We start from the raw sequence: 52537 nt of genomic DNA, 5'->3' as shown, positions 1-52537 counted from the left end.
GACACGGAGGTGGTGGAAGGGCTGGCCGTGGAAGGGTATCTGCCGAGTGGGACGAAGAGTATCCGTGAGTGGGTGCGCAAGTACCTGAAGGCGGAGGCCAATGACCCACTCTGGACGCTGGATGCGGAGGACCGCACGCCGGGGAACATCTTTCTGAAGGATCTGGACAAGGGCCTGCAGCAGAACTGGCCGGGGCTGGCGAAGGACAGCCTGGGGGTGCGCTTCCGCAACCGGAAGTTCAACCGCGTGCAGTGGAAGGAGTTCCCGCAGCCCACGCAGTTCAACACGACCACGGGGACGTACACGCAGAGCGACCGCGTGAGTGCGGATGGTTCGAGGTTTGACACAGTGGACATTGAGATCGCCAGCGTGCAGTTTCCCACGAACAAGGCGGTCATCAATGGGGTGCGGATCATGGACATGCACAACCGGCGGGCGGTGGTGAGCATTGCTCCCCGGGCCCAGGCGGGCAATTATGACATGACCTTCACCATGCAGCCGTTCGACCTGGAGAATCCGGACTCCGGCACGGGCAACTACACCTACGGGACGGATGCGTATCTGCGCAAGAAGCAGGTGACGACGCAGCATGTCAGCACGGTGGATGACCAGTTCAGCTTCAAGGTCACCTACCACCGCCAGCGCAACTATGGCGGACCGGTGGGTGTTGCGGATCAAAATCTGCTGGGCGGCTGGAGCCACTTCGCAGGCATCACGAACCTGGACTTTGGTCCCAACCAGACGGCTCAAGCTGGTAGCGCGACGACTTCTTATTTCAATCTGGGCGATCTGAATGCCTTCTGTCTGAACACGGGCAGGGTGACGGACCGGATGCTGAAGGTTCACCTGGAGCCGTTCTGGAAGCATGAGCAGGAACGGGCTGCGAATTCCAGCATCAATCCGGACTACGACCTGATCCAGGGCACCATGGCCTATCTGATGGGCATGTCTTACTATCAACGTGTGTCCCGCTCATTTGAAACGCTGAAGGACACGTTCAAGGTTCATGCGGTGTCGATGCGCGCCCACGGGTTTGCCCAGCTGGGGGCGGAGCTGAATGGAACACGTGACCCGATCATGGTGACGGTGCCCAACCAGGCGGCCAAGCGGCCCAATCTGGTGTACCCGGTCGTGGATATGAACTTCAGCCGCACGGCCTGGGCCGGCTATGGGGACTTGCGACCAGATGCGGGCGGCCAGGGGATGATCACGGGGGCGGACTTCATGACGAACCTGTTCATCGCAGAGATCTCTGCTCTGGAGCACCACACCATCAAACAATACATCAAGGTGGAGGACAGTGATGCAGTCTCCACGGTGGATCTGATCCATCGGGTGCAGCAGGATGGGAACGTGAACACCAACGTGGTTGAGCTTACGGCAGACAACTACGTGACGGAGAAGACGAAGACGTACTCCTTTGAATCGCAGACAAAGACGTTGCAGAACTGGGCACCCAGCCTGTGGACCAGCGTGGAGGCGGCCTTTGCAGGGTGGGACAAGAACCTGGCACGTGTCTTCATCACGCCCGGACCGGTGGCGGGTGCGGCCGGACAGTGGAAGGGCATGGGGGCGCTCATCATTGGCAAGAGCCAGGCGGGGGCTTTGATCGGGCGCATCAATGGTGGCGCTTCGAACTGGCTGTTCGGCGGCTCCAACACGTACTCATCCTCCAACCTGAGCTTTGGCAACTCCACGATCAGCATCTCCAGCGGCGGCACGTTGAGTTTCTCACCCCAGCCTGCCTATACGCCCAGCTATGGCTTTCTCTCGGACAGCTGGTCGATGAGCTCCACACCCAGTGTGGCCAGCCTGTTGGGATCGTCAGGTGGTTTCCTCTCCAGCAGCAGTTCGTGGTACTACGATGTGTACAGCACGCCGTCGGGCTCGCTCGGCAGCCAGTTTCTGAGCAACGTCAGCACCGGCATGCTGCTGGGCAACACGAGCAGCACGCTCACCTTTGGTGACTACTACGGGTCGTCTGGCTACGGGGGCTTCGTAGGGGACCCGGTAAACTCCATCACCGGGGAGCTGTATGCGGATGAGCTGGATCTGACCCTGCCGGGCCCGATCCCACTCCAGATCCGGCGCAACTACAGCAGCCAGTCCCGCGCGTACGGTCACTTTGGCTACGGATGGAAGATGTCCTACTTCCCCTACATGGTGCCGGTGGATGGTACTGACAAGCTGCAGGTGGCCGAGCTGGATGGCTCTGTGATCGTGTATGCCAGAAACACGGCGAACCTGGCGCAGGAGGAATGGACGGTGCGCGCCCAGGACAACCCCCATCTCACCAACGGTGACGGGCTGGAGCTGGGATCTGTACGCAATCTCTTCCGAAACCGGATCCTGCGCACTAGCCCGGGCGGTGTGGTCACGTACACGTTGTATGGGGCAGATGGGAGCACGCGGGTCTATGAGAAGCGGAGCTATCCCGTCTTTGGCGCCAGCCCTGCCATCAGCCGCGAACGGCCGTATCTGAAGCGCTGGACAGACTCGGCTGGCAACTACCTCGATTTCAAGTTCTTTGGCGACGGGGTTTCGGGGGATCCGTGGTATGTGGCGACGTCAAATTCCTCTTACGGTGAGCTGGCGCGGGTGCAGGCCAGCAATGGCAACTATTACGGGTTCAAGTACGATGTGTATGGTCACATTGTGGAGATCTATACAGGGGACGGGCGGCGCATCTCCTACCGGTATGACGGCTCTGGTGACCTGGTGGAGGTGACGCTGCCGGACAACGCGTGGGTTCGATACGACTACCTCCATGAGCAGAGCAAGGTGGGGAGCACCAGCAACACGGCATGGTCGTCCACCCACCTGATCAAGAAGGAGATCCGTCCTGGCGGCCGGACGGTGGAGAGCGACTACCAGCTCTATGTGCAGGGCGACCTGGACCTGGAGGGGAATGCCATCGGTGCCGGGAGCGACAAGATCGGCAAGACATCGCACCTGCGGCGTGTGGTGCAGCAGCGGGCGACGGTGGGCAAGCACAGTGGAGGAAACAACCAGGCCTTGCCTGCCGCGGAGTCCTATGAGGCGGTGCGCAATGCCACCTACAGCTACTTCAACAGTGAGGATGCGAACGGGATGACGACCGGCCGGACGGAGATCCTGGACGCGTACAACCGCAAGACCATCTACTACTACACCAACAACCGGCTGACCAAGGTCTTTGACCCGGTGAGCACGGTGACGAATGCCGCGACGGGTACGGGCACAAATCCGAAGATGGAGCAGGAGTGGTACACGGCACTGGATGTGACCAACGGGGTGCCGGGGGCGTTTGCGGGTGCCTTGAAATCGCTGCAAAACCGTGGGGGAGTGCGCACGGAGTTTGGCTATAACAGCGGCGGCGATGCGACGGAGATCCGTGTGAAGGGGGACCTTGACGGTGATGGCGTTTCTACGGATGTGGCAGTGACGACCGCCATCTACAACAGCCTGCACCTTCCGGAGTTGATCACCCATCCGAATCCCACCACGGGTCTGGCCACGGGCAGGCGCACCCGGTACTACTACCAGGATGCGGCGCGACCCTATGCAGTGACCCGGGTGGAGAACCAGGATGCCTCTGGCACGGTGCTAAAGGCATCCACCACGAGCTATCAGGATGCCTTCAGCAACCCTTCCAATCAAGCCCAGGTACCGTTCTGCAAGGGCATGGTCTACACGACCAAGATGGCCGAGGGCACAGCGGAAGAGGCGGTGACGGTGTATCAGCAGGATGCACGTGGGTTCATCACCAAGAGAACGGGCTACAGCGGCCAGGTGGATCAGACAAACTACCCTGACCTGGTCATCGAGTACTCCCACAATCTGCGGGGCGAGCTGGTGGAGGAGCGGGTGATGGATGGTGTGGTGGCCAAGAAGGTGAACCGCTATGCCTATGATGACATGGGCCGCCGCTTGTGGGTCGAGAATCTGAACGAGTCCGGCACGCAGTTGGGCTGGAACTACACCTACTACAACCTGACCGGGGAGGTGGAGTGGACGGATGGTTCAAAGACCAACCCGGAGGACTACACCTACACCCGGTACGATGGCGCGGGACGCAAGGTGGAGCAGGTGTCCTGGCGCTCCCGGGCGAAGGCGGACGGCACGGGAGTGGAGGCTGTGCCGGGAGTGGAGCAGTACGCCACGACGAAGTATTTCTACAACCTCTTTGGCGATCTCATCAAGATCATGGACCCCCGTGGGCATACGGGGAAGGCGGGCTACGACGGCATTGGCCGCAAGATCCTCACGGAGGCCTACCAGGGTGACTGGCAGAATGGCGGAACCCTGCTGGCAACGGAGACGACTGCCTATGATGATGCGTTGCTGAAGGTGACGCAGACGGATTCCCGCGGAGGGGTCACGCAGAAGTTCTTCACCTCTGATGCGAGACCAAGACGGCAGATCAATCCGGACGGGACGGAGCTGGAGTGGCGCTACTATCTGGACGGGAGGATCAAGCGGGAGCCCGTGAGCGAGCACCAGTACCACGAGTATGCCTACAACGACGCGACTCGCACCACGACGAAGACCCTCAAAAATGCCAGCGCGCAAACGCAGGGCAGTGAGGTCACGACGGCGGATCGCAGGGGGAACGTGGTCAGCTCGACGAACTTTGTCGGGCATGTGACCACGAGCACGTTCGACAAGCTGGATCGCGCCATGACGACGGTGCTGCCAGCCTCTGGTGCCACGAGTGCCGCTCAATCCACCACCGTGTCCTATGACGCCGCCGGTCTGAAGAACAAGGCGGTGAGCAGCCTGGGCGAGAGCACGGAAACGATCTGCGATGCACTGGGGAGGAAGGTGAGCGTGACCGTGAGGAATGCTGCAAACACCATCATCACTCAGTCTGTCTCGACCTACAGCCTGGACTCCCACCAAGTGACGTCCACCACTGGCTCAGGAGGGGAGCAACTGACCCAGTCAACCTGGACAGACACGGCGGGCAGGACGGTCCTTGTCAAAAACGCAGACGGAACCTACGCACGCACGGAGTATGATGCAGCGGGGAATGCAGCCGCGGTCACAGACGAATCTGGGCAGACGACGAAGACGAGCTACGACGGGATGAACCGGATGGCTCTGACGCTGCTGCCAGACGGGGCTGCCACCCAGTATGTTTACACGAACCTGGGCGGGGGCGGGCAGAAGGTGGAGCGCCTCATGCCTCAAGGGCTGAAGGAAGTGGCGACGTTGGATGCGGCAGGGCGCCCTGCGGAAAGCTACCTGGAGGGGAGTGGGGGCGTGCAGAGCCGGCGCTACCACACCTACCAGTTCTACACGGCGGGCAAGGAGAAGGGGATGCTCAAGCAGTTCACTGATCCGCGTGGCCTGGTGCACACCAGCACGTATGATGACTGGCAGAGGATCCTGGCTACGACGGTGGGCACGGTGGGGAGCCCGACCTATGTGAAGCGGGAGATGCTGGCCTATGATCTGCGGGGGCAGGTGACCCATGTCAAGGAAACAACAGCAGCCGGGGTCACGGAGATCCTGCGCGCCTATGACGGGCAGGGGCATCTGGAGTACGAGAAGACCAAGCTGGATGGCGTGGTGGTCTCCCATCTCACCAACACTTATGACGGCTCCGGACGTCGCAACGGTCTGGCCCGGGGAGGGGATGTCTCAGCCCTGGGAAGCGGCGCCGGGGGCAGTTGGGGCTTTGGCTACCGTGCGGATGGCCTGCTGGCGCAGGTGACCCTTGGGGGTGGCACCTTCAATTACACCTATGGCGACAGCGGCCTGCTCAAGACTCGCAGCAACCCCTTCCGCACCTACACAGTGCCGGGCAGTGGCGGCCGGGACAACCGCGGTCGGGTGCTGGCGGCGCAGACGCGTCTGACGGGGCGCAGCGTGGACGTGGTGGCAGAGGCCATCTCGTGGACCTCCGACAGTCGTCAAGCCAGCTACGCCGCCACCCGACTGACAGCGAACGACGGCACGGGCACGGCCACCTGGCAGGATGCGAGAAACTACCAATACAGTGCCCAGCGGCGCCAGTTGATCAGCGAGAGCTGGGTGCCCGGTGACGGCCAGAGTGCGAGGACCCAACTGCACGAGCATGACTACGGCCAGCCGGGCGGTCTGGGGATCTACACCGGGCGTGAAACGCCGGCTCCGTCTGGCAGCACGGGCAGCCAGTTGTTCCTGGTAAATGATGCCGGGATGGAGGGCGGTGCCGGCCTCAATGCCCTGGGCCGCGTGACGCGGGAAGTGAGCGGCTTCGAAACCCTGGGGCTGACCGCGCAGGGAACGGCCAAGGGGGCGAAGAACGTGGAGCTGGTGGTGAACACCAAGAGTGAGTTGAGCGAAGTACAGCATGCGGCGGCGACCCGGTTCACCAGCGGAGCGTGGAGCAGGCAGATGTGGATGCCGGCGGGCGGCTACAATCTGCTGGCCAAGGGGAACCACCCCAGCGGGCTGTTTAGCGCCCAGGCGAATGCGACGTTTAACCTGGGGGTACGGCATTTTGGCGTGGAGAACCTCTTTGATGACGATGGCAATGTGACCCAGCGACACATCGCGGGGGGCTTTGCCCAGAACGGCCGTTCGCAGAGCCTCACTTGGGACGGGTTTGGCCGTCTGGTGAAGGTGGTGCAGGAGGAGTTTGGCGGCTTTGGCTACGAATGGACGGCGGTGTATGATGGCTTTGGCCGCAGGCTGCAGACCAAGTATGTGCCGAAGCGTGGCAACCTGTATCAAAGCACGGCGCAGGTGACGGAGCGCTCATGGTACGATCCACTGGTTGAGTTCCTGGAAGTCGGGATCGAGGTAATACGAGGCTCTGGCGGCGCTGCGGTCAGGGAGCGCTGGTGGAAGGTTCACGGCCCTGACTTGAGCGGCGGCTACGGCGGCCTGGTAGGCATGGGCGGACTGGAGGCTCTGGTCAATGAGGCCAATGCCCAAGCGGTGGGCACGGTGGATGATGCCTACGGCCACATCGTGGGCTTTGCCAGGGCGGCCACGCTGAGTGCGGCCGCTGGCGGGACTCTGACGTTCGAATGGAATGATGCACGCTTCGGCGGGTATGGACCGTTGTCTGGTTCGTGGAGCCCATCCATACCGGATGGCTTGAGCGTGTGGCGCGCGTTTGGCTGGCGTGGGAAGAGGCAGGATGTGACGGGCTTCTATCACATGGGAGCGCGGTACTATGAGTCTGCAAGCGGGCGGTTCCTCTCCACGGATCCCATGGGGCATGAGGCGAGTATGTCTCTCTACGACTATGCGGGTGGCGACCCCATCAACTTCGTGGATCCACAAGGCAGAAGCGCCATCAACATCTGGAGCTCTCCGGTGCTGGGTACGTCCTATGGCATCTACAGCGAGTCCTGGAACAGTGGCGGCAGCAGTAGCGTCGGCAGTGCGCAGTCGGCGGTGCCGCCAGCCGCACAGCCCAAGACGGGCTTCTTTAGCGGGCTGTGGGGCGGTACGAAGGATCTCGCTGTTGGATTCTGGGAGGGTGCAGAGACGATCGGCCATACCTTGGGTTATGCCGCAGTCACAGTCTTTGACAATGATCTGGCGGAGGACCTGTACGGCACGGGATATCACCGTATGGCGGGCTTCACGTCTGAGGTGGGATACCAGCTCACGTCCGTCTATGACAGGGATCTGGCGGATGACATCTACGGCTCCACTCGCAACGGCTTTGCCGATACGATCTCCAACTACGGGTTCGATGTCTATGAGGGAAATCGCAACGTGGGCGCGGACATCCAGTTTGTCCTGAAAGAGGCGTCTGGCGGACAGGATGCCAGCTGGGAGTATCGCGCTGGATATGTGATACCGGCCATCGTCAGCGCCATCGTGGAAAGGAAGATGCACACGGGTGGTGGCCTGCCGGGCTACTGCTTTGCCCCGGGCACTCCGGTACTGATGGGTGATGGCTCAACCCGCCCTGTGGAAACTATCCGGGAGGGAGACTGGATCATGGCCGATGATCCGGAAGACGAACGGGCTGCGGCACCCCAGAGAGTGCTGGCACTGCATCAAAACTGGTCAGATCACCTGTACGAAGTGCGGGTGGACAAGGACCAGGATGGGCTGCCGGATGGCAGGCTGAAGGCGACAGGGGGACACCCGTTCTGGACGAAAAACCGCGGTTGGATCAAGGTCTGCAACCTTCAACCCAATGACATCCTGGCTGATGCCAGCGGGGGTGATTCCCGGGTGCTGGACACGAAGATCGAGGAAAGAATATCCGCCACATACAACCTGAGTGTGGCCAACATTCACACCTTCTTCGTCATGGCGGGCAAGGTGCCGGTGCTGGTGCACAACACCAACCCGGGACCGAGGACCTACATCATCTACCAGGCCCCCATACCGGGGACGAACCTGATTTATACAGGCCGGGCCAGCATGCCTGGGCTTGTCAGCGGTAGAGAAGTGCTCGAATATCGGTTCGGTGGGGGGCATCATCGGGGACTCGACTTCAATAGCGCAGACGTCGTGGCCCATGTCCAAAGCACGATCGGCAGAGGCTCTATCGAGTACCAGGCGATTCGCGGTGCAGAGCAGATCTGGTACGACCGGGCGGTGCTGAATGAACAGGCCGTGCGACAAATTGCACCGATCAGTGCGTCCAACGGGATGCGGGATGACTACCTGCGGGCAGCACAGACACTTAACCAGAGTGGGTCGCTGGATCTGCCTTGCCCTCGCAGATAAGATACGCTTCGGCTTGTAATCACGATCGGTTGATGGGCGGGAGAAATAGAGCTTGGGCACTGCTCAAGCCAAGTTTCTCCCGTCCAGTCGTCTCACGGGATGGAATTGGTCTGTTGCGTGCAGTACGCAGGATCTTAAGAGAGACAGTCCGCGAAATGAGTTGCAGGCAGAGATGCCAGGAAATAGGGATCGGACACCATGGCCAGCAAACCCAAAGCGACATTGCGGAAAACCAAACCCGGGGACTATGTCGCCATCGCGACAGGGGCCAATGAGTATTGCTATGCCCGATTTTACCGTGATCGGACCATTGGCGTGCTGCCGGTGCTGTCGAGGGGGCTGGTCAGTTTGGATGAGGTGAGTGGCTTTGAGCCCGCATTTTTTGCCAGACTCTGGGTGTATGACGATGATCCTACGCCGGCATCTGTCTTGGGCCACCGCGCCTTTGAGAGCGAGGAGGCCTCCTGCCCACCGCCGCAATACTACCCTCCTGATAAGTTTGATCCGGACTACCGGATCCACGGGTTCAACCATACCCTCTACTACATCAAGCGGACCAGCAATCCCGAGGATGTGAGAGGCATGGAAGAATACCTCAAACTGCAGCCGGGAGATCTGGGGCCTTATCTAGCAAAGAAGAATGTTGAATGGCCCAGGCTGCAGGGCACTCTGGCTGGCTGACGGGATAGGGGGTGTGGGGGCGAGATGCGGGTGCCACAAGAAATTGCAAGCGTACAAATTTTGCATTGCATCCCGGTCAAGTACCTTGACCTGGCAATCGAAGCAGTCGCCCTAACTTCGAAGGCATCCCTCTACGGATCTCTCTCCAGTTTTCGTGTCTACTTATCCGAGAGCTCCCGTGCGAACTTCACGTAGATGATCTCGCAGGCCCCCTGTCCGGTGTCATCCCGTGTGAGCGAGCTGCGCCAGGGATGGCTGGCTTGGGGATGAGTGGCCTCGACGAGGTAGCCGGTAAGCTTCACCACGGAGCCGGTGCGGAAAGTGGCGAGGACATCCGCGACCGCAGGCGTGGCGGGGATGAGGTGCATGTTGGCGCTGTGGCGGGTGATCTCCGTCTCCGGGATGGGGCTGGTGCCCCAGTAGCGCCAGTGGTAGCAGCGGTTGCTCTGGGAGACGTCGAGCTTCTCCAGCACCGCGGTGTCAGACATGGGGCCCCAGCCGAGGGCGAGGTCGTAGGGGGCGAGCAGGGCGGGGGAGTCGCCGGTGTAGCGCTCCTTGGCCAAGACCCGGGCCTGGATGTCAAACCAGGCGAGGGGTTTCAGGGTCCAACCCTGAATCAGGATGGGGGGCTCCTCCTTCGTGAGGGCGATCTGTTCCGGCTCCCTGGGCACGAGCACTCCCGGGGCGTGGGTGACGGGGGCTCGGGTGGTCTGATACCAGACCAGCGCTCCGAGCACCAGGACACCGATGCCCCACTTGATCATGCGGAGGCAGCGGGGGCGACGGTGATGATCACCGACTTGGATGTGGGCGTGTTGCTCTGCTCCGCTGTACTGTCCACCGGCACCAGGACATTGGCTTCTGGGAAATAAGCGGCAGCACTGCCCCGGGGCATGTCATACGGGATGGCGAGGAAGTTGCGCGCCAGGCGGGTCTGCCCCTGCCAATGGCTGGTGATATCCACCGGGCGGAGCGGCAGGATGCCGAGGCCGCGCAGGTCTTCCGGGTTCAGGAAAATGATGCGGCGCTCGTTGCTGATACCGCGATAGCGATCATGCAGACCGTATACGGTGGTGTTGAACTGGTCATGGCTGCGCAGCGTCTGCAGGAGAAACTGGCCGGGCTCCGGCTGCACGGATTGCAGGGCGTTGGCGATGAAGGTGGCCTTGCGTGCCGGGGTGTCGAAGGTGAGCTCGCGTGCGCCGTTGGGCAGGTAGAATCCGCCGGGGCGGCGGACGCGCTCGTTAAAGTTCTCGAACCCGGGGATGACAGCCTCGATCTTCTCGCGGATGAGGTCGTAGTTGGAGGCAAGCTGAGTCCAGGGCACGCTGGTCTGCTTGGCCAGGGTGGCCTCGGCGATGCGGGCCACGATCATGGTCTCGCTCAGGAGTTTGTCGCTGGCGGGCCGCAGATTGCCCTGACTCATGTGAACCACGCTCATGGAATCCTCCACGGTCACGAACTGGGGCATACCGCTCTGGTAATCCATCTCCGAGCGGCCCAGGCAGGGCAGAATGAGGGCGCGTTTCCCGGTGATGAGGTGGCTGCGGTTGAGCTTGGTGGAAACCTGCGCGGTGAGATGGCAATTCCTCAAAGCGGTGGCGGTGAATTCCGTGTCAGGTGTGGCCGAAAGGAAGTTCCCACCCAGGCCGATGAAGACCTTGCCCGGGCTCTCGTGCATGGCCTTGATCGCCATGACCACGTCGTACCCGTGGTGGCGCGGTGGGTTAAAGGAAAAGACCTGCCCCAGCTTGTCGAGGAAGGCATCGGGCATCTTCTCGAAGATGCCCATGGTGCGGTCTCCCTGCACGTTGCTGTGGCCGCGCACGGGGCACAGGCCCGCGCCAGGTCGGCCCAGGGCGCCCAGCATGAGGTGCACATGGGTCACTTCCTGGATGGTGGCGACAGCATTCCGGTGCTGGGTGAGGCCCATGGCCCAGCAGGATATCACGCGCTTCTGGCCGCCGGCGAGCTGACGGGCGAGCTTCTCGATCTCCTCCTGCGCGATGCCGCTGCCGTCCACGATCTCTGACCACGAGGTTTGGCGGACCAGCGTGGCGTACTCGGCGAAGCCTGTGGTGTGCTGACGGAGGAAGGTGTCGTCGAGCACCTTGCCAGGCGAGGCCTCCTCAAGCGCCAGGAGGGCCTTGGCGATGCCGCGGAAGAGCGCCATGTCGCCATTCACCTTCACCTGCAGGTACTGGGTGGTGAGCTTGGTGGACAGGCCCATCATGCCGCTGACCTCCTGCGGGTGCTTGAAGCCCAGGAGCCCGGGCTCGATGAGGGGATTCACCGCGATGACCTTGGCCCCCTTCCGCACGGCGGCCTGCAGGGTGCTCAGCATCCGCGGATGGTTTGTGCCCGGGTTCTGCCCCACGACCAGGATGGTGTCCGCTTGGGCGAAGTCATCCAGACGCACAGTCCCTTTTCCCACGCCCACTGTGGCCTTCAAGGCGCAGCCGCTGGACTCATGGCACATGTTGGAGCAGTCGGGCAGGTTGTTCGTGCCGAACTGGCGGACGAACAGCTGGTAGAGGAAGGCGGCTTCATTGCTGGCGCGGCCGCTGGTGTAGAAGACACCGTCGTCTGGAGACGGGAGCTGATTCAGCTCTGTGGAGATGATCTGGAATGCCTGATCCCAAGAGACGGGCTTGTAGTGTGTGCCGCCAGCTTCCAGAAGCATCGGCTCCACCAGACGTCCCTGCTGCTCCAGCCAGTAGTCTGACTCGGCCGCCAGTTCCGTGATGCTGTAGCGGGCAAAGAAGTCCCGGGTGGCCTTCCGCGTGGTGGCCTCGGCGGCGATGGCCTTGGCACCGTTTTCACAGAACTCCGCAGGGGCCCGGTGGTCGTCCGGATCCGGCCAGGCGCAGCTGGGGCAGTCGAAGCCGTTTTTCTGGTTCAGCTTGAGCAGCGCTTCAGTCCCACGCACCACGCCGGCCTGGCCGAAGACGTGGTTCAAGGAGGACAGAACCGCAGGGAGCCCTGCTGCAGCATGAGAGGGACTGCCGACATGGATGCCGGTGTGCTCCTCCGGCGGCTGGGCGGCGGGCAGGACAGGCTCATGGGGGGGCGCAGGACGGGAAGACATGGTGAGCAGGGGAATAGCGAACCTGGGGCTATTTTGGACGTGGTTCGCCGGGCTTACAAGACTGGAACGTGAGGCCTCTTTGCGGGACAGGCCCGCTGAGGTGACATCGGCGGGAACGGTGGGGGGTAGGGCTGCCGCGTCACCCCCCATGGGAGATTACGCCAGCACCAGCCGAACGGCTGCCACCAGCGCGAAGACGAACATCACCCACTCGAAGATCTTCTGGGGCAGAATCTTCACAATGCGCCAGCCGATCACAGCACCTAGGAAGACGACGGGCAGCAGGCAGAGATTGGTCAGCAGGGTGGGGCCGGTGATGAGGCCGATCTGGGCGCTGAAGGGCACCTTGACCAGATTGATGAAGAGGAAGAAGCGGCTGAAAATGCCCAGGTACTCGCTCTTCTCAAAACGCTGCGCCAGCAGGTATACGGTCATCACAGGCCCGGCGGCGTTGGCCAGCATGGTGGCGATGCCAGCGGCAATTCCCAAGATGGCGGTGAAAACGGGGTGCTTGTGCAGTTCGGCCAGTTGGTCCCGCTTCCAGTCCAGCACTAGCTTCACTGCCAGCAATGCGATGATGAGCCAGCCGATGGCCAGGCGGGCGGTGGCATTGTCCAGCAGGTCCAGCAGCCACCAGCCGATGACCACCCCCAGGATGGCGGGGGGAACTAGCGGGATGATCTGCCGCCACTTCCCGCTGCCCCGCAGCAGGTAGTAGCCCATGAGGTCCGCAGCGATGAGCATGGGCAGCACCACTCCGGTGGAGGCCTTGGCCCCGAACGCCTGGGCAAAGAGGAGAACGCTGACCAGTCCCGTGCCTGCCAGTCCTGCCTTGGCCATGCCGATGCAGAGCGCTCCAATAATGGCCAGCCACAGTACTTCGGGGTGGCCGGCAAAAAGCGTGTGGCTGAGGAGATCGGGCATGGAGGCAGGACTGAGCGATGGACCGGAATTGGGAAATGCCAAGCAGCAATCGCATGACCATGACGCGCGGTGTCGCCCTGTCGATAAAAAGCAAAAGATTTACCAGAGTCTGCTTGCCCGGCCCTCGCTTCTCCCCGAAGCGATTTGATGCGGCACTCCATCGATCAAGTCACTGTTTTCTTTGAGGGGATCACCTCCGTGTGGGGGCGTGCGCTCGTGTTCGCTTCTTGTTGCTGGGCGGGCCACTTTGCCGGCGCGGTCTTAGGAGCTTTGCACTGGACCGACGGCAAGGTGGAGTTTGAGTTTCCTTTCGTCAATGTGGCCTTGGTGCCGTTTTCCTGGCTCATGTCGGTGGCGGGCGGGGCCGCCTCGGTGTGGGGCGTGCTTTGGCTCTTGTTCGTCGCGGTAGCGTTTTACGCCATCATCGTGCGCGGTGAGCGGTTGGCATTCTGGGCCTGCGCGCTGGTGACGCTGGAAGCCTGGCGCTCCTGGTGGCAACAGGCGGAAGCGATGACCCTCTGGGGTCCCATGCGTGGGGAGGCCGCCTGGCTGGGCGCTCTGCCGCTGGCTGCCTGCAGCCTGTTCTCAGGCTGGCTGGCCTGGCGTTCGCTGCGGGACTGAGCACGGCATGGCAGTTGACATTTTGGCCAGACTCCGCGTCCGCCCTTGATGACGGGGCAAATCAGTGTTTGTTTGGCGGTTCATTTCAAACCGACTCCCCCGACAGCTCCACTCCAACCCTTCAGCATGAAAAAGAAAATCGTTCTGGCCTACTCCGGCGGTCTCGACACCTCCGTCCTGCTCTCCTGGATCAAAGACACCTATGACGCAGAAGTCATCGCGTTCTGCGCGAACATCGGCCAGGACGACGAGCTGAAGGGGCTGAACGCGAAGGCCAAGAAGACCGGCGCCTCCAAGATCTACATCGACGACCTCCAGGAGGAGTTTGCCCGTGATTTCATCTACCCGATGATGCAGGCCGGAGCCATCTATGAAGGCCAGTACTTCCTGGGCACCAGCATTGCCCGCCCGCTGATTGCCAAGCGCATGGTGGAGATCGCCCAGGCCGAAGGCGCCACCGCCATCGCCCACGGTGCGACTGGCAAGGGGAACGACCAGGTCCGTTTCGAACTGACCGCCGCCGCTCTGGCACCCGAGATCGAAATCATCGCCCCCTGGCGTGACGAGCGTTTCCGCACCGCCTTCCCCGGCCGTGCCGAGATGATTCAGTATTGCGCAGACAAGAACATCCCGGTGCAGGCTAGCGCGAAGAAGCCCTACTCCAGCGACCGCAACCTGCTGCACATCAGCTTTGAGGCCGGCATCCTGGAAGACCCCTGGTTCGACGCCTTCGCCCCGTCCAACAAGGACATGTTCACCCTCTCCGTTGCTCCGGAAGACGCTCCCGACAAGGCGGAGTATGTGACGCTGGAGTTCGTGAAGGGTGATTGCGTGGCCGTGAACGGCAAGGAACTGAGCCCCCTCCAGGTGATGAAGACGCTCAACAAGCTGGGCGGCAAGCACGGCGTGGGCCGTGTGGACATGGTGGAAAACCGCTTCGTCGGTATGAAGAGCCGCGGCGTGTATGAGACGCCCGGCGGTGCCATCCTGCACTTCGCCCATCGGCAGATCGAAAGCCTCACCATGGACCGCGAAGTCATGCACCTGCGTGACAGCCTCATTCCGAAGTACGCCACCCTGGTGTACAACGGCTTCTGGTACGCTCCGGAGCGCCTCGCCCTCCAGGCCCTGGTGACGGAGAGCCAGAAGAACGTGTCCGGCACGGTGCGTGTGAAGCTCTACAAGGGCGGCATCTACGCTGCCGGCCGCAAGTCCGCCTACAGCCTGTACAACCCGCACATCGCCACGATGGAAGCGGACCCGACCAAGGCCTACAACCAGGACGACGCCACCGGCTTCATCCGCCTGAACGGCCTGCGCCTCAAGGTGGGGGCCACCGTGGAGGCCGAGGTGAATGCGCAGGCTCCGAAGAAGGCGGCGACGGTAGCGAAGGCTCCCAAGGCCAAGAAGGCTGCGAAGAAGAAGTAAACGGCGGGTAAACTTCAAAATTCAAACACGAAACTTCAATGGAGTTTCGTGGTGCTTGCGGGCAGATGGCTTCGGCTGTCTGCCCGTTTTGGTTTTGACCATCACGGGTCGATGGCTTCGGTGACTGTCATTTGCCCGCGGAAGGAGGTTGGTGTAAGAGGTGGGTGAACAGCCAAAGCCGACTCATGCTGACCATTGAATTTCTTTTCACGAAACAAATGGCCGTCGACTCCACAGTCGAGGTCACCAAAGCGGTTACGTCCTCTCGCTGGATGTTGCCTGCTATTGGCTTCTTTGCAGTCTTGACGGCCATCTGGATGATGTATCAGGAGTCGCGGTTTTCTGCAGGGCTCGGAACGCTCGTGTTTGGGCTGTTCATGCTCAGTGTTCCGCTCCTCACGAGGCTTTTGATCATGCAAAGGGCCAAGAGTTTTCCTGCAATTGGGCAGACCATCCAATGGACATTTGATGAGGAAAAACTTGTGAGTGAAACGGTGGGGGCGAGGAGTGAGTTTGTGTGGAGCAAGCTGATCCTGGTGCGGGAAACCAAAAAGGGATTCCTGCTCTTTCCTCAACCAAGATTGGCCCATTGGATTCCCAGGACAGCCTTCAAGAACCAAGAAGAAATTGGCCAGCTAAAGACTCTTGTGAAGGATCACAACATTCCTTTTAAGCTCGCGTGACCACGGGTGAAATCCCAAAGGGAGATTCGGTTGCGGCGGAGCACCTGTAAAGTTTCACATAACCTGCAACAGCTTCCATGAAACATCTTGCCCTCGTGCTCATCGCCCTGTCGCTACCAGCATTCTGTGTGGCTCAGAATCCGGCAGATGTGCGCATGCAATTCGTCGAGACCGAGTTGCGGGATGTGCTGCAATTCTATGAGAAGCTCACCGCCCGACCAGTCTATGCTTCATTGGATTTGCAAGCGGTGGTCTCAGTGGGGGATTACAAGCCGCTCTCCAAATCGGACGCAGCAGACCACATTCAAAGCATATTGCTGGAGCGCTACGGCATCGAACTGCGCACGACAGAAAAGGGCGAGACCTTGGCAGGATGGTCCAAAGATCCCAAGTACCCCCGTCGTACGGACAAGGCCGCAGCAGCGCCTCGAAGACGATTGATGACTCCTGCAGAAGCACAGAAGTGAGGGGGGACTGAGTCTGTGCCCGACGGCAAAGAACCATGGGCGTGGATTCGGATTCGGAACTCTCGAAAGGAGAAGGCGGTCGGATCAAGTCAACTCGCGAACGGAAGGATGGTGGGGAACTGAGTTTTTCGGAACGTGACCATTGCGCATCGGCGAGCCTTTGTTGAAGGTTCCAGGTCTCCTTTACCCCCATGCCCACCGGATCCGTCTCCTGCACGATGTGCCGCCCGTCACTGGAAGTGTTCAACGTGCTTCATGACTATTCCCGGAGGCTGGAGTGGGACACGCTCCTTTCCAGTGCTGCTTTGACGCGCGGGCACACGGTGGCTGGAAAGGGGGCCTCCTCACTTTGCGTCGGCAAACGGCGATTGGGAGGGATTGGCATCGAGACCCGCTATGTTTCTTTTGCTCCCGGCTCGCTTGCGGCGGTGGAGATGATCAACCGCCCGGCATTTTTCGAGAGCTTTGCTGCCAGCATCCGCCATGTGGACACACCGGAAGGTTCCCTGCTCACCTACAAGTTCCGCTTCACCGCCAAGCCGGGATGGCTGCGCTGGGTTCTTGAGCCGGTCATGCTGGCCGCGCTGCGAATCGAAACGCAGAAGCGGCTAAAGGCGTTGGCAGCCTTCATGGCGACCCAGCCATTGAAGCCGTCTTGACCTGCCTCCGCACCGTTCTGACATCATGGCACGCACGTTCGAACAGATTCTCGAGGCGTTTGACGCACTGACCTATGAGGACTTTGACTGCATCCGCCGGGATTCGAATGGTATCGGGACGCTGTATGCGTTGACGGAGGAGCTCATGGCACTGCCGCAACCCGAGCGAGCGATCCGCCCCATGTTCGAGCTCATGGAGCGCTTGCCGGCGTCAGATCTCGGGTCTCCGGGCCCTCTGGTTCACACTCTGGAAAAAATGGAGGGGCGTTATGAGGCAGAGCTGGTGGAATCCATCCGGCGCAAGCCGACCCCTCTCTCCGTCTGGATGGTCAACCGGATCCTGAATGTGACCAACAAGCCCCGTCAGCGCGAGTTCTATCTGGATCTGCTGCGGCTGGTGATCGAGCACCCCGAAGCGTCAGAAACCGAGCAGGATCAGGCGGAACGTTTCATTGAACATCAAGCGAACCGTAAACGATAGGGGCGACAAAGGCGTTGACGGCGCGGAGAAAATTTTGGACCATGGCGCTGTCAGTTGAATTAGGAACCCAGAGAAAGGGCCTGGCCATCGGATCACCCAATCAGAGGAGCCAGGGAAGCGAATCTCAACCTGTTGATCCTATGGCAACCAAGAAAGCCCAAAAAGGTACGACGGCGAAAGCGAAAGCCACGGCGACCAAGGCACGCATCAAGAAGACCAAGGTGGCGCTGGCAGGAAGTGACACCCGCGTCAAAGCGCACCTCAAATCGACCACCCAACGCCAGCAGGCCAAGCGGGACAGCAAAAACGCAGGGTGAGTTGGCCTGTTGATGCCAGGAAGATTGCGGTGGGTTCAGTGGTCTCGGTTGCCGCTTCCCCATGAAGCGGCTCCTTGATGTGAGCTCCCTCCGCATCAAAAATTTAGCAAGCATGTGAAGAGGACAAAGAAGGCTCAGCAGATGGACGTTGATAGGCACTGAAAATGGACACCCTCGATCCACGTGTGGAAGAAGCCGCGGTCGTCTTCTACACGGCCGCATATCACTATAGGAGGAAGTCGGTGGTGGCAGTTGGGCTGGTTCTCCTGGCGGTTTGCGCGCCGTTGTTCGTTCAGTTTCTTTGGGAGCTTGTTCACTCCACCCCATCCTCTGGCGCACTTGCCATGGGAGTGATTTGTACTGCGGTCCTTGGACTCTTCACCGTCATTGGCGTCGTTTTGATCCGCTATTTCCTGACGTCCCGCACGCTGCCACTTGTGATCAATCGGGAAGGAGTGCGCTACGGGGATCGATTTTTCCCCTGGCGGGACATTGGCTCTCTCCATGCCAGGCCGGGGGTGATGCCTGTGCAGTTGCTGCTGCTTCGTCGCGGTCGGATGGAGTCCATTTGTCACTTGATGACCAATGACGGCATGACCGCCTCAGAGTTCGAGAGGCTCATGAGAACCCTTCGGACAGAAGTGGCTCCTTATTACGATCATCTGAAGTTACAGTGAAAGTGTCGGGAAACTCAGTGTGTGGCAGGCCCCTATTTACCAACGAGGATCAGAAGCATGGTATTCGAAAAACTGGAAATCGCGCCTGTGACAGATTCTTCGGCGCCAGACTGTGATCTTGTTCGCCAGTGGCTCCGGGAACACAACTGGACGGCTAATCCGGATTTCATGGAGCAGCTTCAGCAGCCGGAGCATCAAGCTCGGGCCCTGGTTCTTCTCGCCCGTCGAGATGCCCGCGTGGTGGGTGGGCTGCTTGCCGAGACCCAGATGGCCTGGCTGCGCATTTCCATCATGGCGGTCAGCCCCGAGTGCCGGTCGCAAGGCATTGGAGCGGCACTGCTGGCGGAAGCAGAGAGACAGGCTGTCGCACGGGGCTGCAGGCATGCGTATGTGGATACCATGGAGTATCAGGCACCCCGCTTCTACCTTGCGCATGGCTTCAGTATCGTCGGCCAGATCCCGGACTGGGATTCGCGCGGTCACGCCAAGTTGTACTTCTCAAAAGACCTTCGTGAAAGCAGCTCGCCATCCCAGACTCAAGAGCAGACTTAATCCGAACCTTCCATCACCCTGTTTACGCCGTGAACTCCAAGATTGAAAACGCTGACCTGTCCAGTGCTGAATTCCTCAACACCAACCTTGGCGGGGCGCAGTTTCGCGATGTGCGCCTTGCCGGGGCCCAGTTTACCGATGTCAATCTCTCAGAGGCGCGGTTCGAAGATGTGGCGCTGACACACGTCGTCATCCGCAACGCCAACTGTTCCCATCTGTCGATCGACGACGCCTGTTATGAGGGGATGCTGATTGACGGGGTTCTCGTCACCGAATTGCTCCGCGTTTATCGCAGTTCAGCCGGCGATTCTGCCTCTGAATCCGGCAAGAGCTGATGAAGATTCTCTATGTCGAAAACCACGATGTTTTTGCGGCGAATGTCATTCGTCTATTCCTTGCGCAGCATGATGTCATCGTAGTGCCGAGCATAGCCAGAGCGTTGGAAGCTCGAGCTGTAGAGACGTTTGATTTGATGCTGGTAGACTTTGATCTCGATGACGGAAAAGGCGATGCGCTCGTCAGCAAAGTCCGGGCGTCGGGCGACCCTGTCACCATCGTGGCAGTCTCCTCCCATGACGAGGGCAATGCTGCTTTGGTCAGAGCAGGCGCATCCGCCATTTGCGGAAAGATGGAGTTTAATCAGATTGAGCAGGTCATTCAAAGGGTGTGTGGGTGAGAGTTTTTGGAACGGCTTGCTCGCCTCCCTGGCAATCTCCAGTGCTGGGGCTGGCATTGACACTTGATGCTTCATTGCGCATGGTGATTCCCTGATGAAACCCGCATTCAAATGGATGATGACCATCGGCGGTCTGCTCATGGTGGCTGGACCTGTGCTCGGGATGCTGGGGACGGTAATGGGAATGACCCAAAGTTTTGAGGTCTTGGGGGCCAACGGAGTCGGCGATCCCGAGCAGTTGAGTGCAGCTATCGGCGAAACCCTGGTCTCAACCGCCGTGGGGGTTGGCTTTGGAATCGTCGGCGTTGCATTGTTTTTGGCGGGGCTAATTGGATGTTTGGTGCAGAGGAAGCGCTTGAAATCGCAGCCTGCCGGTGAAGTGCCTGCTTCATGAAGACCTGCTCTCTGCATGCGAATTTATCCTTACGTGGGTCCCGCTGCCATCAAGGAGAAGGTCAACATGGCCACTCCCAGGCATGAGGTAACCACGGCGGACGGTTTGGTGAAGTGGGCGCTTGATGCGGGATACTTTTCTCACGGCACCCCTTCAGAGGTCTTTACCTACACCGTGCTGCCTGGGCATCACTTGTTCATCGCGGACCGGCATTCTGAGCACATCGCCTGTGCCAGAGGTTCGCCCGTGGAATGTGCGGGTGAAATTGCCTTTCGCAGGTCCAAGAGGGGCATGGTGGTCGAAGAGGCATCCAATCTCTCAACCGGGTACTGTCCTGAATCGAGTGCATGGGTTGCTCTCGATCTCGCCCTGAAAGCAGCAGGTTTCCCGGGTGTTCAGGGATTCACTGCCGCGTTCGAATTCCGCTACTGCCACCGATGTCTCCAGACCTGCGTCATCAAGGATGAGGTCTATGAGTGTCCGGCATGTCTGCAACTGCTTCCCGCTGAGTGGAACTATGCGGCAGGGGCACCCTCTTGACGTCGTTGCTGGGTGTGGTCCTATTCTGGCCCCCGCCTCCTTCACATGTCCTCAAGCCCTCCCCAGCCAGATTGTCCCCGCATCAAGTACGTACACAGCTTTGAGGAGCTCGTTTCGACCAAGTTTGCGGACGGCATCAACGCGCTCTGCTGGGCGAGAACCCTGCCGGGTGACTTCGATGAGATTGTGGCCCAGTTTGACGTGAAGGAAGGGCGCCTCGCACTGGATGAAGCCACCCTCAGCGGCCTGGTACTGAGTCCGGCCGGGCAGGCCGCAAGGGACATCCTGCTGGCGGATCGCAAGGCTTTGGCGGATCATGGTCTCTCACCCGTGCTGGATTGCATTCACGGCTATCCACGAGATGAGGAAGGCGGCCCGGTGATCACGGATGTGTACTCCTTCCACGTCGACAGCGCACCGGTGGAGGCGGATACCTACCTGTGCAGTTACAACCACACGGCCTCGGAAGGATTGCTCAATGAAGAGGCCGTGCTCAAGGTGGATGTGCCGGAGATCCGCGCGGAACTGCTGGAACTGTATGGTGGCGAGGATGACGAGGAATTTGAGGAGTTCCTCAGCGATAACTGTTTCAACCTGCACTACGCGCCACTGCCGGAGGCCCAACCTTACTTCTTCGGCATAGGTAACCTGTGGCGTATCGCCATTGCCCATCCTGAAAGCCCCGTGCCGCCTTGCATCCATCGTGCACCGGTGATCGAGCCGGGGCAGCCGGCGCGGCTGCTGCTTATCAGTTGAAGTCCAGGGGGGAGAGGGTGGATTTCGTTGTGGACCTCCTTGGAGCAATCCTTTAGGGTGAGGCCCCCCCAAAAAATCCCCAATATCGTTCATTGCCCACCTTCCCGCGGGTTATCTCGGCGCATGCCTGCTAACCCGGAGGGCGGCCCAAGCGCGCCGCCGTCTCTTGTTCGCCCCCTTCGTGGTCGGCAGCATCTTTCCGGATGCCGACATGCTCTATTTCTACCTCATTGATCGAGGGCGGCATCTCCATCACGATTACTGGACCCACTTGCCGGTCTTTTGGCTGGCGGCTCTTGGGGGCAACTTTGCTCCTGGCGTTGCTTCTGCGCAGTCGTGCTCTGGCCCTTGCCGCCAGCTCCTTCGTTGGTGGAGTCTTCCTCCATCTGTTGCTCGATACTCCTTTCGCAGGCATCCGCTGGCTCTACCCACTGTCAGATCATTCGTACTATCTCGTCACCGTGCCCGCCACCCGCAGCTGGTGGGTGTGGAGCTTTGTCTTCCACTGGACTTTCTTGTTTGAGATTGCGATCTGCATCGCGGCGCTGGTGGTCTTCATAATCCGTCGGCGACGATCCTGATCGGCCCCGCGTGAAGAGGGCGGTGCGCGTTGGTGCCGGAGTCTTGTGGAAAAAAGTAACGGTCGTATGCTGGCCGAGGTGTTCCGCGCCCGTGAAAAGATGTCGTCGCTTGAACTCATCGATAGGAAGCGGTTTGAGAAATGACCATGCCATGAATCCCAAACTGAAACGTCAACTCGGCCTGGACCGTCCGAAACGGACGGCGGCCATCATCGCAGTCTTGGCCTTGCTGCATTTCTGCTTTCCACGATACGTGGTAGCGACGGGATCCATGGAGCCCACCATCCCAGTCGGCTCCTATGTGGTGACCTCCCGGCTGGCATTCCTCTTTGGACCGCCCAAGGCAGGGGATATCGTTGTCTTCGACCCGGTGGCGGGTATCTCGACGCGCCCTTGGGTCCACCGTATCCAGGCGGTGTCAGGAGATCGGTTTGTTCCCTCGGAACGGGCGGGGCGGAAAGACACGGATTCCGAAGCACACCATGTTGGAGGTGAGGGGGTGCCGACCGGGTATGTCTATCAGAGTGGGGATTCCGCCAAAAGCTACCACGGGCTGGCTGCCCAAAAGCTGATCACAGGGAAGGTGTTCTGGCATTTCCGGCTGCCTTGGAAATCCTGAGCGGGGGGCGCGGGTGCGGTCGACGGGATTGACAGTGACTGCGGCCTCCGGGAGAATCATGGGGAGAAAGGATTGAGCGCATGCCTTCTGTTTCTGACTGGCTCCCTCCCACCGTCGTGGGTGTGACCTTTCTCACGCTGGCGTTGCTGAAGGTTTACGGCTTTCACATGGGTGTGGTCGGCGGTGGTGGTAAACCGGCACTCTGCCGTTTGCTTGGTCGATGCCCGTCCTGGAGCCCCATGGTGAACAACATCATGGTGGCCTTCTTTTTTGTCCTGGGTGCCGGGAACTTGGTGGTGGCCGCGCTGGCGTTTTGGGCACGATAGACCCAAGTGTTTTGGACGGAGGCGACAGGTGTGCGCCATGGTTGCAAGGCCGGGGTGCGGAGATAGAGTAGAGGCAGTGGACGGTCGTCCAAGTGCAACCGCATTGTGTCATGCCCCTCATCACCAGTTCTTACCATGAAATCCGGCCCCGAATGCTGCCTGGCGATGTGGTGGCCTTCTCCGGGAAGAACAACTTTTCAGACGTGATCAAGTGGGCGACGGGAGCCACCGTTTCTCATGTCGGGATCGTGTACAGCATTGCGCCTGATGAAGAGGGCGCGGACGGAGCGGTGGCCGTGCACATCATGGAGTCCACCTTCCTTCATCGGGACGTGAAGACGGGTCAATCCTCTGGCGGAGTCCTGCGCAACCGGTTGTGCCACCATGTCGAGCACTACGAAGGGCACATCTGGTGGCTGCCTCTCAGTGCTGCCGCGCGTGCCCGACTGGACGCTGGCCGTCTGACGCAGTTCCTGCTGGATCAGCAGGGGAAGGAGTACGACGTCGCGCAGGCGGTCGGATCTGCGCTGGACGTCCTGGATGGGGTTCCCCTGGTGGGCGCGGCGACCTACAATGAGGAAAACTTCACCCGGTTCTTCTGCTCGGAACTTGCGACCGCTGCGCTTGAAGCGGGCGGCGTGATCGGCCGGATCAATGCCTCGGAGGTGACGCCGATCGATCTCTGCACCTTCAGCCTCTTTGCGGAGGAGTATCACCTGCTTAAAGGCGGGGCGGGATCGATAGAGATCGAAGGGTACAATTCCCGCAGTCCTGAGCGATTTGGCGAGGCGGGCTGAGGCGTGGGCGTGGCAGAACGGCGTCGCCGGGAGCGATTTTCCCGAATCAGCTGAATTTCAGTCTGTTGAGAGACGTTGCAAAGGGATGTTGCGACGTCCGTCCCCCTCCTTTCTGCTTTTGGTGTTTCTGTGCGCCGCTGTGGGAGGCTTGCTCTCGAGTGTCCGTGCTGCGGAGCCTCCGAACGTGGTCATGGTCCTCATTGATGACATGGGGTGGGGGGATTTTTCCTGCTTTGGCAATGAGGATGCCAAGACGCCGGCGATTGACCGGTTGGCCGCGGAGGGGATTCGGTTTACGCAGTTTTATGTGAACTCGCCCATCTGCTCGCCATCCCGTTGTGCGCTGACGACGGGGCAGTACCCGCAGCGCTGGGGCATCACTTCATTCCTGGAGAACAGAGAATCCAATGCACGCCGGGGCATGGCGAACTGGCTCGATCCCAAGGCGCCGACCCTGGCCCGCGCACTGCACGCCAGAGGGTATGCCACGGGGCATTTCGGCAAATGGCACCTGGGCGGTCAGAGGGATGTGGATGATGCGCCGCCCATCACCAGCTACGGGTTCGATGAATCGCTCACGAATTTCGAAGGCATGGGGCCGAAGCTGTTGCCCCTCACCTTGAAGCCGGGCAGCACTGAGCCGGGAAAAATCTGGGCCAACGCGGAGCGGTTGGGAGGTCCGGTGACCTGGATGCAGCGGTCGAAAATCACCACCGGCTTTGTGGATGCCGCATTGCCATTCATCGACAAGGCAGCCCAGGCTGGGAAGCCGTTTTTCATCAACTTGTGGCCGGATGATGTGCACAGTCCCTTCTGGCCACCGGTAGAGAAGTGGAAGGATGACAAGCGAGGTCTCTATCTCTCTGTCCTGGAGGAAATGGATCGTCAGCTGGGGCGCCTGTTTGAGCATTTGCGCGCCAATCCTGCCCTCCGGGACAACACCATCGTCCTGGTATGCTCCGACAATGGCCCCGAACCAGGCGCTGGATCTGCAGGGATGTTTCGTGGCACCAAGGGCACGTTGTTTGAGGGAGGAGTGCGTTCTCCTCTCATCGTGTGGGCACCAGGCCTGATGGCTTCAGGCAAAGCGGGTACGAAGAATGATGTCTCAGTGTTTGCCGCCATGGACATCGCGCCTTCACTGCTCGGGCTTGTGGGAGTGGATCGAGGCAGTGTCCCGTTTGATGGCGAAGATCTGTCTGGGGTGTTGGTCGGGAAAAGCGACGCCTCCCGCCAGGCTCCCATCTTCTGGTCCCGCCCGCCAGATCGCAAAACCTTGGGGCCAAAAAACAAGGAGCCGCTGCCCGATCTGGCCATGCGGGAGGGTTCATGGAAACTGCTTTGTGACAACGATGGGTCCCAAGCCCGGCTTTATGATCTGTCGGCGGATCCTGGTGAAGTGAAGGATCTCTCCGCAGAGAAAGGTGACCTTGTGCAGAGAATGAAGACAGCATTGGTGGCTTGGCACATACAAGTGGTAAAACAGGGAGGGAAGTGATGGTGACGGCCTCGCGGGGCGGTGCTGGACAGGTCGTGTTTTTGATGTAGAGAGATGCATGATCAAGCGTGCCATTTGTCTGACCTGGTTATTCTTGGGAGCATGTTCTTCCGTTGCCTTGAAGGCGGAGTCTCCCATGGCCATTCCGGGGACTCCCAAGGGGGATCTCCCCACGGAATTGCTCCAGTCCAGGATGTACGCCAAGGGCATAGAGTGGCAGCTCGACAAGCTGGAGAAGGCGTTTCCTGACCTCGGTGTGGAGGTGTATGCGGCTCGCGCCACCTGGCTGGCTTCCCCGTTTGCCAGTGGGTGTGCCGCGATCGAGGCGGACATAATCAAAGAAGACCCGGAGAAGGGGAAGGCCATGCTCGCCCAGCTGGATGCGGCAAGCAGGAAGGAGATTGCCAAATTCCAAACCCTCTCGACGGCCAAAGCCGCAAAGGAGTTTCTCATGCTGGTGGATCGCAGGGCAAAAGGTGAGATCGAAGTGGATCTCGTGCGTGCGAATCTCCTTTGGAATCATCCAGGGTATGCCGCATCACCGGACAAAGAGTTTGCCGACGGCTTCTCCAAAAGGGTTCAGCATACAGCGAACAGCGGGATGGAAGTGTCCTTTGAGGTGCCCATGAGCTGGAAAGCAGAGGTGTCACCCAAGAAGGAACTGGTGGGGTTCCGCAATGCGTACGGCCATGGGAACATCTGGATGACGGTGTTGATCAGTCCGCTGGTGGATGAAAATGGAGCATCAATAACTGCCGATGAGCTCTATGGCCTCTTTACAGAAGAGAAGCTGAGTTTGAGCTACGAAGCGATGGGGATAGAGCTCACCTCTTTCCTGAAGACCAAGCTGAATGGGATGCCGGCTTTCATGTTTACTCGCAGGCAGCCGTACGAACAGCTTGGTGAGAAAGCCCTGCGGGCGGCCGAGGTCATACGCGTCCTCCGCGGCAGGCACATGATCAATTTTCAGATCAACACCTTTGGACCCGTGGATGGGCCTGCGGGGGAGGATCGGATCAAGAAGTACCAAAAGCTCTTCAAGTTGATCGGCGCATCTCTGCGGGTTCAGGAATAGACCCTGGCTGATACGGTGCGATGGCGGCGTGCCGTCAGCCTATGCAGGAAATCACCGATAGTGATAGTCTTGACCCAGCGCTGAAACACTGGGGCGCTTGAGCCAGTAGTCGGCGCATGGCTACTGCTCATTCTGTCGTTTCCGGTTCCCCGTCTCCGCTCAATTCTCGCCGTCGGTTCCTCCAAACGGCCGCCAGCGCCGTGGCGGCGCCATTCATTCTACCCAGCGGATCGTATTCGAAGCCGCTCAACTCGATGTTGCAGGTGGCCAACATCGGTGTGGATGGCATGGGCTTCGCGGATCTGAAGAACATCGGCAATCACCCCAAGGCCAAGCTGGTGGCATTCTGCGACATCGACAGCAACCGGTTCGAAAAAGCCGACAAGGAATATCCCGGCGTGCCGCACTACGTGGACTACATGCAGATGCTGGAGCAGCTGGGGGACAAGGTGGATGCGGTGTCCGTCTCCACGCCTGATCACGCGCATGCCCGGGCCTCCATTGAGGCGATGAAGCGGGGCAAGCATGTGTACTGCCAAAAGCCGCTGGCGCACACCGTCTGGGAGTGCCGCCAGATGCGTCTCTGGGCGGACAAGACGGGGGTGATTACTCAGATGGGCAACCAGATCCACTCCAACCTTGAGTACCGTCTGGCGGTGCGCCTTCTGCGTGAAGGGGCCATCGGCAAGGTGAAGGAAATCCACAGCTGGGTGGGGGTGGATGGGAGGGAGCGGACGGATTACCTCGACCGGCCTGCGAAGGAGAAGGAAACGGCTCCGCCGCCCAACGTGGACTGGAATCTCTGGCTGGGGGCAGCTCCTGAGCGCCCCTACGTGGCTGATGCCTACCACCCCTTTGTCTGGCGTGACTGGCAGGTCTTTGGCTCGGGGGCTCTGGGGGACTTCGGCTGCCACATCTTCGATCCGCTCTTCACCGCCCTCGAATTGACCGCCCCGGTTTCCATCCGGGCAGAGCATGACGGCATCAATGGCGAAATCTGGCCGGGGCCTGAGCGCGTGCACTACGTCTTCCCCGGCACCAAGTTCACAGTAGGAAACACCCTCAAGATCACCTGGTACGATGGCAAGCTACAGCCGGCCAAGGAACTGGCCCAGATGCCGGAGACGCTGAATCTGCCCAAGGCGGGCTCACTCGTCATCGGGGAACTGGGCAATGCCGTGATTCCTCACGTCGCAGGCCCGCGGCTCTATCCGCTGGAGAAGTTCCAAACGTTCGCCTACCCCAGGGACGTTACCGGCACGCCGCACTGGCATGTCTGGATCAACCACATCTTTGAGGGGACCAGGACGGACGGGGGATTCCACTATGCCGGCCCGCTCGCGGAAGCCGTGCAGCTGGGCAACGTCGCCGCCCGTTTCCCGGGGGAGACCATGGAGTGGAACACAGAGACGATGAAGATCGCGGGGAAACCTGCGGCGGAGGCACTGTTGAGCAAAACTTATCGCAAAGGGTTCGAAGTGAGCCCGGCCTGACTTTTGCAGTGAAAAGGGGAGGGGCGGCGCGCTGGTGGGCGTGCCGCCTTTTGCCGTTCAGGGTGAGGCGATTAGGCGAAAGTGACGTCCGCGACACCCGGAATGGTCAGAAAATGCAAAAATAGTTTTAAATTTTTTTGACAGAGCGAGGCAAGCAACTAACTTGCGATCCACTTTTTTCGGGTCGGCGAGTGATGATTTCCTCTGCGTGAAGACGCAAGGCAGTTCATCTTGGCCTCCTCAAAAGTGGTACATCCACGGTTAATGGTGCGCTCGTGTAGCTCAGTGGTAGAGCACGTCCTTGGTAAGGACGAGGTCGCGGGTTCAATCCCCGCCACGAGCTCCATCGACCCTCGGATTAGATTTTCAGTTCCCCAAACCCAAACGCGCATACTACAACACCCAAACCCATGGCTAAAGAAGCATTCCAGAGGAACAAGCCCCACGTCAACATTGGCACCATCGGCCACGTTGACCATGGCAAAACCACGCTGACCGCTGCGATCACGACCACGCTGTCGGAGAAGGGGTATGCGCAGGCCAAGAAGTATGATGAAATTGACGCTGCTCCCGAAGAAAAAGAGCGCGGCATCACCATCAACACCGCTCACGTCGAGTACGAAACCGACAAGCGTCACTATGCTCACGTGGACTGCCCCGGACACGCTGACTATGTGAAAAACATGATCACCGGCGCTGCCCAGATGGACGGCGGCATTCTCGTTGTTTCCTCCGCTGACGGCCCGATGCCCCAGACCCGCGAGCACATCCTGCTTGCCCGTCAGGTGGGTGTTCCCGCTCTTGTGGTGTTCATGAACAAGGTCGACATGGTCGACGACGTTGAACTCCTTGAGCTCGTGGAAATGGAAGTTCGCGAACTTCTCAGCAAGTACAACTTCCCTGGCGACGACATCCCGATCGTCAAGGGTTCCGCTCTCAAGGCTCTTGAAGGCGACGCCGAGCAGAAGGCCAACATCTTCAAGCTCATGGACGCAGTGGATACCTACATCCCGCTTCCTGAGCGCCCGATCGACCAGGACTTCCTCATGCCTGTGGAAGACGTGTTCGCGATCGAAGGTCGTGGAACCGTTTGCACCGGCCGTGTTGAGCGTGGCATCATCAAGAAGATGTCCGAAGTCGAAATCGTCGGCATCAAGGACACCGTCAAGACCACCGTTACGGACATCGAAATGTTCCGCAAGCTGCTCGACGAAGGTCGCGCCGGTGACAACGTGGGTCTCCTTCTTCGTGGTGTGAAGAAAACGGACGTCGAGCGCGGCCAGGTGATCGCGAAGCCCGGTTCCGTGAAGCCCCACCGCAAGTTCAAGGCTGAAGTTTACGTGCTCTCCAAGGATGAAGGTGGCCGTCACACGCCCTTCTTCACCAACTATCGTCCCCAGTTCTACTTCCGTACGACCGACGTGACCGGCATGGTCAAGCTCCCCGATGGCGTGGAGATGGTGATGCCTGGTGACAACGTGTCCGTCGAAGTTGAGCTGATCACCCCGATCGCCATGGAAAAGACGATGCGCTTCGCTATCCGCGAAGGTGGTCGTACCGTGGGTGCCGGTCGTGTGGCTGACATCCTTGACTGATTTTGTTGATTGCCGTTTGGGTGGCAGCCGTCGTGAGGCTTGCAAAAAGTCTCACGGCGGCATTGTCGCCAAAAGGCATCACAACACTTGCAGTTTTCAAATTGTGCTGTAAAACAAAGACTGTTCGTCAAGATAAACACGCCAGTAGCTCAATTGGTAGAGTAGTGGTCTCCAAAACCATTGGTTGTGGGTTCAAGTCCTACCTGGCGTGCCATCTTACCTGACAGTCTTTTTTGCCTGACGAACAACATGAGCCGAGTGTCACGCTATCTTTCCGAAGTCTGGGGCGAAATGAAAAAGGCCACTTGGCCATGGGACCCCAAGGAAAAGGGCTTCGCCCGTTACAAAGAGCTGACCGATGCCACGACTGTGGTTTTCGTTGCCATGTTGATCTTTGCCGGCTTCACGGGTGCTTTTGACTTCGTGATGCGCATGTTCTTCAAGGCGGCCACGATCCTCTGATCTGCCAGCCCTGTCAGTTTGTCCCGTCCGGCTTCTCTCATACTTTTCCATCATGCCCGCGATCCCCGCACCTCACGACCAGTGGTATGTCCTTCACGTCCGCGCCGGGCTCGAGCAGCGCGTGCGTGAAAATATGGAGCGCCGCATCCAGTCTGAGGAGATGGGGGAGTTCGTCTTTGAGGTGGTTGTTCCCACCGAGCGCGTTTCTGAAGTCAAGAAAGGCAAGCGCAGCGAATCCACCCGCAAAGTCTTTCCGGGCTACATCCTCGCCAACATGTGGCTGCTGGATGAGAACAACAAGCCCATGGTGAAGACCTGGCACTTCGTCAAGGAGACCGATGGTTTCCTGAACTTTGCCGGCACCAAGGATCACCCGATTCCTCTTCGTCCGAAAGAGGTCGAAGTCCTCCTCGCCCAGGTGCGCGAGCGTGAGGAAGGCGTGAAGCCGAAGTTCATGTTCTCCGTGGGAGACACGGTCCGCGTGGCGGACGGTCCCTTCGAGAGCCAGACCGGCATCATCGAAGAAATCGATCCGGAGAAAGGCCTGCTGCGCGTCTCCGTGAACATCTTCGGCCGCTCCACTCCGGTGGACCTGGAATACTGGCAGGTCGAGAAGGCCTGAGTTTTCTGGCCCGGTCGGCTCCTCCAACCCTTTCAACTCAAACCGTAGTAACAAGAATAAGCGATGGCCAAAGAAGTCGTTAAAATGATCAAGCTCCAGATCAAAGCTGGAGCTGCCAACCCCGCGCCGCCCATCGGTCCTGCCCTGGGTCAAGCCGGTGTGAACATCATGGCGTTCTGCAAGGAGTTCAACGCCGCCACCCAGAAGATGGCTGGCGACATCCTGCCGACCGTCATCTCCGTTTACAAGGACAAGAGCTTCACCTTCATCACCAAGCAGCCCCCGGCATCCATCCTTCTCAAGAAGGCTGCCAACCTGGCTTCTGGTTCCAGTGAACCCAACAAGAAGAAGGTGGCCAAGCTCACCCTGGCTCAAGTCAAGGAAGTGGCCAAGCTGAAGCTGGCTGACCTTAACACCCAGGACCTCGACGCCGCAGCCCGCATCATGGCTGGCACGGCCCGTCAGATGGGTATTGAAGTGATCGGTTAATCTCCAAAATCTCAAACCATGGCAGGAGAGCCTGCATAAAACTCAGGCTCGATCGAACTGCACAAGACCATGAAACAAAGAAGCAAGCGTTACAAGAAGGCGGCGGAACTCATTCCGGCCGACAAGTTCTTCTCCCTGGAAGAAGCAGCAGAGCTCGTGAAAAAGCTCCCCTCCACCAAGTTCTCCGAGACGATCTCTCTCTCTTTTCGTCTGGGTGTTGATCCTCGCAAGAGCGATCAGATGGTGCGTGGTACCTGTCCTCTCCCGAATGGCTCCGGTAAAAGCGTGAAAGTGGCAGTCTTCGCCGTGGGCGATGCCGCTGAAGCCGCTCTGGCAGCTGGTGCTGAACTCGTCGGCTTTGAGGACCTCATCGCCAAGGTTAAGGGCGGTTTTACGGGTTTCGATGTGGCCATCGCTACTCCCGCCGCCATGACCGAAGTTCGTAAGCTTGGTAAGCAACTTGGTCCTCGTGGTTTGATGCCCAACCCCAAGACGGGCACCGTGACCGACGACACCGCTGGTGCGGTGAAGGCCGTCAAGGCTGGTCGTGCAGACTTCAAGCTCGACAAGAACGGCAACATCTCTGCCGGTGTGGGTAAAGTAGGCTTCGAGCCGAAAGCGATCGTGGAAAACGCCCAGGCTCTCATTGACGCCGTGGTTCGTGCCCGTCCCGCTTCCGCCAAGGGCAAGTTCGTCCAGAGCATCACTTTCAGCGCGACCATGTCTCCTGCGCTGAAGCTTGATCTGGGCAAGTACGTAAAATCCGCCGCCTAATACTGAAGGAGAACAACGACGATGAAAGCTGAAAAGACGATCCTCATTGAGCACCTTCTGGAAAAGGTCAATGCCTCCCCGTTCCTGTTCGTGGTGGACTACACCGGGCTGAAAGTGGCCAAGTTTGAAGAACTGCGCAAGCGCCTCCGCGCTGCAGGTGCTGAGATGCACGTGTACAAGAACACGCTGGTCAAGAAAGCCGCTGAGCGCGCAGGGTATCCCGTGGAAATCGGCAATGTCCTGACGGGCCAGTCCGCTGTGGTGACCGGTGAGAAAGACGTGTGCGCCGCCGCCAAGGTCATGAAGACCTTCGCGACCGAGTTCCAGAAGCCCCAGGTGAAAGCCGGCGTTTTGGACGGCAAGTACCTTGATGCTGCTGGCATCCAGGTGCTCGCAGACCTTCCTTCCCGCGAAGTGCTCCTCGGAACCCTCCTCGGTGTGTTGCAGGCCCCCGCTTCCAAGCTGGTCCGCCTCCTCAACGAGCCCGCCGCCTCTCTGGCCCGCGTTCTCAAGGCCAAGGGCGACCAGGGACAAGAGCAAGCCGCTTAATTTTTCATGGGTTGCTCCGGCAACCCTTTTCTCAATTTGACTCGATGGTGGGGGCGACTCCACCTGAATACGCAAAATCCAATGGTTCCTTGCCGGTCTGGCGGCTGTCAGGCTCAAAACCTCTGAAGCTTCAGGGGACGGCGATACCGAAATACTACTATGGCAGACCTGAATAAAATCGTTGACGAACTCAGCGCCCTTACCGTCCTGGAAGTCGCTGAACTTGTGAAGTCCCTTGAAGACAAGTGGGGCGTGAGCGCCGCCGCTCCTGTCGCCGTGGCCGCCGCCGCTACTGGCGGTCCTGCCGCTGCAGCAGCAGTTGAGAAGACCGAATTCGACGTGATCCTTACGGATGGCGGCACGAACAAGATCGGCGTCATCAAAGAAGTCCGTGCCGTTGTGGCCGGTCTTGGCCTCGCCGAAGCGAAGGCTCTTGTGGAAAAGGCTCCTCAGCCTCTCAAGCAGGGCGTCACGAAGGAAGAAGCCGAAGAGATCAAGAAGAAGATCGAGGCCGCCGGTGCCAAGGTCGAGATCAAGTAAGTTTGTTTCTTTTTCAGGTTTCGCCGTCCCAGTGGGGACGGCGGGACCTTTTCAAAAAACCAGAGTTTTCTCAATGCCCGTTTTCTTCCCGTACAACAACTTCCAATCCGCCCGAAAGGTCGCCGGATGTGAGTTGGGGAACGAACCTGAAATTGATGAGACTGTTTTTCGCCACGGGCGCTTGCGCGCCCGGGGGTTTTTTTGTCCTCCGACATAGGCCGCAAAAACAAACGTTTTTGTCCGCCGCCCTGACTCTCCTTTCCCCGGCTTAACAGGCCGGTTTGCCCGCAACTCATTGCCAACACCCAGCCACCCCGCCGTATGTCCCAGCGCATTAACTTTGGCAAACTCAAGGAACCCGTTGAACCGCCGAATCTCATTGAGATTCAGCTGAAGTCCTACGAGGAATTCCTGCAAAAAGACATCGCGCCGAGCAAGCGCAAGGACCTGGGGCTGCAGGCGGTGTTCCGCGAAGTCTTCCCGATCTCGAGCTACGACGAGAAGATGACACTCGATTTCACGCAGTATGAAATCGGTGAGCCCAAATTGAATCCGCTGCAGGCCATCCGTGAGGCGGAGACCTTCAGCGCCCCTCTTTACGTCACCTACGAACTGCGTGACGAAGCCGGTGCCAAGCAGGAGCGCGTGTACATGGGCGAACTGCCCATGATGACGACCCGCGGCACCTTCGTCATCAACGGCGCCGAGCGCGTGGTGGTGAGCCAGCTGCACCGTTCCCCTGGTATCTGTTTTGAAACCCAGCAGCACCTCAACGGTCGCTGGCTGTATGGCTTCCGCATCATCCCTGACCGCGGCACCTGGTTGGAAGTGCAGTTCGACACGAACGACCTCCTCTACGTTTACCTTGATCGCCGCCGCCGCCGCCGGAAGTTCCTTGCCACCACGCTCTTGCGCGTGATCGGTTACCCCGGCGACGAGGACATCCTCAAACTCTTCTACCCGATTGAGGACCTCAAGCTGAAGGAAAACATGAACGAGGAAGACCTCGCTCAGAAGGTGATCTTCCGCGACATCCTGGATGGTGAACTCATCGTGGCCCGTGCCTATGAGCCGCTGACCCTTGGCATCGTGCGCCAGCTCATCCAGCTTGGCCACAAGAGCATCCGCTGCGTGACCGCAACGCAGGATGACCTGATCATCGCCTCCCTGCGCAAAGATCCTGCGCACGACGAGGATGAGGCTCTCAAGGAAATCTACCGCCGTCTCCGCCCTGGAGATCCGCCGACCATTCCGAACGCCCGTGCGCTCGTGAAGCGCCTCTTCTTTGATCCCAAGCGTTACGACCTGACCCGCGTCGGTCGTTACAAGATCAACCAGAAGCTCGGCATCAAGGTGGACAGCGAGGAGCGCATCCTCACTGCCATGGACGTGGTGTCCTCCCTCCGTTACCTCTTCAAGCTGCGCGCTGGTGAAGGTGTTCTGGATGACATTGACCACTTGGGCAGCCGCCGTGTGCGTGCCGTGGGTGAACTGCTTGCCAACCAGTGCCGCGTGGGCCTCGCCCGCACGGAGCGTCTGGTGAAGGAGCGCATGACCCTGTTTGATGTGAACATGGACGTGATGACGCCCCAGAAGCTCATCAATCCCAAGGCTCTTAGCGCCGTGGTCCGTGACTTCTTTGCCCGGTCCCAGCTGAGCCAGTTCATGGATCAGATCAACCCGCTGGCAGAGCTGACCCACAAGCGTCGTCTCTCCGCCCTTGGGCCTGGTGGTCTGAACCGTGACCGCGCTGGCTTCGAAGTGCGCGACGTGCATCCCTCGCACTACGGCCGTATCTGCCCGATTGAGACCCCGGAAGGTCCGAACATCGGTCTGATCAACTCCCTGTGCAGCTACGCTCGCATCAACGAGTTCGGCTTCATCGAGACGCCTTTCCGCAAAGTGGAGAGTGGCGTGGTGACCGACAAGATCGAGTACCTGACCGCTGACCAGGAAGAGAACCACAACGTGGCTCAGGCGAACAACGTCATTGACGACAATGGCAAGTTCAAGTCGGAGAAGGTGTCTGTCCGTTACCGCGGTGACTTCCTTGAGGTGGTGCCTGAACAGGCGACGCTGATGGACGTGTCACCCAAGCAGATGGTGTCCGTCGCTGCTTCTCTGATTCCCTTCCTTGAGCACGATGACGCCAACCGCGCGTTGATGGGCTCGAACATGCAGCGCCAGGGCGTGCCTCTTCTTGAGGCTGAGGCTCCTTTGGTGGGCACCGGCATGGAATCCAAAGCCGCCCGGGACTCCCAGGCAGTGATCGTCTCGGATTCCGGTGGCATTGTGGCTGCAGCCACGGCTGACTACATCATCGTCACCAAGGACGGTCAGTTGCCGATCAGCGAGAAGGCCTTCGCGGCCGAGCCGACCAAGATCACGACGGATCCGGAGCGGGGCATCTATTTCTATCCTCTGCGCAAGTTCATGCGCTCCAACGCCGGCACGTGCATCAACCAGCGTCCGCTGGTGCAGCGCGGGCAGAAGGTGAAGAAGGGCGACGTCCTCGCAGACGGTCCTTGCACCGACCACGGTGAACTGGCGCTGGGCCGTAACATGCTCGTCGCGTTCATGCCTTGGAACGGTTACAACTTCGAAGATGCCATCGTGATCTCCCGTCGCGTGGTGAAGGAGGACATCTATACCTCCATCCACATCGAAGACTTCGAAGTCGGCGCCCGCGACACCAAGCTGGGTCCTGAGGAAATCACGCGAGACATCCCGAACGTGGGTGACGAAGCGCTGCGCAACCTCGGTGCTGACGGCGTGGTCCGTATCGGTGCTGAAGTGAAGCCTGGCGACATCCTCGTCGGCAAGATCACGCCGAAGAGCGAAACGGAGCTGGCTCCTGAAGAGCGCCTCCTTCGCGCCATCTTCGGTGAAAAGGCCGCTGACGTGAAAGACACCTCCCTGCGCGTGCCCTCCGGCTGCACCGGGATCGTGATGGACGTCCGCGTTTCCTCCCGCAACGGAGCTGACAAGGAGCGCCTCTCCCCGAGCGAGCAGAAGAAGCAGATCAAGCAGGTCACGGAAGAGCACAAGAACAAGGTCGAGCAGCTCACTGAGCAGCTGACCGAGAAGCTCTCCGAGATCCTCCTCAACGAGAAGATCCCGCTCGACGTGGTGAACGGTGAGACCGGTGAAGTCATCATCGGTGCCAACAAGAAGATCACGAAGACCCTTCTTCGCACCCTGGCTGAGAACTACCGCACGGTGGAAATCGACCAGAGCCCGATCCGCAACAAGATCATGGACATCGTTTCGGCTTTCGAAGCGAAGTTCGATGAAGCGGACATCGAGCGTGAGCGTGGCCTCGACCGCCTGGAGCAGGGCGAGGAAATGGAGAGCGGCGTGATCAAGCAGGTCCGCGTGTTCATCGCCAGCAAGCGTAAGCTGAGCGTCGGTGACAAGATGGCCGGCCGTCACGGAAACAAGGGCGTGGTCGCGACCATCGTTCCTGAGGAAGACATGCCGTTCCTTGAAGACGGTACTCCGGTGGACATCTGCTTGAACCCGCTGGGCGTGCCTTCCCGTATGAACGTGGGGCAGGTGCTTGAGACCCACCTTGGCGTTGCTGCCAAGGCCCTGGGCTTCACGGTTGCCACCCCGGTGTTCGACGGCATCAAGGAAGACAAGATCCTCAACTACCTCAAAGAAGCCAAGGCCACCCCTGGCTTTGAGTGGATCGGCCTCAACGGCAAGAGCAAGCTGATCGACGGCCGCTCTGGCGAGCCTTTCGCGCTCGAGGTCGTGGTGGGTTACATTTACATGCTGAAGCTGGGCCACCTTGTGGCGGACAAGATCCACGCCCGTGCGGTGGGACCTTACTCGCTCGTGACCCAGCAGCCTCTGGGCGGCAAGGCCCAATACGGTGGTCAGCGCTTCGGGGAAATGGAGGTCTGGGCTCTCGAAGCCTACGGTGCCGCCTATACCCTGCAGGAACTGCTCACAGTCAAGTCAGACGACGTCCAAGGTCGTACCCGCATCTACGAAAGCATCGTCAAGGGCGACAACTCGCTCGAGGCAGGCACGCCGGAATCGTTCAACGTGCTCATCAAAGAAATGCAGAGCCTTGGCTTGGACGTCAAGGTTGTGAACCGGAACTCCGGAGAGGAAGAAATCCTGGGCGGCGGCGGCAGCTACGCCACGGCAGTTGGAATGTAAGAAGCAACCCCTGAATTCTCACGAACATGCAAGAAACTTCGAGCTTCGACAACCATCTCAAGGAACTCTTCGGGGAGCAGCACCGCACCGGAGGCTTCGACATGGTCTCCATCTCCGTGGCTTCTCCAGACCGCATCCGGTCCTGGAGCCATGGTGAGGTCAAGAACCCTGAAACCATCAACTACCGCACGTTCAAACCCGAGAAAGGCGGCCTCTTCTGTGAGCGCATTTTCGGACCCACGCGTGACTGGGAGTGTGCTTGTGGCAAGTACAAGCGCATCAAGCACAAAGGCGTCATCTGCGACCGTTGCGGCGTGGAAGTGACCCTGAGCCGCGTTCGTCGCGAGCGCATGGGCCACATCGAACTGGCCGTGCCAGTGACGCACATCTGGTTCTACAAGTGCATGCCTTCCCGCATCGGCCTCATGCTGGATATGACGGCCCGCTCGCTGGAGCGCGTGATCTACTATGAAGATTACATCGTGGTTTCCCCCGGGAGCACGCCGCTTCAGCGCGGCCAGCTGCTGACGGAAATGGAACTGCGCGAAGCTGAGGACCAGTACGGTGCCGACAGCTTCAAGGTCGGCATGGGCGCGGAGGCCATCCGCGACATCCTGGCCCAGGCCAACCTCGCCGAAATGGTGAAGGAGCTTGAGCAGTCCATGACCAAGACGCGCTCCAAGCAGCTTCGCAAGAAGATCGCCAAGCGTCTCAAGCTCTGCCAGGGCTTTGCCGCCTCCCACTCCCGCCCTGAGTACATGGTGATGGAAGTGCTGCCGGTCATTCCTCCGGACCTCCGTCCGCTGGTGCCGCTGGAAGGTGGCCGCTTTGCGACCTCCGACTTGAACGACCTCTATCGTCGTGTCATCAACCGCAACAACCGTCTCAAGAACCTGCTCGCGCTCAAGACGCCGGATGTCATCATCCGCAACGAAAAGCGCATGTTGCAGGAGGCGGTGGACGCCCTCTTCGACAACGGCCGCCATGGCCGTGCCGTGACCGGTGCTGGCAACCGCCCGCTCAAGTCCATGTCTGACATGCTCAAGGGCAAGTCTGGCCGCTTCCGTCAGAACCTTCTGGGCAAGCGTGTGGACTACTCCGGCCGTTCCGTGATCGTGATCGGTCCTGACCTCACGCTGAACCAGTGCGGTCTGCCCAAGAAGATGGCGCTCGTGTTGTTCGAGCCCTTCATCATCCGTCGTCTCAAGGAGCTGGGCCTGGTGCACACCGTGCGCAGCGCCAAGAAGATGATCGAGCGTCGCACCCCTGAGGTGTGGGACATCCTGGACGAAGTGACCAAGGGGCACCCGGTTCTCCTGAACCGTGCGCCGACCCTGCACCGCCTCTCCATTCAGGCGTTCGAGCCCAAGCTCATCGAAGGTGAAGCTATCCGTGTGCACCCCCTCGTTTGTACGGCGTACAACGCTGACTTCGACGGTGACCAGATGGCCGTGCACGTGCCGCTTTCCATCGAAGCCCAGATGGAGGCCCGCCTCCTCATGCTGGCTCCGAACAACCTGTTCTCCCCTGCGAGCGGCAAGCCGGTGATGACGCCTTCCCAGGACATTCCTCTGGGTTGCTTCGCCCTCACGTATCTGCGTGAGCTTCCCGGAGCTCCCAAGGATGAGCGTCGCCTCTCCATCTTCAACGACCCGTCCGAAGTCGAGTTCGCCCTCAGCGAAAACGCTGTCGAAGTGAACCAGAAAGTGCTTTATCGCAATCCGGATTACAACACCAAGGGCCGCACCTATGGCGATCCGACCAAGGCGGTTGTCGAGACCACTCCGGGTCGTATCCGCTTCAGCGAGATCTGGCCGACAGAGCTTGGTTTCTACAACAACACCGTTGGCAAGAAACAGCTCTCCGACATCATCTGGCGTTGTTTCCAGAAGGCTGGTCACCAGGAAACGGTGGCGGCGCTGGACCGGCTCAAGCAGCTCGGCTTCCGCGAAGCCATGCGCTCCGGCTGCTCCATCGGCATCACCGACATGGTGATTCCTGAAGCCAAGTACAAGGCCCTCGACAAGGCCCGTGCTGACGTCGAGGTGGTCGAGAAGCAGTACAAGCGAGGCATCATCACCAACGGTGAGCGCCAGCAGAAGGTCATCGACATCTGGACCGGCGTGGGTGAAGAAGTCACCAAGGAAGTGTTCCGCACGCTCGAGTACAACGACGGCAAGAAGCTCCACAACCCGCTTTACGTCATGGTGACCTCGGGTGCCCGAGGCAACCAGACGCAGATCAAGCAGCTCGCCGGGATGCGCGGTCTTATGGCCAAGCCGAGCGGTGAGATTATCGAGCAGCCGATTACCTCGAACTTCCGTGAAGGTCTGACTGTGCTGGAGTACTTCATCTCCACCCACGGTGCCCGTAAGGGTCTCTCCGACACCGCCTTGAAGACGGCTGACTCCGGCTACATGACCCGCAAGCTGGTCGACGTGGCTCAGGATGTCATCGTGACCGAGGAAGATTGCGGTACCGTCAACGGCATCACGCTCGCCTCCATCTACCAGGGTGACGACGAAGTGGTGGACCTCAAGACCCGTATCTACGGTCGTGTCTCCTGCGAGACCATCCATGATCCCGTGGACAAGACCACCTTGGTGGACTTCGGCCAGCTCATCACGGAAGATGTGGCCAACCACCTCGTGAAGATTGGCGTTGAGAAGCTCAAGATCCGCTCCGTGCTCACTTGCGAAAGCAAGCGCGGTTGCTGTGCCAAGTGTTACGGCCTCAGCCTCGCCACTGGCCGCGTGGTCAAGGTGGGCGAAGCCGTCGGCATCGTGGCCGCCCAGTCCATCGGTGAACCCGGAACGCAGCTCACCATGCGTACCTTCCACGTCGGTGGTGTGGCCGCAGGTGCCTTCAAGCAGCCGATCATCGTCACGAAGAACGCAGGTTCCATCCGGTACAACGAGCTCCGTATCGTCAACACTCCGGAAGGCAGCGTGGTGCTCACCAAGAACGGCACCATCAGCATCCATGATGACTCCGGTCGCGAACTTGAGTCCCACAAGATTGTCCTCGGCGCCCTCATCTCGAAAGAGGACGGCGGCAAGGTCAAGAAGGGCGAGACGATCGTCACCTGGGATCCTTACAACGTGCCGATCATCACCGAGAAGGCTGGTAAGATTGAGTTCCGCGACATGCTTGGTGGTGTGACCATCACCAAGGAAGTCAACCAGGCCACCGGCAACGAGGAAACCGTCGTCATCGAGCACAAGGAAGATCTGCACCCGCAGATCGTCATTGTGGATCCGAAGACCAAGGAGATCCTGGCCAGCTACACCATTCCTGCAGGTGCTCACCTTTCCGTGAAGAACAACGAGAAGGTGGATGCCGGTACCGTGCTCGCCAAGACGCCGCGCAAGGCTGCCAAGACCAAGGACATTACCGGTGGTCTTCCCCGTGTGGCCGAGCTTTTCGAAGCTCGCAAGCCCAAGGATGCCTGCGAAATCGCCAAGATCGATGGCAACATCGAAATCGGCGGCCTGGTGCGTGGCAAGCGCCGCGTGATCATCACCGACCAGAAGACTGGTCAGCAGGAAGAGCACCTCATTCCCCGCAACAAGCACATCTTCGTGCAGAACGGCGATCACGTGACCAAGGGCGACCAGCTTACGGAAGGTGCAGTCGTGCCGCATGAGATCCTGGAGATCCTTGGGCCTCAGGCTCTTCGTGAACACCTCGTCAACGAGGTTCAGGAAGTGTACCGTGCCCAGGGTGTGGAGATCAACGACAAGCACGTCGAGATCATCATCCGCCAGATGCTGCGCAAGGTGAAGATCACTGAACCCGGTGACACCGCCTTCCTGTGGGGTGACCAGATCGACCGTCTTGAGTTCGAGCGTGAAAACCAGCGCGTATCCGACGAGGGCGGCAAGCCCGCGACGGCCGAGCCGGTGCTCCTTGGTATCACCAAGGCCAGCCTTGAAACGGACAGCTTCATCAGTGCCGCCAGCTTCCAGGACACCACCCGTGTGCTCACCGAAGCGGCTACGCTGGCCAAGAACGACTTGCTCCGCGGCTTCAAGGAAAACGTCATCATGGGTCACCTGATCCCTGCTGGCACTGGCTTCCGCACCAACCGCAACTTCAACGTCGTCGAGACGGTGAAGGTGCAGTACTCGACCGAAGGCGAAGAAGCTGTGGCCTAAGGCTGACGCTCTGTTCCCAATTTAGAACTGTTGAAAACGCCCTCTGGAAACAGAGGGCGTTTTTTTGTTTTTAAGAGGGGACCGCGTCAGCCGTCCCGCTTCCCCAACGCAAAGCCGTCACCGCGGCTTCAGTATTCTCAAGTAACTCCGGTACTGATGCCAGGCGAACAGGGCGATGCAGAAGGGGGCGAGTGCCACAGCGAAGGTTATCCGTACTCCCCACTTCGATTCCAGGATATCCAGGGTGCCGGAAGCGGCAAAAACGGAGAAGAAATAGACGAATGACGTGACTTGAAACACCAGGGAGGCCACGAGCATCAAGGAAGGCCGGGAGGTGTACCACCAGAGGCCGGCGGTCACCAGGCCCAGGATGCCGCCCACAAACACCATGAAGGTGAGCGCGCTAAAATCAGGGTCGTGTTTGATGATGTTGATGACCGTCTGGATGCCCATGGCAAGGAGCGCACCGCCAGCCAGGGTGGACGAGGACTGGTGCTTCAGCCGGCTCAAGCTTGCTTGAGTATCCGCCTTGTAGCCATCCAGCTGTTGCTGACTCACCAGCGGGCCTCTGCATTTGGGGCAGGCGCGCCGACCTTGCATTTCATCGGCGGAATAAGTCTTGCGGCAAGGGCGGCAGAGGAAGGTGGCGCTCATGGGTGAGGGTGTGCAAGAGGATACGTGAAAACCAAGTGTAGAAAAAAGATTTTGTGCCACGTGTTTGTCTGCGGCTCGCGCGGGTTCGCTTAGAGCGAGCATTGGCAAGCTCGCCCGAGTGTGGGAGGAAGCTCGAAGCGGTTCGTAGTACACGCTTCAGCCTGCTTCGCTGATCCATGGAGAAGCAGAAACTGCCCTGCCGCCCAGCGTAACCTGCTGCTTGCCCCGCAGATGCCCCGCCTTTGAATTCCATGCAATTCGATGCTAGTTTCCCCACCATGTCCCTTTTTCCACCGGTCGTCTTGCTGGCACCGCGAGTCACTCCCGACTCGGTGACCGTCTGGCGTGAGTGCGTGCGTCGCGGCTGGGAAGTGCAGCGGCTCTCAAGTTGGCGGATTCCTTCGGAGTTCAAGGAACAACCAAAGCGTTTCATCGTGTATGCCGAACCGCTGTTTGCCGAGGCGGTGGCAGATCAACTGGATTGCGTTCTGGTGGAACCTCCTCCGGACTGGCTTGAAAAGCTCCCTGAACGTTATCGCAAGCGTCGGGTACAGGTTTCTACATTGGGGAGGACGAGAGGTCTTGGCGGGCCTCTGTTCGTGAAGCCTGCGGAGGGGAAGTCCTTTGAAGCCAAGGTTTATCGGTCACCAGCGGATCTTCCTGAGATAGGAACCTTTGACGAGTCTCTCCCGGTGTTGTGCAGCGAACCCGTCACTTGGGAACTCGAAGTGCGATGCTTTGTGCGTGATCGTAAACTTGCCTCGCTGAGCCCTTACTGGAGAAGGGGAGAGCTTGCGCAGTCCGCTGACGGCAGTTGGCCATTTCTTCCCGGTGAGGCCGAGGAGGCTTTGGCCTTTGCTGAGAGCCTGTTGGCGGATTCTGAGGTGATGTTGCCGCCAGCTTTCGTCCTGGATGTGGGGATCACGAGGGAGGTCGGATGGGCCGTGGTGGAAGGCAACCCCTGTTGGGGCGCTGGCCTCTACGGATGTGATGTCGCAGCGGTGCTGGATAGCTTGGCTGAATCCATGGTGCCTCTTGCCAGCGCTACAGAGGACTTGATGAGTTGGACCTCGCCGCGAGTGCAGGAGAGGCTGCGGCAAATCAATCCTTCAATTCCTGCTCCATCCGCTCGCTCAACCACTGCTTGATCATGCTCTGGTAGTTCAGATACCGCCGGCGCGCGATGCGCTTGATGCGGGAGAGCATGCGGGGATCGAACCGCAGGGTGATCGTGGTGGACTCACGCACATCTGGACGGTGCATGGAGGTCTGCATCAGCCGGGCATCCAGCTGGTGCGTCATCCAGAACTTGGCTTCCTCCTCCTCATTTTCAAAATGAGGCATTTCACTCCAGGTGCGGATCAATTTCATGTGGGGGGAGTTCTGGGATGCCGGGGGAGGGAGGACTAGAGATCTTCGGATTTCTTGCGTTCGTAGAAGTGCTCTTCTTCAGGACTCATCGGACGGGAAAGAATCACGCGGTAGCGTTTTCCGTCCGTCCAGAAGACGCTGAATATGCCCCGGCCGGAAAGAGACTTGCCAAGGGAGAAGTAGCGAGCTGCTCTGACATCTTCGCTCTCACCATCGGGCAGCAGCTTGAGGGCAAAAGGGTCTTCAAAAGACTCCTCGATATCCTTGGGAGGCAGCGTGGTCAGGTCGAAAGGGACGTCTATCCAGTCAAACTCCATGAAGTTTCAAGGCGAAGGTCGAAGGGGACTCTGGTGCGCGCATCCATCACCCTAGATGGCAGATGGGGCAAGTTCTATTCTTGACGGACAGGCAAATACTGCCGGAAACATATCAACCTGAGGTGGATAGGGGAGGTGATTGCCGGTGAAATACGGACAGAATAGGACGAATCGGTCATGGGTGAGATGTTTGGTGGATGCGTGCTAAGAAACTCTCCGAGCTGTGGATCGTGCTCGCCCCTTAGTTTCTGGGCGGGGAGCGCGATACTAAAGTGACGTATGGAAGTGGTTCTGTGTCAGTGGACCATTCCGATCTTGAGCACCTCATGGCCATCGCTAGGCTGCGGCCATGAGCATGTTTTCCCTGCATGGAAAAACCGCGGTGATCACCGGCGGCGGGTCAGGCATTGGTGAGGCGATCGTGCGGGCGTTTGCCCGACAGGGCGCGACGGTTGAAATCTTGGACCTTGATGAAGCGGCGGCCAGTCGGGTGGCAGAGGCGGTCATTCAAGAAGGCGGGCAGGCGGGATCCTCATCCTGCGATATCTCGGATGCGGCGTCCACGGCGCAAGTCATCCAAGGTGTGGCCGCCAGATGGGGGAGGGTGGACATTCTGGTCAACAATGCGGGTATAGCGCACGTTGGAAACGTGCTGACCACCGCTGAGGCGGACCTCGACCGCATCTACCGCGTGAATGTGAAAGGCGTGGCCAACTGCCTAAAGCCTGCGGTGGAGATCATGGCAAAGCAGGGGGGCGGGGTCATTCTGAACATGGCCTCTATTGCGGGGCAAATGGGCATCGGCGACCGGTTTGCCTACAGCATGAGCAAGGGCGCGGTCTTGGCCATGACCTACTCGGTGGCACAGGACTACATGAAGCAAGGCATCCGCTGCAATGCCATCTGCCCGGGGCGGATTCACACCCCGTTCGTGGACGGCTTCATTGCCAAGAACTACCCCGACCGTCAGGCGGAGATGTTCGAGAAGCTCTCTAAGACCCAGCCAATTGGTCGCATGGGCACACCAGAGGAGGTAGCCGCTGCAGCGGTCTTCCTTTGCAGCGACGAGGCCAGCTTCATCACGGGCGTGGCCTATCCCGTGGATGGAGGCACTCTCTACCTCAGGTAGATCGTCGGGACTTCGGCTTCCCGTGTTTCACGGCACGGGTGAGGGCCAGCAACTCATTCGGGTGGCGGGCCAGATCGCGTACCGTGAAGGAGTCCAGCACGTCGAAGAAGGCCCGGCGGGCCTGAAACAGGATCGGCTTCAAGTCGCAGTTCCGGTGAATGGGGCAGGTGTTGGTCTTGGGCTGGAAGCACTCCACGATGTCCGTGTTCTCCGTGTAGCGGACGATGTCGCCCACCTTGGTGTCCGGGGTATGCTTGGCCAGCATGACCCCTCCACCGACCCCGCGGCTGGAGATGAGCCAGCCACCCCGAGTCAGGGACTTGGCGACCTTCACGAGATGGTTCAAAGACACGCCGTAGAACTCTGCCATCTCCCGGGTGCTGACAGTCCTGTCCGGGTGTGAGAGAAGGTAGATCAGGAGCCGTAGGGCGTAGTCCGTGTGGTAGGTGAGCTGCACGTACGAGAGCTTCGAATTGACCGAGGATCGCAAAATAGGCGCAATAATTACCCTTTTAAATAGGTATTTATTGTACCTATTTTAGACCAACCTGAAATCACTGCCATGCTAAGCCCACAAACCATCGCCATCGTCAAAGCCACCGCTCCCGTCCTTGAGCAGTATGGAGAACTGCTCACCCGCCACTTCTATGAGCGCATGTTCCGCCACAACCCGGAGGTCGCCCCGTTTTTTAACCGGGCCAATCAGACCAGCGGCTCCCAGCAGAAAGCTCTGGCGGCCGCCATCTGCGCCTACGCGGCCAACATCGACAACCTGGAGGTGCTGGGAGGTGCGGTGGAACTGATCGCCCAGAAGCATGCCTCGCTCCAGATCAAGGCAGAGCACTATCCTATTGTGGGAGCGAACTTGCTCGCCTCGATCCGGGAGGTGCTCGGCAGTGCGGCCACAGATGACATCGTCAACGCTTGGGCCGAAGCCTACCAGTTTCTCGCCGACATCCTCATCGGCCGGGAGAGCCAGATTTACCGGGAGCATCGGGAGGCTCCGAATGGCTGGGAAGGCTTCAAGTCCTTCTTCGTCACGCGCAAGGAGCAGGAGAGCGAGCAGATCACCTCTTTCTATCTGGAAACAGTGGATGGTAGCAACGTCCCGAACTTCAAGCCCGGGCAGTACATCACGCTGCGCCTGCCCAGCCCGTGTGGACACACCACCATGCGGAACTACAGCCTCTCAGACAAGCCGGGCCAGTCCTGGTATCGCATCAGCGTGAAACGGGAGGCCGCCGGCTCCCAGGGAACGCCGGATGGTTTTGTTTCCTCCTACCTGCATGATCATGTGCGTGTGGGAGATCGCCTGGAGGTGGGGCCGCCCTGTGGCGAGTTCTTCCTGGATGTCACGGAGAAACATGTCCGGCCGCTGGTGCTGCTCTCCGCCGGGGTGGGCATCACTCCGGTGATGAGCATGCTGCTCAGTGCACTGGAGGCCACTCCGGACCGCCCGATCTTCTTCCTGCATGGATGCCTGAACAGCCGTCACCATGCCTTCCGGCAGAAGCTGAATGTGCTGGCCAAGGATCATCCGAATTTGGTGGTGCACCATCGTTACGACGCCCCCACGGAGATGGACCGCCAGCGTATGCAGCGGGACCATGCCAGTGAAGGGCGTATTGACGCAGCCCTCATTGAATCACTGGTGCCGGGCCGGGACGCGGACTACTATTTCTGCGGACCCAAGCCCTTCATGATCGACATCTACCACCAGCTTCTCGCTTGGGGTATCCCCGCCTCCCAGGCCCGGTTTGAGTTCTTTGGTCCTCGTCAGGATCTGGAACGCCCACGCGCGGAGTCCGCGGTCTGCCCGGTATGAGTCGAGTGTCCTCATCTTCCCATCTGCTTCAGCGGCGGTCTGGTGGTCGGGTCGCCTGGCTGGTGATGATAATGTTCATCATCACCGCCACGGGCTTTATCAGTCAGGCTGCTGAAGGGGAGGTGAGTTCGAGGAATGTGCCAGGCCAGTCGGATCCGGTCCGCCGTCTGTGGGAGCAGGTGGCGGAGGGCCAGGTCCAGCTGGATGTCAGCTCGGAGTCCGCCTTTCTGAAGAGCGTGCTCCGGGAGCTGGACGTGCCCGTGGCCTCGCAGGTGCTGGTGTTTTCCAAGACCAGCCTGCAGCGGGATCTTATCTCTCCTCACCAGCCGCGTGCGATCTACTACAATGACGAATGCTACGTGGGCTGGGTCAGGGGAGGGGCACTGGAACTCATTGGGGTGCACCCAGTGGAAGGACCAAAGTATTACCTGCTGCAGCGATCGGTGGCCGGGCTGGAGAAGGGACCCGTTTTCCAGGTGGGCAAGGATTGCTTCAGCTGCCATGGCGGAGCTGCCTTGCAGGTTCAGTCCGTGCGCGTGGATGCCGAGGGGCAGCCTCTGACCGGCAGTGTGAACTTCTCCATCACGGAGAACAGCCCGCTCAGCGAGCGGTGGGGTGGCTGGTATGTGACTGGCAGCTCGGGCAGGGAAGCCCATTTGGGAAATTTGATCGACGGGAAACGCCGCTTTCCGATTGCGCTGGCGGAGACACTGACCTCCCTGCTGCCCAGGGCGACTTATCTCACCGATACCAGCGACATCGTTGCGCTCATGGTGCTGGAGCACCAGTACAGCACGCAGAACGCCCTTACCGAGACGGCCCGGGCCGCCCGCACCATCTTGGAGCGGATTACCCCGGGCGCAGAGTCGCCGCTGCCTGAAACCACGGGAAGAAGGCTCCTCCAGAAGCATGCCGACCGACTCGTGGCGAAGCTGCTGTTTACCGAGGAGCATGAACTGACCGGTGGCGGTGTGCAGGGGAGCGCCGCCTTCCAGGAGGCCTTTCTCAAGTCCCGTCGAGTGGCAGCGGATGGCAGTTCACTGCGGGACTTCGATCTGCGGACGCGTCTTTTCAAACATCGTTGCAGCTACATGGTTTACTCGGCCAGCTTCAACGCGCTGCCGGGTGAATTCAAAAAGGTGCTGCTCCAGCGGCTGGCATTCAGGCTGAAAGACACGGCCGATGCCGACACCGATTGGCTGACCAATGCCGACCGGGCGCAGTTGCGTCTGATTCTGGGCGAGACACTGGGCCTCCCGAGCCCGGGTGACACGCCGTAGATTTTTTTGCGATTCCTCGGGAAGGACCAGAAAGATGGCTGGGCAAACCTCGTATCAACTGGCATACCAGTTGGATTCCAGTGCGATTTTTGCCTCCCTGCCATGTCTGAACCAGCTCCACCTACCCGGCTCCAGTCACGTGCTTATGCGGAGCTCCGCCGCCTCATCGTGACGGGGGAATTTCCTCCCGGCACCTTCCTCTCTGAGCGGCAGCTTGCGGTTCAGTTTGGCATGAGCAAGACACCCATCCATGTGGCGCTGGAGCGATTGGAGTCAGAGGGATTCGTCACCATCTCTGCACAGCAGGGCATTGTGGTCAAAGGGATGAGCGTGGATGATATTGTGGACCACTACGAGCTGCGGGAGGCCATCGAGGCCTGGGTGGTGCGCCGGATGGCGGGCAAGCTTTCCGCCGAGCAAGAGGCGAAGCTGCGGGAAAATATCGTGCAACAAAGAGCTGCTCTGGAAGCCGATGATCTCGTCAGGCTCATGCACCTCGACGAGCAGATGCACTACCTGCTATGCTCGTTCCTCAACAATCGGGAGATCATCTCGACCATGGAACGGCTGCGCGACAAGATTCATCAGGTGATCCTCCGGGTCACTGATACGGACCGTACCCGTCCGGCGGAAAGCTTTGAGGAGCACGTCGGGATTGTGGAGGCGGTTTGCGCGGGGAATGGGCTGTTGGCTGCGGACCTCATGACGGCCCATCTTGAAGCGGGCAAGCGCCGAATCCTGAACCCCGAACGATTCTCCCGGAGATGATCAGTCGGATCCAGATCTGGGGGCTGCTGCCGATGGCTCTGTTGCTGAGCCAGAGTCTGGTGCATGCCGCAGCTGAGGTGGACTTCGCGCGGGATGTCCAGCCCATCCTGCAGCGTCATTGCTTGAAGTGCCATGGGCCGGACGAGAGCAATGGGGGGTTGCGTTACGATCACAAGCAAGGGGCCTTTGCTCAAGCCGACTCGGGTGCCCATGCCATCGTTCCGGGCAAGGTCGAGGAAAGTGCCTTGCTCAAGCGGGTGTCGTCCACGCACAAGGATGAGCAGATGCCGCCGAAAGGAGAGCGGCTGACCTCGCAGGAAGTGGAGGTGCTCCGTACCTGGATTTCAGCAGGAGCCACCTGGCCGGACAGTCCGGCTGCTGCGGACCCGGCCAAAGTGGCCGCCAGCAAGCACTGGTCCTTCCAGCCCTTGTCGAACCCTTCGGTGCCTGAGGTGAAGGACCAGAGCTGGCCGCGGACGCCGCTGGACCGGTTCTTGCAGTCGCGACGTGAGGGAGCAGGTCTGGAAGCTTCGCCCGATGCGGATGCCCGGACATTGATCCGACGTGCCACCTATGATCTCACTGGGTTGCCTCCCACCGCGGCAGAGGTGGAGTACTTTGTTCAGGCCTTCTCTCGGCCAGAGGGAAAAGAGGCCGCGATGGCAGCCCTGGTGGATCGCCTGCTGGAAAGCCCGCGGTATGGCGAGCGCTGGGGCCGACACTGGATGGACTGGGTGCGCTATGCGGACACGGCCGGGGACAACTCCGACTACCCCGTCCCGCAGGCCTATCTGTACCGCCAGTATATTATTGATTCCTTGAACTCGGATGTGCCGTACAACCGGTTCATCACCGAGCAGATCGCCGGTGACCTGCTGCCTGCGGGGAATCAAGAGGAGCGCAACCGTCTGAACATCGCCACCGGATACCTGGCGATGGCGCGGCGGTTTGGCTCGCTGGTGGAACGTTATCCATGGCATCTCACCATCGAGGACACGATCGACAACATGGGGCGCACCATGCTGGGGCTCACCCTGAGCTGCGCCCGCTGCCATGACCACAAGTTCGATCCCGTTTCCACGCGGGATTACTATGGACTGTACGGCATCTTCGCGAGCACTCGCTACCCTTTCCCAGGCCTGGAGCTTTTCAAGGCGCAGCGGGATTTTGTGCCGTTGATCCCGGAACTGGAGGCGGCGGAATCCATGGCCCCCTATCAAGAAGAAGCGGATCGGCTGAGAGCGGAGATGGAGACTCTGCTGGACCGGTGTGAGAAGATGAAGATCGAGAACGCCGCGCTGGAAAAGGAGCGTACGCTGCAGGAGCAGCGCCGGAAGAAAGGGGAGCTGGACGGGCTCCTGTTCCAGGCTCGAAAAGCTGGCGAGGCTTTCGCGGATTATTTGAAACAACTGCCGGTGCTGCCTGCCGCCTATGCCGTGCAGGATGGGAAACCGCAGAATGCCCGCATCCAGATCAAGGGGGAGCCGGACCGCTTGGGGGCGGAGGTGCCACGGAAGTTCCTGGAGATTCTGGGGGGCGCGGCGCTTCCGGAGGAGACCCAGGCGGGCAGTGGCAGGTTGCAACTGGCCCAGTGGGTGACAGACGAGCGGAATCCGTTGACGGCCCGGGTCATCGTCAACCGCATCTGGCAGCGTCACTTCGGCACCGGGCTCGTTCCCAGCACCAGCGACTTTGGCCTGCGTGGAGAGGCCCCCACCCATCCGGAACTGCTGGACTGGCTGGCGGCGGAGTTCATGCGCAGCGGTTGGTCCATGAAACAACTGCACCGGCTCATCATGACCTCGCGGGCGTACCAGCTCTCCAGCCAGGACACGGAGGACAATGTGGGGAGTGACCCCGGCAACCGCTTGTACTGGAAGTTCGGGCGACAGCGTCTGGATGCGGAGTCGCTTCGTGACACACTCCTGTTTGTCAGTGGTGGATTGGATCTGGCCCCCCAGACCCAACCCTACGCGATGCCGCCGACCTCGAACTGGGACTTCACCCAGCACCATCCTTTCAAGGGCGACTACCCCAACAGCAAGCGGAGCGTGTACCAAATGACCAAGAGGCTCACCGCCAAGCCCTATCTGCAGACTTTTGACGGAGCGGATCCGAACGTCTGCACCAGCACGCGGGATCGTTCGGTGACGGCATTGCAGGCTCTCTTCTTTGTGAATGACAAGTTCGTTCATGAACAGGCCGACCGGCTGGCCAAAGCCCTGTTGGAAGAGAAAAGTGGATCGGAAGAGACCCGTCTGCGCCAGCTTTACACCAGTTTGTTTGCCCGCGAACCTGACGAAACTGAAGCCCAGATGCTTCAGGATCATCTGGTCTCCGTACGCCAGGCCCTTGGGGACAGTGAGCAGGCCGAGACCAAGGCCTGGTCCAGCCTCCTGCGCAGCCTGTTCCGGCTCAATGAATTTCTGTACCTCGACTGACCGCCCCAGAGTGACCATGAATGCGTTCCAACAACCCCGTCGCGCGTTTTTGCGCTCCCTCCTTTGCAGCTCCCTGCTGGGTCCGGGCATGCTGTCTGAACTGCTGGGTGCTGATGACGGCCAGGACCCGATGGCTCCCCACCGCTCGCATACTGAGGCCAGGGCCAAGCGCATCATCTTCATCTATGCCACGGGCGGGGTGTCGCATATCGACACCTTTGATCCCAAGTCCATCAAGAAGGGACGGGACGGCTCCGGTCCGGACAATTTGATGGGGAACATCTTTGGTTCAGGTTATAACGCAAACTGCGGCATCGAGGTGAGCGACATCTTTCCCCATGTGCGCAATGTCATGGATGAGATCTGCCTGATCCGGTCGATGAAGGCGTCGCACTTTGACCACTCGGAGGCCACGCTGGGAATGCACACGGGGTCACCCACCTTCGCCCGGCCCAGTATGGGCTCGTGGGTGAGCTATGGGCTGGGGACGTTCAACCAGAATCTGCCCAGCTACATCGTCATCGCCCCGCATCTGCCGTATGGGGGGACGCAGGTCTACGGCAGTGATTTCCTGCCCGCCTGCCATCAGGGGACGCGGGTCATTCCGGGTGATAATCCGATTGCGAATCTGCGTTCGCCCGCGGCCGGTCGAGATCTACAGCCTCTGGAGCTGGACTTGGCGGACCGCCTGAATCAGCGGCATTTTGCCAGCCGCTCGCATGACACTGCGCTGGCGGCGCGCATCAAGTCATTCGAGACCGCCTTCCAAATGCAGCAGGCAGCGCCGGAGGCCTTTGACCTGAGCAAGGAGCCCGCTCACATCCGGGCTCTGTACGGCCTGGATCGCAAGGTGAAGGGACCGGGTGCGGATTTCGGCTGGCAGTGTCTGGTGGCCCGGCGGCTGGCAGAACGCGGTGTGCGTTTCATTGAACTCATCGACACCGGATCCCGCCCGAACTGGGATTCACACGGGGAGATGAAGGATCACGCGGAGCTGGCCTACAATGTGGACCAGCCCACGGCGGCGCTGATCACGGATCTCAAACAGCGGGGGATGCTGGACGATACGATCGTGCTCTGGGCCACGGAGTTTGGCCGCACCCCGGGGCGCGAGGGGACGAATGGCCGTGGGCATCATCGGGATTGCTTCAGCATCTGGGTGGCGGGTGGTGGTTTCAAACGCGGGCACGTGCATGGAGCGACCGATGAAATCGGCAAATACCCGATGGAGAAGCCGGTGGAGGTGCATGACCTTCATGCCACGATTTTGAATCAACTGGGTATGGATCATGAGCGTCTCACGTTCCGTCATGCGGGGCGGGACTTCCGCCTCACGGATGTGCACGGGCATGTGATGAGTGAGCTTCTGGCGTGAGGGGGGAGACGCGAGA

46 protein-coding genes and 2 tRNA genes are annotated in these 52537 nt (G+C 59.8%); 41 read left to right on the top strand and 7 right to left on the bottom strand.

Features of this window, described 5'->3' with window-relative positions; genetic code table 11:
• The first annotated feature begins 72 nt into the window (after positions 1 to 72).
• Both BV106_RS34685 and BV106_RS34680 read left to right on the top strand, forming a co-directional pair.
• Entirely contained in the window at positions 73 to 8670 is an 8598-nt protein-coding gene (locus BV106_RS34685; protein WP_265596389.1) for an RHS repeat-associated core domain-containing protein, read from the top strand.
• A gap of 198 nt (positions 8671 to 8868) precedes the next feature.
• Entirely contained in the window at positions 8869 to 9351 is a 483-nt protein-coding gene (locus tag BV106_RS34680) for a hypothetical protein (protein ID WP_038172789.1), read from the top strand.
• A 158-nt stretch (positions 9352 to 9509) separates the two neighbouring features.
• Here BV106_RS34680 and BV106_RS34675 read toward each other — a convergent pair whose 3' ends face one another.
• The 3 genes from BV106_RS34675 to BV106_RS34665 form a co-directional block, all read right to left on the bottom strand.
• Complete coding sequence (locus BV106_RS34675; protein WP_038172787.1) at positions 9510 to 10115, bottom strand: hypothetical protein; 606 nt, start codon at positions 10113 to 10115, stop codon at positions 9510 to 9512.
• Positions 10112 to 12439 (bottom strand): FdhF/YdeP family oxidoreductase, encoded by a 2328-nt coding sequence (locus BV106_RS34670; RefSeq protein ID WP_038172785.1) that lies wholly within the window; start codon positions 12437 to 12439, stop codon positions 10112 to 10114. Before BV106_RS34670 ends, BV106_RS34675 begins: the two co-directional genes overlap by 4 nt.
• A 156-nt stretch (positions 12440 to 12595) precedes the next feature.
• Positions 12596 to 13363 (bottom strand): sulfite exporter TauE/SafE family protein, encoded by a 768-nt coding sequence (locus BV106_RS34665; protein ID WP_051946959.1) that lies wholly within the window; start codon positions 13361 to 13363, stop codon positions 12596 to 12598.
• Between the two features lie 147 nt (positions 13364 to 13510).
• On the opposite strand from BV106_RS34665, the gene BV106_RS34660 reads away from it, so the two are divergent.
• The 32 genes from BV106_RS34660 (at position 13511) to rpoC (ending at position 41361) form a co-directional block, all read left to right on the top strand.
• A complete protein-coding gene (locus tag BV106_RS34660; RefSeq protein WP_038172783.1) occupies positions 13511 to 13984 on the top strand; it encodes a hypothetical protein in 474 nt (157 codons plus the stop codon).
• A gap of 126 nt (positions 13985 to 14110) precedes the next feature.
• Positions 14111 to 15412 (top strand): argininosuccinate synthase, encoded by a 1302-nt coding sequence (locus BV106_RS34655; protein ID WP_038172781.1) that lies wholly within the window; start codon positions 14111 to 14113, stop codon positions 15410 to 15412.
• A 185-nt stretch (positions 15413 to 15597) separates the two neighbouring features.
• Entirely contained in the window at positions 15598 to 16095 is a 498-nt protein-coding gene (locus BV106_RS34650; protein ID WP_265596388.1) for a YcxB family protein, read from the top strand.
• Positions 16096 to 16172: 77 nt separating this feature from the next.
• Positions 16173 to 16562: a hypothetical protein gene (locus tag BV106_RS34645; RefSeq protein ID WP_038172777.1), complete on the top strand. Its 390-nt coding sequence runs from the start codon at positions 16173 to 16175 to the stop codon at positions 16560 to 16562.
• Positions 16563 to 16753: 191 nt separating this feature from the next.
• Complete coding sequence (locus BV106_RS34640; protein WP_038172775.1) at positions 16754 to 17221, top strand: SRPBCC family protein; 468 nt, start codon at positions 16754 to 16756, stop codon at positions 17219 to 17221.
• Positions 17222 to 17246: 25 nt separating this feature from the next.
• Positions 17247 to 17702: a hypothetical protein gene (locus BV106_RS34635; RefSeq protein WP_051946958.1), complete on the top strand. Its 456-nt coding sequence runs from the start codon at positions 17247 to 17249 to the stop codon at positions 17700 to 17702.
• 140 nt (positions 17703 to 17842) lie between these two features.
• The gene (locus tag BV106_RS39150) at positions 17843 to 18019 is read left to right on the top strand and encodes a hypothetical protein (RefSeq protein WP_265596387.1); all 177 of its coding nucleotides are present in this window, start codon (positions 17843 to 17845) and stop codon (positions 18017 to 18019) included.
• Positions 18020 to 18183: 164 nt separating this feature from the next.
• Complete coding sequence (locus BV106_RS34630) at positions 18184 to 18696, top strand: hypothetical protein (RefSeq protein ID WP_038172774.1); 513 nt, start codon at positions 18184 to 18186, stop codon at positions 18694 to 18696.
• A gap of 57 nt (positions 18697 to 18753) precedes the next feature.
• Positions 18754 to 19248, top strand: a complete 495-nt coding sequence (locus BV106_RS36745; protein ID WP_051946956.1) for a GNAT family N-acetyltransferase — start codon at positions 18754 to 18756, stop codon at positions 19246 to 19248.
• Between the two features lie 29 nt (positions 19249 to 19277).
• The gene (locus BV106_RS34620; protein ID WP_051946954.1) at positions 19278 to 19583 is read left to right on the top strand and encodes a pentapeptide repeat-containing protein; all 306 of its coding nucleotides are present in this window, start codon (positions 19278 to 19280) and stop codon (positions 19581 to 19583) included.
• The gene (locus tag BV106_RS37875) at positions 19583 to 19924 is read left to right on the top strand and encodes a response regulator (protein ID WP_081892573.1); all 342 of its coding nucleotides are present in this window, start codon (positions 19583 to 19585) and stop codon (positions 19922 to 19924) included. The genes BV106_RS34620 and BV106_RS37875 overlap by 1 nt, the downstream gene beginning before the upstream one ends.
• 94 nt (positions 19925 to 20018) lie before the next feature.
• Positions 20019 to 20318, top strand: coding sequence for a MotA/TolQ/ExbB proton channel family protein (locus tag BV106_RS34610; RefSeq protein ID WP_051946952.1), 300 nt, complete (start codon positions 20019 to 20021; stop codon positions 20316 to 20318).
• A 15-nt stretch (positions 20319 to 20333) separates the two neighbouring features.
• A complete protein-coding gene (locus tag BV106_RS34605; RefSeq protein ID WP_051946950.1) occupies positions 20334 to 20858 on the top strand; it encodes a hypothetical protein in 525 nt (174 codons plus the stop codon).
• 45 nt (positions 20859 to 20903) lie between these two features.
• Complete coding sequence (locus tag BV106_RS34600; protein WP_038172770.1) at positions 20904 to 21614, top strand: hypothetical protein; 711 nt, start codon at positions 20904 to 20906, stop codon at positions 21612 to 21614.
• Between the two features lie 203 nt (positions 21615 to 21817).
• Positions 21818 to 22195, top strand: coding sequence for a hypothetical protein (locus BV106_RS34595; RefSeq protein WP_265596386.1), 378 nt, complete (start codon positions 21818 to 21820; stop codon positions 22193 to 22195).
• Between the two features lie 151 nt (positions 22196 to 22346).
• A complete protein-coding gene (locus tag BV106_RS36740) occupies positions 22347 to 22814 on the top strand; it encodes a S26 family signal peptidase (protein WP_051946948.1) in 468 nt (155 codons plus the stop codon).
• Between the two features lie 80 nt (positions 22815 to 22894).
• Positions 22895 to 23140, top strand: coding sequence for a hypothetical protein (locus tag BV106_RS34585; RefSeq protein ID WP_038172768.1), 246 nt, complete (start codon positions 22895 to 22897; stop codon positions 23138 to 23140).
• 110 nt (positions 23141 to 23250) lie between these two features.
• Positions 23251 to 23937, top strand: coding sequence for a hypothetical protein (locus BV106_RS34580; RefSeq protein ID WP_038172765.1), 687 nt, complete (start codon positions 23251 to 23253; stop codon positions 23935 to 23937).
• Between the two features lie 85 nt (positions 23938 to 24022).
• A complete protein-coding gene (locus tag BV106_RS34575) occupies positions 24023 to 25435 on the top strand; it encodes a sulfatase-like hydrolase/transferase (RefSeq protein ID WP_038172763.1) in 1413 nt (470 codons plus the stop codon).
• Between the two features lie 136 nt (positions 25436 to 25571).
• Positions 25572 to 26510 carry a hypothetical protein gene (locus BV106_RS34570; RefSeq protein WP_265596384.1) on the top strand — a complete coding sequence of 313 codons (939 nt, stop codon included), beginning with the start codon at positions 25572 to 25574 and terminating at the stop codon, positions 26508 to 26510.
• A 116-nt stretch (positions 26511 to 26626) separates the two neighbouring features.
• A complete protein-coding gene (locus tag BV106_RS34565; RefSeq protein WP_038172759.1) occupies positions 26627 to 28003 on the top strand; it encodes a Gfo/Idh/MocA family oxidoreductase in 1377 nt (458 codons plus the stop codon).
• Between the two features lie 271 nt (positions 28004 to 28274).
• Positions 28275 to 28349 (top strand) — tRNA-Thr (locus tag BV106_RS34560).
• A gap of 64 nt (positions 28350 to 28413) precedes the next feature.
• Positions 28414 to 29598: an elongation factor Tu gene (gene tuf, locus BV106_RS34555; RefSeq protein WP_038172757.1), complete on the top strand. Its 1185-nt coding sequence runs from the start codon at positions 28414 to 28416 to the stop codon at positions 29596 to 29598.
• A gap of 138 nt (positions 29599 to 29736) precedes the next feature.
• A tRNA-Trp gene (locus tag BV106_RS34550) sits at positions 29737 to 29812 on the top strand.
• A gap of 35 nt (positions 29813 to 29847) precedes the next feature.
• Positions 29848 to 30060, top strand: coding sequence for a preprotein translocase subunit SecE (locus BV106_RS34545; protein WP_038172755.1), 213 nt, complete (start codon positions 29848 to 29850; stop codon positions 30058 to 30060).
• A 52-nt stretch (positions 30061 to 30112) separates the two neighbouring features.
• The gene (gene nusG, locus BV106_RS34540; protein ID WP_038172753.1) at positions 30113 to 30682 is read left to right on the top strand and encodes a transcription termination/antitermination protein NusG; all 570 of its coding nucleotides are present in this window, start codon (positions 30113 to 30115) and stop codon (positions 30680 to 30682) included.
• A 63-nt stretch (positions 30683 to 30745) separates the two neighbouring features.
• The gene (rplK, locus tag BV106_RS34535; protein ID WP_038172751.1) at positions 30746 to 31171 is read left to right on the top strand and encodes a 50S ribosomal protein L11; all 426 of its coding nucleotides are present in this window, start codon (positions 30746 to 30748) and stop codon (positions 31169 to 31171) included.
• Between the two features lie 69 nt (positions 31172 to 31240).
• Positions 31241 to 31945 (top strand): 50S ribosomal protein L1, encoded by a 705-nt coding sequence (gene rplA / locus BV106_RS34530; protein WP_038172749.1) that lies wholly within the window; start codon positions 31241 to 31243, stop codon positions 31943 to 31945.
• Between the two features lie 21 nt (positions 31946 to 31966).
• The gene (rplJ, locus tag BV106_RS34525) at positions 31967 to 32494 is read left to right on the top strand and encodes a 50S ribosomal protein L10 (protein WP_038172747.1); all 528 of its coding nucleotides are present in this window, start codon (positions 31967 to 31969) and stop codon (positions 32492 to 32494) included.
• Between the two features lie 159 nt (positions 32495 to 32653).
• Positions 32654 to 33034 (top strand): 50S ribosomal protein L7/L12, encoded by a 381-nt coding sequence (gene rplL, locus BV106_RS34520; protein WP_038172745.1) that lies wholly within the window; start codon positions 32654 to 32656, stop codon positions 33032 to 33034.
• A gap of 321 nt (positions 33035 to 33355) precedes the next feature.
• A complete protein-coding gene (gene rpoB, locus BV106_RS34515; protein ID WP_038172743.1) occupies positions 33356 to 37204 on the top strand; it encodes a DNA-directed RNA polymerase subunit beta in 3849 nt (1282 codons plus the stop codon).
• Between the two features lie 26 nt (positions 37205 to 37230).
• Entirely contained in the window at positions 37231 to 41361 is a 4131-nt protein-coding gene (rpoC, locus tag BV106_RS34510) for a DNA-directed RNA polymerase subunit beta' (protein ID WP_038172741.1), read from the top strand.
• A 117-nt stretch (positions 41362 to 41478) separates the two neighbouring features.
• On the opposite strand, the gene BV106_RS34505 is transcribed toward rpoC, so the two are convergent.
• Entirely contained in the window at positions 41479 to 42015 is a 537-nt protein-coding gene (locus BV106_RS34505) for a hypothetical protein (protein WP_038172739.1), read from the bottom strand.
• A gap of 278 nt (positions 42016 to 42293) precedes the next feature.
• Between BV106_RS34505 and BV106_RS37870 the strand changes: the two genes are divergently transcribed.
• The gene (locus BV106_RS37870) at positions 42294 to 43163 is read left to right on the top strand and encodes an ATP-grasp domain-containing protein (RefSeq protein ID WP_265596383.1); all 870 of its coding nucleotides are present in this window, start codon (positions 42294 to 42296) and stop codon (positions 43161 to 43163) included.
• Here the strand turns inward: BV106_RS37870 and BV106_RS34500 are convergent.
• Entirely contained in the window at positions 43117 to 43386 is a 270-nt protein-coding gene (locus tag BV106_RS34500) for a CopG family antitoxin (protein ID WP_038172737.1), read from the bottom strand. The two genes, BV106_RS37870 and BV106_RS34500, sit on opposite strands and share 47 nt — an antisense overlap.
• A 35-nt stretch (positions 43387 to 43421) precedes the next feature.
• Positions 43422 to 43703: a hypothetical protein gene (locus tag BV106_RS34495; protein WP_009964673.1), complete on the bottom strand. Its 282-nt coding sequence runs from the start codon at positions 43701 to 43703 to the stop codon at positions 43422 to 43424.
• Between the two features lie 355 nt (positions 43704 to 44058).
• Between BV106_RS34495 and BV106_RS34490 the strand changes: the two genes are divergently transcribed.
• The gene (locus tag BV106_RS34490; protein WP_038172826.1) at positions 44059 to 44832 is read left to right on the top strand and encodes an SDR family oxidoreductase; all 774 of its coding nucleotides are present in this window, start codon (positions 44059 to 44061) and stop codon (positions 44830 to 44832) included.
• Here BV106_RS34490 and BV106_RS34485 read toward each other — a convergent pair.
• Complete coding sequence (locus BV106_RS34485) at positions 44825 to 45289, bottom strand: Rrf2 family transcriptional regulator (RefSeq protein ID WP_038172734.1); 465 nt, start codon at positions 45287 to 45289, stop codon at positions 44825 to 44827. The two genes, BV106_RS34490 and BV106_RS34485, sit on opposite strands and share 8 nt — an antisense overlap.
• A 105-nt stretch (positions 45290 to 45394) precedes the next feature.
• Between BV106_RS34485 and hmpA the strand changes: the two genes are divergently transcribed.
• The 5 genes from hmpA to BV106_RS34460 all read left to right on the top strand — a co-directional run bounded on the left by hmpA (position 45395) and on the right by BV106_RS34460 (position 52521).
• Positions 45395 to 46657, top strand: a complete 1263-nt coding sequence (hmpA, locus tag BV106_RS34480; protein WP_038172732.1) for an NO-inducible flavohemoprotein — start codon at positions 45395 to 45397, stop codon at positions 46655 to 46657.
• Positions 46658 to 46662: 5 nt separating this feature from the next.
• On the top strand, positions 46663 to 47937 hold the full coding sequence (locus BV106_RS34475) for a hypothetical protein (protein ID WP_265596381.1): 1275 nt from the start codon (positions 46663 to 46665) through the stop codon (positions 47935 to 47937).
• Between the two features lie 102 nt (positions 47938 to 48039).
• Entirely contained in the window at positions 48040 to 48705 is a 666-nt protein-coding gene (locus BV106_RS34470; RefSeq protein WP_038172730.1) for a GntR family transcriptional regulator, read from the top strand.
• Complete coding sequence (locus BV106_RS34465) at positions 48702 to 51146, top strand: PSD1 and planctomycete cytochrome C domain-containing protein (protein ID WP_038172728.1); 2445 nt, start codon at positions 48702 to 48704, stop codon at positions 51144 to 51146. Before BV106_RS34470 ends, BV106_RS34465 begins: the two co-directional genes overlap by 4 nt.
• Positions 51147 to 51162: 16 nt before the next feature.
• A complete protein-coding gene (locus BV106_RS34460; protein WP_038172726.1) occupies positions 51163 to 52521 on the top strand; it encodes a DUF1501 domain-containing protein in 1359 nt (452 codons plus the stop codon).
• The last annotated feature ends 16 nt before the right edge of the window (positions 52522 to 52537 follow it).

The sequence above is a fragment of the Verrucomicrobium sp. BvORR106 genome, assembly GCF_000739655.1.
In the GTDB taxonomy this organism is placed as follows: Bacteria; Verrucomicrobiota; Verrucomicrobiia; order Verrucomicrobiales; family Verrucomicrobiaceae; genus Verrucomicrobium.
The sequence above is the reverse complement of the archived record's forward strand: the minus strand, read 5'-3'. Positions and strand labels throughout refer to the sequence as shown.

Excerpts from the sequence above, each read along its gene's own strand:
- BV106_RS34680 (WP_038172789.1), top strand. The coding sequence starts at position 8,869 with ATGGCCAGCAAACCCAAAGCGACATTGCGGAAAACCAAACCCGGGGAC.
- BV106_RS34675 (WP_038172787.1), bottom strand. The coding sequence starts at position 10,115 with ATGATCAAGTGGGGCATCGGTGTCCTGGTGCTCGGAGCGCTGGTCTGG.
- BV106_RS34670 (WP_038172785.1), bottom strand. The coding sequence starts at position 12,439 with ATGTCTTCCCGTCCTGCGCCCCCCCATGAGCCTGTCCTGCCCGCCGCC.
- BV106_RS34665 (WP_051946959.1), bottom strand. The coding sequence starts at position 13,363 with ATGCCCGATCTCCTCAGCCACACGCTTTTTGCCGGCCACCCCGAAGTA.
- BV106_RS34660 (WP_038172783.1), top strand. The coding sequence starts at position 13,511 with ATGCGGCACTCCATCGATCAAGTCACTGTTTTCTTTGAGGGGATCACC.
- BV106_RS34655 (WP_038172781.1), top strand. The coding sequence starts at position 14,111 with ATGAAAAAGAAAATCGTTCTGGCCTACTCCGGCGGTCTCGACACCTCC.
- BV106_RS34650 (WP_265596388.1), top strand. The coding sequence starts at position 15,598 with ATGCTGACCATTGAATTTCTTTTCACGAAACAAATGGCCGTCGACTCC.
- BV106_RS34645 (WP_038172777.1), top strand. The coding sequence starts at position 16,173 with ATGAAACATCTTGCCCTCGTGCTCATCGCCCTGTCGCTACCAGCATTC.
- BV106_RS34640 (WP_038172775.1), top strand. The coding sequence starts at position 16,754 with ATGCCCACCGGATCCGTCTCCTGCACGATGTGCCGCCCGTCACTGGAA.
- BV106_RS34635 (WP_051946958.1), top strand. The coding sequence starts at position 17,247 with ATGGCACGCACGTTCGAACAGATTCTCGAGGCGTTTGACGCACTGACC.
- BV106_RS39150 (WP_265596387.1), top strand. The coding sequence starts at position 17,843 with ATGGCAACCAAGAAAGCCCAAAAAGGTACGACGGCGAAAGCGAAAGCC.
- BV106_RS34630 (WP_038172774.1), top strand. The coding sequence starts at position 18,184 with ATGGACACCCTCGATCCACGTGTGGAAGAAGCCGCGGTCGTCTTCTAC.
- BV106_RS36745 (WP_051946956.1), top strand. The coding sequence starts at position 18,754 with ATGGTATTCGAAAAACTGGAAATCGCGCCTGTGACAGATTCTTCGGCG.
- BV106_RS37875 (WP_081892573.1), top strand. The coding sequence starts at position 19,583 with ATGAAGATTCTCTATGTCGAAAACCACGATGTTTTTGCGGCGAATGTC.
- BV106_RS34610 (WP_051946952.1), top strand. The coding sequence starts at position 20,019 with ATGAAACCCGCATTCAAATGGATGATGACCATCGGCGGTCTGCTCATG.
- BV106_RS34605 (WP_051946950.1), top strand. The coding sequence starts at position 20,334 with ATGCGAATTTATCCTTACGTGGGTCCCGCTGCCATCAAGGAGAAGGTC.
- BV106_RS34600 (WP_038172770.1), top strand. The coding sequence starts at position 20,904 with ATGTCCTCAAGCCCTCCCCAGCCAGATTGTCCCCGCATCAAGTACGTA.
- BV106_RS34595 (WP_265596386.1), top strand. The coding sequence starts at position 21,818 with ATGCCGACATGCTCTATTTCTACCTCATTGATCGAGGGCGGCATCTCC.
- BV106_RS36740 (WP_051946948.1), top strand. The coding sequence starts at position 22,347 with ATGAATCCCAAACTGAAACGTCAACTCGGCCTGGACCGTCCGAAACGG.
- BV106_RS34585 (WP_038172768.1), top strand. The coding sequence starts at position 22,895 with ATGCCTTCTGTTTCTGACTGGCTCCCTCCCACCGTCGTGGGTGTGACC.
- BV106_RS34580 (WP_038172765.1), top strand. The coding sequence starts at position 23,251 with ATGCCCCTCATCACCAGTTCTTACCATGAAATCCGGCCCCGAATGCTG.
- BV106_RS34575 (WP_038172763.1), top strand. The coding sequence starts at position 24,023 with ATGTTGCGACGTCCGTCCCCCTCCTTTCTGCTTTTGGTGTTTCTGTGC.
- BV106_RS34570 (WP_265596384.1), top strand. The coding sequence starts at position 25,572 with ATGGCCATTCCGGGGACTCCCAAGGGGGATCTCCCCACGGAATTGCTC.
- BV106_RS34565 (WP_038172759.1), top strand. The coding sequence starts at position 26,627 with ATGGCTACTGCTCATTCTGTCGTTTCCGGTTCCCCGTCTCCGCTCAAT.
- tuf (WP_038172757.1), top strand. The coding sequence starts at position 28,414 with ATGGCTAAAGAAGCATTCCAGAGGAACAAGCCCCACGTCAACATTGGC.
- BV106_RS34545 (WP_038172755.1), top strand. The coding sequence starts at position 29,848 with ATGAGCCGAGTGTCACGCTATCTTTCCGAAGTCTGGGGCGAAATGAAA.
- nusG (WP_038172753.1), top strand. The coding sequence starts at position 30,113 with ATGCCCGCGATCCCCGCACCTCACGACCAGTGGTATGTCCTTCACGTC.
- rplK (WP_038172751.1), top strand. The coding sequence starts at position 30,746 with ATGGCCAAAGAAGTCGTTAAAATGATCAAGCTCCAGATCAAAGCTGGA.
- rplA (WP_038172749.1), top strand. The coding sequence starts at position 31,241 with ATGAAACAAAGAAGCAAGCGTTACAAGAAGGCGGCGGAACTCATTCCG.
- rplJ (WP_038172747.1), top strand. The coding sequence starts at position 31,967 with ATGAAAGCTGAAAAGACGATCCTCATTGAGCACCTTCTGGAAAAGGTC.
- rplL (WP_038172745.1), top strand. The coding sequence starts at position 32,654 with ATGGCAGACCTGAATAAAATCGTTGACGAACTCAGCGCCCTTACCGTC.
- rpoB (WP_038172743.1), top strand. The coding sequence starts at position 33,356 with ATGTCCCAGCGCATTAACTTTGGCAAACTCAAGGAACCCGTTGAACCG.
- rpoC (WP_038172741.1), top strand. The coding sequence starts at position 37,231 with ATGCAAGAAACTTCGAGCTTCGACAACCATCTCAAGGAACTCTTCGGG.
- BV106_RS34505 (WP_038172739.1), bottom strand. The coding sequence starts at position 42,015 with ATGAGCGCCACCTTCCTCTGCCGCCCTTGCCGCAAGACTTATTCCGCC.
- BV106_RS37870 (WP_265596383.1), top strand. The coding sequence starts at position 42,294 with ATGTCCCTTTTTCCACCGGTCGTCTTGCTGGCACCGCGAGTCACTCCC.
- BV106_RS34500 (WP_038172737.1), bottom strand. The coding sequence starts at position 43,386 with ATGAAATTGATCCGCACCTGGAGTGAAATGCCTCATTTTGAAAATGAG.
- BV106_RS34495 (WP_009964673.1), bottom strand. The coding sequence starts at position 43,703 with ATGGAGTTTGACTGGATAGACGTCCCTTTCGACCTGACCACGCTGCCT.
- BV106_RS34490 (WP_038172826.1), top strand. The coding sequence starts at position 44,059 with ATGTTTTCCCTGCATGGAAAAACCGCGGTGATCACCGGCGGCGGGTCA.
- hmpA (WP_038172732.1), top strand. The coding sequence starts at position 45,395 with ATGCTAAGCCCACAAACCATCGCCATCGTCAAAGCCACCGCTCCCGTC.
- BV106_RS34470 (WP_038172730.1), top strand. The coding sequence starts at position 48,040 with ATGTCTGAACCAGCTCCACCTACCCGGCTCCAGTCACGTGCTTATGCG.
- BV106_RS34465 (WP_038172728.1), top strand. The coding sequence starts at position 48,702 with ATGATCAGTCGGATCCAGATCTGGGGGCTGCTGCCGATGGCTCTGTTG.
- BV106_RS34460 (WP_038172726.1), top strand. The coding sequence starts at position 51,163 with ATGAATGCGTTCCAACAACCCCGTCGCGCGTTTTTGCGCTCCCTCCTT.